Genomic DNA, 55,758 nt, shown 5'->3' with positions numbered 1-55,758 from the left:
CTCGAGCCGCTCAACATCCATTGCATGAACGCCCCGGAAGACAATGGAACAGAGAAGAAATATCCCTGTCCGACCTCATAACCTTGCGATCTGAGAATGTCACGCTGGGCAGCGTGCTCAATGCCTTCCGCGACAACATGCAAGGAAAGCCCCTTACCAATACCGATGACAGACTCGCTTAATGCGCGGCAGGAGGCATCGTGCTCCAGGTCATCAACAAAACTCTTGTCCAGTTTCAGTTCGCTGATCGGCAACCGCCGCAAGTACCCCAGGCTGGAATAACCCGTGCCAAAGTCATCGATCGCCAGACGTACACCCAAGGCATGCAGATCCTGGATGGCTTGCTCTGAACCAGGGCTGTTGCAAAGCAATACACCTTCCGTCACCTCCACGCACAAATCGGCGGGCTGCAATTTACATCGACGCAATTGCTCGTCGATCAGCCCCACCAGATTCAGATTGTGAAAGTTGATCGGTGACAGATTGATCGACATGGATGGGACCACGAATCCTTGTCGGCGCCACTGCGCCAATTGCCCGCAGGCCTCTTGCAACACCCATTGGCTCAACTCATTGATTAACCCGCACTCCTCGGCCAAGGGTATGAATCGCATTGGCGAGATACTGCCCAGTGTTGGGTGTTCCCAGCGTGCCAGCGCCTCTACGCCGACAAGACGCCCGTTCCTCAAATCGACTTGCGGCTGATAAACCAGGTGAAGAGCGTTGTCAGCCAGGGTCACACGCAACGCCGTCTCAAGTATCAAACGTTCCTGAGCGATCTTGTTCATCTCTTCGAGAAAAAAACTGAAGCTGCCACGGCCGGTACGTTTAGCCTGGTACATCGCAATATCGGCACAATGCAGCAGGCTTTCCATATCCTGCCCGTCAACTGGAAACATGCTTATACCGATACTGGCCGACAGGACCACGGAGGTGCCGGCTATATTGGCCGCAGTACTCAGGGTCATCTTCAGCCGCTCGAGAAAGGTCGTGACCTGCGTGGCATTCATCCTTGGAAGTACCAGAACGAACTCATCGCCGGATAACCGCCCGACAATGTCCGACTCCCGGAGCACACTGCGTAACCGTTGCGCCATGACTTGCAACAACTCGTCGCCCGAAGCATGCCCCAGCGCATCATTGACCTGCTTGAAGCGGTCCAGGTCGACAAACAGCACCGCCAACCCGGCCTGCTCTTGAGCAACTTCGGCTATGGCCCGGTCCGCCTGTGCAAGCAAAAAACTGCGATTGGGCAAGCCGGTCAATGCATCATAAAACGCCATTTTTCGAATGGACTCACGCGCCTCTTCCCGCTCGAGCGCCAACATGCACAGGTGCGTTCCCGCCGTCACCAGGTGAGCATGCAAGGTATCGGGACCGCGACATTCCCTGAAATAGAGTGCAAAGGTGGCAGCGATCCGCCCTGCGCCGTTGCGCACAGGAATAGACCAGCACGCTCGCAAACCCGACTTTTCGGCCAGAGACTTGTAATCCGCCCAGAGCGGATCGTGGATGATATCCGTCACCAGAACCGGTTCGCCCCTGTAGGCCGCTGTCCCGCAAGACCCGGCAACAGGACCTATCGGTAATCCCTCGATCGCTCTGGAGTAATCGGTCGGCAAACCAGGACTGGCCAACGGGTGCAGAAAACCCTCCGGGTCCACGCTCAGGATCGAAACAATGACTTCGGGTGCGATGCGTTCGATCTCCTGACACATCAGGGTCAATACGCTTTCCAAAGACTGCTCTTTCAAAAGAGCCCCTATCACCTTGTCCTGTAACACCTCGTGCAGCTTGGACCGGGTTATGTCGGTCAGCACGATGACGATGTTATCGACCTTCCCTTGAGCATCGAACACGGGGGTCGACGAGATATGCACCCACAACCGTTGACCATTACGCTTGCTGATCAGTGCGCTGGCCTCACTGGGCTCACCACGCAGGACTCTTTCGAGCACCGCTTGCGCACGCGTTTCGGCCTGAATATCGGAGACAAAGAACATCAGGGGCGACCGTCCGATGACCTCCTCACGGGAATACCCAAGCAATCGAATAAGCCCGTCATTGACATAGATAAGGCGTGCATCGGCGTCGACAATACAAGTGGCAGAGCTGGTGATATTGACCGACATCGACAGCAACCGGTGTTCGATATCTTTCAAGCGCGTCGGTGTCACATCCTTGACGAAGGCCGCATACAGGATTCGGCCCTGCAAGGTAATTTTCGAGATTGACATCGCGCCCCAGCGCTCCTCACCATCCTTGCGCGCGATATGGACATCCCGGCTAGCGCCTACGATCTTGTTGACCCCGGTCTCCCGGTTTGCGCCGACATAACCGTCATGGTGGGGGCGTATGGCGTGAGGAACCAATGTATTGACGTTGCTTCCCAGTATTTCTACACGGGAACACCCCCAAAACTGTTCGGCAGCCGCATTGAAAAACACCACGTTGTTCTGGTCATCAATGACCACCACGGCATCGACAGCCTGCTCCAGTGTTTGCACGAAAAAGTCTTCTGCCTCTTCGCCGCTCGCCAGTCTGACTCTCGTGTCCATAATCGCCACTTTTCCAATGCCACCACGACCCACCCTCCCTGGCTGCGTGTGGGGCGTCATAAGAACCTTCAGACCAGGAAGGGACCTCTCATCGGAGCAACGCGCACTACTGTTTCTACATCGAAAGTCGGGATTTATTCACTCTGGTCGCCCCATGCGTCACTGTGCCCTTGGCTTGAAATCACAGAATAGCCTCGAAGTGACAGATCGACCGATCCAATCCACCCGTACGACGCCCGGATACGAGAAAGCCCAGCATCATACTGGGCTTTCTCGATTTCAAACCGACTCAATGAACTTGGCGCAGCCTCTGTAGCTCGGTCTTCAGCCAGAGGCTTGCAGGTTGTACACCTGATGGACATCGCACTTCATAGAGGATGCCACTCATGCTGCTTTTAGTGGCTGCCAGATCGATGAAGTCTTCTGTACTGCCGATCATGTTCTTGCCTTCGAGATAGTTCAGCTTTTTCTCCAGATGCGCCCGAGCCTGGGAGCCCGGATATTCGCTTCCGTTACGCACGAACCGACACTCACTGTGCTCGACAAAATCCAGCAGGCTCTTTATTTCTTGAGTGGCTTGAGGTGAGGTTTGAGCCTGCACATTGGTCATCATCGCGATCAGGCCGATACCCGCCGCCATCAGCCATTGGCTGACGGGCCGTACCATCCTTGCTGTCAGAATCTGCATGACCTTTCCTCGTTTCGACCAGGCCTCAAGCGTCAGTCGTCTCTGTCGTCATGATCACGTTTGTGGTAACGACCTTCGCCCTGATCATTGTCACGACGCTCGTATCCGCGGTCATCGTGGCGATCATAACGACGGTGATACTCTCGACCACGGTCGTGATCTCGACCGTACCCGTCTCCATCTTCCCAGTAAGGCCAGCAGCCTCCCAGCAGGAGAGAGCTTGAAATGGCCAGGATCATTATCGCTGTGCGCTTCATATGAACATCCTAAAAGCAAGGGTCAGTACTACGGAGAAGGAGTGTCGCTACCCGCCAGTTTAGTTCGCAGAGCGTTCACCCATAGATACGACCATCAAGCAGATTAATGATTCATTAGTGAGCGGTGGTACAGCAAAAAACAGGTCCGGTGATTATCAAGCCTGACTGGCTTCAGGGGCGTTACCCGTGCGTCGCGCGATTTCGATCCCCCAGTCCAGAGCGTCTTCCATGTCCAGCAGATGCGGTTTTGGGTCGTGGTCCTCAAAAAGGACCGTACCGTCAGGCTGGTAAACACCGATGAACATCTGCAACGAGCCGTCCCTGAGAATCTTGGCCTTGACCTCGATCTTGCGTCCGTTCGAAAGCGTTTCCGAGTGGATCATATGGCGCTCAGTCATTGCGGCATCCCTCTGTTGGTTGTTAGTCGAGTAACCCGCACTAAAGAGCTCACCGCGTACGGGCTGTTTTTTTGCTCCTGTGTAAACTCTCGACAACGTGCCACTATCGCAGTCGAACTTTGGCTTTACCGCGCCCTCTACAGTTCTAGTGCTCTCTCTATCATCAATGCACTGACGAGAGCAGCTTGGCGACCGGAAGCAACAACGCACGTTTCGAAATGCTCAATAGTCAAAATAGCAGTCTGAACACAAAAACTACTTATTGAGGTGCACAGCATGCGAATCACACTGCTTACCCTTGCTCTTGGTGCCCTGATCACACAAGGAGCAATGGCCGCTGGAGATGGCACCGCAGCCGTTGGCGGAGGCCTTGGCGGCGCACTGGGCAACATAGTTGGTCAGCAAATGGGCGGAAGCACCGGTGCAGCGATCGGCGCGGGTGTAGGAGGAGCTGCAGGCAGCGCTGTCGCTGCGCCGAGGGGCAACAAAACCAACGCAGCGATCGGCGGTGGGCTCGGGTCGGCGGGTGGTTCGGTCGTTGGTCATCAGTTGGGTGGCTCAACCGGCTCCACCATTGGCGCAGGCCTCGGCGGCGCCGCGGGCGGCGCACTCGGCAATAACCTGTCCGACGATAACCGCAATCGTGGCTCAGAGGGCAGAGGTTACAACGGTAAACACCATCATAAATACAAGAATAAGTACAAACACGATTAAACGGTTGAGTTGACGTGCACGTTCAAGCCCGATCTCGTGTCGGGCTTTTCCTTTCGACGTACCCCCGGTAGAGACTGCTTTCTTCTCCGGATTCACTCCACCCGCTGTTATTTGCTATACGACGCCCTCCTGCCGGCAGTCAGTTGAACTGCCGGGCTCGACACGAATCTATCCTGGCTCTGCTACATCGAACTCATGCAGGGCGATACTCTTGTGCCTGATAATTGTCACCGTAGTAACGCCCACGATCATGTCCGCGACCGTCACGGTCATGCCAATACGGCCAGCAACCGCCAAGTAACAACGCTGCCGCCACCACAAAAATCAAAGCCGTTGTACGTTTCATTTGATCATCTCCGGGCAGGCCCATGCCTGACGTTATAGTCGTTTGATGCCCTCACATTGAGGAGGTTCAAAACGCCCGGTTACTGAAGCCCCCACTCCACTGAATCGAAACCTGTCAGTCAGCACCACGGGTGCGCCAATCAACAAGGAGGCGTACAGCGAATGTGTTTGTCGGCCCCACGAGCGACGAGAAGGTTTGTTTGGGCGAAAGGGTCAAGCGGCCGAAAAGAAGAGGGATCAATGAGCCCAATGCACGGGTGCGCGAGCAGTTGGCCAAAGTCGCAGCTACTTTTCCCTGTATCGGCAATCAGACTCATTGATCATTGCCCAACTCAATGTTGGGCGATTTCCATTTAGCCAAATGGAGATGCATGGGCACGCCGACAGCGTGCCATGCACTATTTTTTTAACAAAGTGGCTTCGGCACGTCTAATAACCTTTTGCCCTGCCCTTATAGGCTCAGGAAATATCCCCACGCCCTTTCACTTGTGCGCCTGGCTCATACGACTGTTGTCATGACGGGGCAGTAGAATCGAAACTGAGTAGGCAAGAAGCTCTCACCCACCAAGTGAATTGCGGACCAGAAACGAACAAGGGCTTGCTTAGCTTTCGCTAGCAAACCCTTGATATATATGGTGCCCGAAGCCGGAATCGAACCGGCACGCCCTTACGAGCGGGGGATTTTAAGTCCCATGCGTCTACCAGTTTCGCCATTCGGGCGGTAGCGCGGTGAAGCGTTCAAGAACGATCGAATTAACGATCAATCCTTTTTGGTGCGGTGCAGCAGGGGAAGAAATATATACACCCCTTCCCCTCTAAGCAAGTTCGCTGACGTCAAATCCAAGACAAAATCTTGCCGTCTACTGCAAATAAAAAAGCTCCGTAAATCAGTGATCTACGGAGCTATTTATAGTGGAGGCCGAGGTCGGAATCGAACCGGCGTAGGCGGATTTGCAATCCACCCACAAAGCTAAGTAGATCAACAGGTTAGCATGGCATGCGTTCCGCAAGCTACTGATTTTTAACGGCCTGTAGACCACGTCCTTCAAGGGTCCAGTTTTGGGTTGCGGAACGGTTTTTTGCTACATTCTCGGCCTCTCTCCTCTCTCCCCTCAACCGTTAGTATTCTGCTCATCGCCTGCCCCTCCTGCCCCTTTCAAGAAGTGCAGGCCCGATGAAAAGACCATCATCGCCCGAAGTAAAAATGCCAAGACTTTCTACCGCGAACGCACCGTCGACGTGCTTCAACGCATCGATCAGGAGCGGCCCAATACGCACTCGAACGCAGCAATGCTAAAGTGCCATCTCTTTTGGCCGATGTTGCCCGTTCACCTTCCTACACAATCGAGATGCATCAATGCAGGTACTGCTCTTATACACCGCAATCGCTTTCCTTATTGCAGGTTCCTCGGGTCTCTGGCGCCACAAAGCAAACCTATGGGCATGGGTCGATTGCCTGTATTACCCATTCGCAGCGATAGGAATCATCCTGCTGTTTCACAACAGCAACGGTCAGCGGCAAGCAATCGAGGCGATACAAAATAAGGAGCTGCTGCAAAAGGAACTGACACTGACCCTCGCCAATCAACCCCGCGTCCACGTCGATATCGATGCAGAGCTGTACAAAAGCTATATCGCCCTGATGGAGACCATCCCGCAGCTCGCCGCCGTCTGCGCCAAGGTCAGTCCAACACCCGCCTGTGAGGCGGCGAAAAGACTTTCACCAATGATCGAGACCTTTATCAAGACCGCTAGTACTGGCGCTGACCGGCCAATGGAAAAGCGTCTGTTAAGCACCTGCAATGCTGCGGAGTCCATGCTGCTGGAGATTGAAAAATCACGCGTATTGCCTTCGACTACCACTCGCGAACTGATCGGGAGCTACAAGGCACTCTCTCAACAAAATCTGGGCCTTGGCGCAACCTATGAAGTCAATCGTGCCAATGAGGCCATCAAAAGCAAAAGCCTGGCCGAGTTGCAGATGCTCGATCAGGCGGTGTACAGCCATTACGACACGGGAGCCTTCGTCAAAGAGATGGAGAGCGTGCAAGTCAATAATGCGACGCTCATACTCACTGGACTGACCCCCTGCCTAGCAACTCCTAATAGTGAGCTCAAGCAGCTGAACGAGTGGACGGATAAAAAACTCACTACACAGCAACGCATCCAAAACTTCAATCAAACCATAGAAAAAGCCAAGACCTCCGTTGATCCGAGATTCTATAGTTTCCAATTGAATCTCTGGCCGTTTGTGTTGGTGCTGGCCTTGGCACTGAAGTTTGGTAAAGGCGTTGCCGCGGTGAAGCCGCAATGCAGTATCGCACTTGGAAAGTTCAAAGCTTTTTGGGGTCGCCGTTTACGCACCAAGCAGTCAGCGCAGGATCAAGATCAGGCCTGATCAGTTTCGTTTCCGTGGCGTAGCTTTGAACAGCGCGTAGCGCGATTGCGCCCCGAATCTGCCCTAATTTTGCCCTAAACCTTTTCTAACTAAGCAGAGCTATACAGGCCGGGACTGAAAAATATCGGTCCTTCTCACTCAGTCGGAAATGGCCCACACGGCTCAATGCTGCGGCTATCGGTGAAGCTATCAAGCTCACCGTCTGGCCCGATGTAGATGTCTGTATCAGGCCATTTCGGTTTGACGCGGATACAGTGCGACTTGCCAGCGTTGTTCCAGTCGAACTCCATGAAAAACTTCTTGCTCGGGAAAATGTGACCGGGGCCACCGGTTACTTCGCCGGGGTAAATCTCGCCTTTGGATATGTCGTGTTGGACATTCAGTATGTAGCCAAGACGTCCTTGGCCGTCCTTCGAGAAATGAAAACTCACCTGTGGCGTAGCGAAGTACCAGAAGGCAATGGGCGCGAGTGCCAACACAATCAGACCACGCCAGACGTACCTAGATTTGGGTTTACTTACAAGCGTGGTCACGGATGCCATCCCCCCAGCCTGCTGGCTTCACTGCTAACACTTCGTCCATGACCATCTTCGCGGTAATACCTCCGTTTGGGTGCAGCCTGTACAGCTTCACACCGATGCTGATTGATGTCCTATCCGCGACATCATCCCACGCTCGCATCCCTTCAATGTCTGCCGAGCGGTGCGGACCAGGTCTTTCTTTCCACTTCTGAACTTTGCGGATTGAGTCTGAAGCAATCTGTTCAACCCCTGCCCCATCCAGCAAGATGCCTTCGGAAAGACCACCTGCCATCCCCACATACCCGTAGTGGACGTTCGACCAAATGTCGTAGAAGTAATCAAACTTACCCTGTTTCTGCCATGCTCCGCCGAACTGTTCGCCTATCTTGGGCTTGTGATCCCATGGCCTGTTCTGGCCAACACGCTCTGTCCACAGTGCCAGTGCTGCACCTTTGTTCCCAAGCGCCATGGCTTCAAAGTTGGGGGGTGATAGACGGGCGTACCAAGGTAGCTTTTGAAACTTGCCGTATTCGGCTGCGGCATCGAAGCTGTTGAGCTTTTTCATCTTCACGACTGACGGGTGCTTGATGTTGCGGTTCATTTCACCTGCGATGTAAGCCGCTAGCTCTGCCATCCGGTCAGGATGTAGGCAGGCAACTGCAGTCGGTGTTTTAGCCTCAGCTTCTTTCGGATCAACCTTTTTCGGTACAGTCTTCTTCGGTGCGTTGGGGTCTATCAACGCATGCGCAGCAGTGGCTTTCTCTGTGAGCTTCGGATCAGCCAACAGCGTGGCCATCTTTTCATCATCCACTGTCCCGTTCGGGCGTATTGCTCCGAGCTTGGCGAAGTTGATGATTGCAGCTCCGACACTACCACCAAAGACGAACCCACCACCTACATCGCCTGACCCGGTGATGATGGTTCCGCCGTGACTGGTTGGGCTTCCCAAGTGAGCCATGGGACGGCCGTTCACCACAATGGATGGGAATCCTGTCGTAATCACTGCGCCACAACCACAGGTGTCACCAACACGGGCAGCCCCCATGAAGTTGATGTTGGTATCAGCGCTGGCAGAAGCAATAGGGGTGGTACCGTGCCCAGGCAATGGGCAGGTGTGTTTATCGCCCAGTCGGGCAGAAGAAATCATGCATCGTCCTTGATTCGTCCTTGGGAATTCCGGCCTGAGGCCGGGCAGAATGACGTTAGCGGGATATGCGGGTGCTTATACTCCGAATTCCCTGCGTTCCATGTCCATGCTGGTAGCGAAGGATACCCGCTCTGGCATATGGGCTTGAATGGTAGCCATGAGCCATGCATGGTCATTCGATTGCTGAGGCGTCAGCGAAGAGCCCCCCCTTTTCGCTGCGTACTACCGACCGTACACCACCCAAAACCCTACAGCTCGTCGCCCCACCCTCGCCCGACCGTCACGCCCCGATTACTGTATATCCAAACAGCACGCAGTAAAGGCACCTACCGTGAATCCCCCCGACATCGAAGACACCACCGACTGGCTTGGATGCCCGATCGAACTGGAAACTATCTCCCACTACAACCGCATGCTGGAAAACGAGATCCAGGAGCTGACCCTGCAACTGCGCAAAGCCCGCGAGGACATCTTCGGCCTGGTGCAGATGCACACGGACGTGTCCAACGAGCGCGACCACCTCAGGGCAGAGCTGAGTCGCACACAAGCAGAACTGTCAAACACCAAGCGTGATAAGACCTCAATCGAGACAAAGAGTAATTGGCAGCTGGCCGCGAAGGACAGGCTGATCAGCGATCTCTACGCTAAAATTTTCGAACTCACAGGAATCGACCCGTATACCCGCCTCCCAGACAACTAAACTTGCTGGTTCTACTGGAGGGCTCGCCAATGTGCGGAAGACTTTCACAGTACCGGGGAATCCACGACTTCGTTGCCGCGCTGAGCATGCCCAATGCTCTGGTCAACACCGTCGGCGGTCAGCCGCTCGAGCGGTACAACGTGGCGCCGTCGACTCAGGTGGCCCTGCTTCACCTCGAAGGTAACACCCTGCACGCTGACCGGGTGCGCTGGGGATGGCGACCGCATTGGGCGAAGGATCGCGCCGCGCCGATCAACGCCAGGGCTGAGAAAGTCGCGCAAGGAGCATTCTTCCGGGCGATCTGGCCACACCGAGCCATAGCCCCCATCGACAACTGGTTTGAATGGGTCGATGAAGGCGGACCGAAGAAGCGGCCTTACCTCATCCGTCGCCGGGATGGTGCGCCGATCATATGTGCGGCCATCGGCCAATTTCCCGACAGCGACGAAGGGCATGGCGAGCATGACGGGTTTGTAATCATTACCGCCGATAGTGCCGGCGGCATGGTGGACATTCACGACCGGCGACCAGTCGTGCTTTCACCGGAGTTAGCCCGTGAATGGCTGGACCCAGACACACCCAAGGAGCGAGCCGAGCAAATGGCACTGCATCAAGGCGAACCGTCGGAAACATTCGAGTGGTTTAGGGTCAGTCAGGCGGTGGGTAACGTAAGGAACCAGGGTGTTGAATCAATACTGCTCACAAAAAATTTGCATCCCGTAATTTGAGCTGATTCGTCAGCATTGGCAAACCAGCCCTGCTTCGTGACAAAAAAACACGGAACTACTTTATAAACAAGTCCAATGATCTGATCTGACTTGAATCCCTCAAGTTACCTTGCAACTGCCGAACCATAGCATTATCGCTAGCGCGGACGTCAGAGCCTTTCAAATTTGGATAAGCTAGCCCCATGATAGCCTTATCCTTATCTGAAAGCCCATGATTCTGTGCTATATAACAACTTCCCGGCGGTGCCTTGAACACACTGGAGGGCAAACTGTAATGCATTATGCTTTTATTATCATAAGCTGTAAAATCCAGCTCTCCGAACTGAGGATTTTGTCCCGTAAAAAAATTATTCCCCAGATTACTCACACGAGAAACTTTCAAACCAGCAAAATTTGTTACAATTTCCGCATCACTCCAACCATACATCGCCTTTATTGCCTCTTTATCGAACTGAGGCTCACATATTGCAAATGGCTGCTGATGTTCATGGTGGAACCCTAGAGCATGCCCAAACTCGTGCAGCACGGTATCTTTAAACTCATCACTTGCAAAATCAAGCTCATCTAATTTCTCTAAACTCATCGTAACTTCATTATTTTTTGCATGCACTATAGATTGCGTTCCAATCAATGACCAATATCCTGACGCATTAAAGGAAACGCGCATGGATACATTATCGCCAGATTGACATGTTCTATAGCCTGGACCTACTCCAAAATCAAAGTTTACGTTTCCATAGTGTGTCCATTCCCTCGCAACAGCAGCGACCGCTGCACGCGCTGCGGCAGCACCATCATAAAAACAAACGCGCAATGTCGAATTTGTCGGCCACGCCAATTGGCGTATTACTAAACCATGAAGTCGAATCGGCGAGATTGCACTTTTCGATTGACTTACAGAGGACTGTAACGCAGCGAAAGCGCTGGAAGGGAGGGTGCTCACTCGATCCCCAAGTGATGCGGCGCCAGGAACGGCTTGCTCAGTTGTCAATCGTTGATCGTCGTGAGCTAGCCCCTTTATATCGTGGGCAACTGCACTACAAGATAGAATTAATAATGCTACTGCGGAAAGTATTACTCTGGTCATACATCACCCGCCCCTTAATCGATTACTCACATGAAAGCCACCCTACTCAGACTTTATTTTTTTATTTCTTAGCATCTTTAATTGCTTTTGCTTGTTTAAAAATCTCCTGCATAGCCTGAAATGCAACAAAATCGTTGGAAGAATCCGACTCCGAAGACACGTCCGCGCCGCATATCGAATGCAATGTTATAGCCCCTTTTTCCGGCATAACATACGTATACAGCCAATTGGGGTCGGCTATTACGAGTGGATAATTGGCAGTTACTTTTTTATCAGGGGAAAAAATTTCCAGGATTACATCCCGGCAACTTGATGTCACAAAAGTATGTTTGCTCGACAAAGCTCCAAAGTAGTCACCTCTTGCTACCGTTCCGCGCGACCTGATAATCGCCTTGCCATCTTTAATCTTTCCGCTATCACATTCATTACCCACAGGTACAACTTGATATTGCCATTTCGCTCCGCCTCCCTGATTAGGAATATCGTTCAACTTGCACCATACCGGTTCTGTCACATCCAGAATCACGGGCAAGGACAGCTTCCCATTTGATGGAGGAGAAGCTAAGGGCGCAGCAAGCACTGCTGAAGCGGCGGTCACCACTCCGCCAACAGCCTGAATCGCCTGTACTGTTTTATTTTTGTACTCAATCCCTACTTTTTTTAAAAGCAACGAGTTATCAAAATAGGTGACCGTAAGCGAGGTTGTACGAAAAAGGTTATTTTCTGGCTGAACGGCATACAAAACATCAGTCACAGGAGCTGGAAGTACAACTGCACTGACACTCGAGAGATCGCTGGGGGCCACAATAGACGCCGTTCGTAAGCCCAACGTATGTGCTGATGAATTATCGCCCCCTGAAACTGCAGCAGCTTTTATGGGGGCCTTAGTTAAGGAAATCCACGAGCCTTGCAGATAAAATTTTGTCGTATCAACTAAAGAAGACTCATTGCCATCATCAATCGCAGAGTAGCGAACGGTCGGTGCCCCACAAGCCGAGAGTAAAAATCCTGCACTGATCAGCGTTACTAGATATAAATCTTTCGTGCTCATGATTTCCGTATCCTTTCAACAAAAAACTTAACACCCGGCTATAGAGCACTCAACAGTAACACCAATGCAGCGAACGCAAGAATGTTGATATGCACCTACATCAAATATTACTTACAAGAAAAGTAGTCCTCCACCACCACTCTGTCTACCCGACTGGAGTAATATCCGCTACTAATTCGCAATAAAACGCGGCCCGTTATTACGAATTCTGCTTCTTACATACAATTAGCCCACATTATCAGAACAACCTTCCCAATGCCTCTGACTCCCAATTCATGATCACCAACTCACCACTCACCTCGGCCTTTCCTTGCCGCTGGTTCGTGGTGGTGTATCGAATATCCAAGGTTTCAAAGTGAATGCCCTCAAACACACGCCGGATGTCGGGGTGGTCGTTGATGCTGACCATCACCTTGCCTTTGCAGCGACGCATACGCCCAGCGCGTTAGGCGCCGCACGCCTGATGTTGAACGACTTCGGTTGCGCAGCCGGGTGAACGAGTTGTTCACGCAAAGTCGTAGCGCTGCGGGCAGCCGCAGTATCTTGTCGCTGATGCTTGAAGACGGTGAACAACTTGGTCGATTCAAAGTGCGCAGCTTGATGCGCGAGCTTGATTTAGTCAGTAAACAACCCGGCTCACATGCCTACAAACGAGCGACAGTAGAAAGACTCGATATCCCGAATACCTTGAACCGTGAGTTTGATGTGCCAGCCCCGAATCAAGTCTGGTGCGGCGACATCACCTACATTTGGGCCCAGGGGAAATGGCATTACTTGGCGGTCGTACTGGATCTTTGCACGCGCCGGGTGGTGGGCTGGGCGTTGTCGGAAAAGCCGGACGCCGATCTGGTTATCAAGGCCCTGGATATGGCCTACGAGCAGCGTGGCAGGCCTTCGGGTCTGCTGTTTCACTCGGATCAGGGGTCGCAATACGCAAGCCGGCTATTTCGTCAGCGATTGTGGCGTTATCGCATGCGCCAGAGCATGAGTCGCCGGGGAAATTGCTGGGACAACGCGCCAATGGAGCGCGTGTTCCGTAGCCTAAAAACGGAATGGATACCGACCACGGGCTACAGAACGACTCAAGAAGCCAAGCGCGATATCAGCCACTTCTTGATGCATCGGTACAACTGGATTCGGCCTCACCAATTCAATGGTGGGTTGGCACCAGCTCGGGCCGAGGAAAAACTTAACGTCGTGTCCGGGATTAGTTGACCACTACAGACAGATATGAAAAGGAAATCATCCCCAGCAAGAAACCCCGTACCCAATCGGACAATCGCAAGGAACTGAAGCAGCTCAGAAAGTCATTTGAGAAAGCGCCCATTGACTCGATAACGCCCCAAGTGGTGGCCCAGTATCGAGATGCCAGGACCGCAAAAGTCAGGGCCAATAGGGAAATCGCCCTGCTCTCCCACATGTTCACCATCGCCCGCGAATGGGGCCTGACGGCCAACGCCAACCCCTGCTTTGGTGTTCGACGTAATAAAGAAACGCCCCGCGACTATTACGCAGGGGAAACGGTGTGGGATGCGGTCTACGCCCAGGCCGTACAGGAACTCAAGGACGCGATGGACCTGGCCTATTTGACCGGGCAGCGCCCAGCAGATGTACTGAAGATTGCGGCCACTGATTTGAACAGCGGCTTCCTGATGATCGGGCAAGGCAAAACCGAGAAGCGCCTGCGTATTCGTCTGGAAGACGCCGGCGCCCAATCTGGACTCAGCACTTTTATTGACGACTTGCAGGAGCGCAGAGCGCTAAACGGTATCAAAACCTCAACCCTAATCACCAACACGTCCGGACTCAGGATGAGCCAGCAGATGTTGCGCAACCGTTGGGATGAAGCTCGGGAAAAAGCCGCAGTCAAGGCTGGCGCCGACGGTGACACAGCGTTGGCCATCAGCATTCGCCAGTTTCAGTTCAAGGACATTCGCCCGAAAGCCGCAAGTGAAATCGAACTGACACACGCCAGCCGACTACTGGGGCACTCCACAGAAGAGATGACCAAGAAGGTTTATCGACGAGTGGGCGAGATCGTAAAACCCACGAAGTAACCCCCCTTCAACTAGCGTCAACCTGGTGCAAGGTTGGCGCTCCCCCACGAAAAATGCGAAATTGCCCCTCCCCAGCTGACCACCTGATTACATGGGTACCGACCACTCGCGTGCATCAAATTAGACCAGCACGCTTAACAACCATGGTCAGGAGAGGGCTGCCCACTGCTACCGGTGGTGACAGGCAGCAATCGACCCAAAGCGGCCCATTGCGAAAGGCAGCTATCGGCCAGAAGCGGTCAGTCATACCCTGACACTTCCCGCCGAAGTGCTCGGTCGAATGTATCTTTAGAACCAGAACCTATTCATTACTCTCCGCGCTGCGATTCCGGCCTGGCCAATGCATCCCGCCGGCTTCGTGTACGCCCGCACGCTTGAGCCAAGATTTGTACTACGCTCCACAAGCGCCTCCTTAATAGTCAGGCAATGAACACAACGTATGTTTTGTATGACATGAAATAATCGCCATATTATTTGTGGTGATTTCCTTTGATGGGAAGCTTCGATCAGGAACGAATGAAACTATGATAACTGTCATTACAGCACCCGTTATCTCTCATATAAATGACCGGCATGGCCCAAATGGCGAAAGCGGCTCGAATTTCACCTCTGCCTTTCTGGACAATAGTAGCGGCTTAGGTGGCGTAGCGAAATATGTCGTAGATCATGGTGCTTGCGCATTCAGCTGGAGCCACGACGGTGCCCCCGTCTATACCTATTACCACAACTTCAGAACTGCGATAGGTACAGGAATAGATGAATACGGAAGAACTATAAATTTCCAGGCGGTTGAAGTTATCGGAACTCCCAGTGGAGAGATATTATGGGTAAGCACCATGTTTCCGAAGTATAAGATGACATAGCTAATTTTATTGAATTGTCGCTATTCTATTTCTGAAATACCGACAGGTGAAAGGCCGCTACTGGCCGATTAGCGCCTTTATCAGCGGTGAGATTCGGAACCTGCGATCTGTGAAGCGTTGAGATTCTCGGGTCCAAGTTCTCGCGTGACCAGTTCCACAACGCTACGCAGCTTAGTCGCAGTCGCCTGTCGGTATGGAACAGGAGATGCATCGGGCGCGACGGGGTATCAAAGGATGCGCGCGAGCTTCCCGCTGGCGATGGACGAACGCGCCAGATCTTCAGCGATGAAGGCGGCGGCGTTGTTTACCCCCAACTGACTATGGACCCGGACCTCGATTTTTCGACCATCGCGCACGAATTGCCAGTTGGTGAACAGTCCTCGTGTGCTGGGATAGACAAGGCATTCGTGCCCCTGGAGGTCCGTCGGATGGCAGAGGGTTCCCCGTTCCTGCAGATAAGCTGGTGATGATTAGGTAAATTTATATCCGAGGATAATATTGAGCCAATGTCCCTGCATGCTCTCAACATAGTGGTGATGATGGAGGCATTTCGCCATGCTCAAAAAATGCTCAATTCACCATGGGTACGGTTCGGTAGAAATGAGGAAACCCCGGATATTTTTGGCCTCTTCAGTTGAAGGCCTTGGTGTAGCCTTTGATCTTGCTTAATTTTTTTCGCGCATCAGCCGATTAAACCCACACGATTCCACGGATGCATCACATGAAAAAGGCAATTGTTGTACTGGCAATCACGTGGCTCATCGCAGGGTGTCAAACCTCCAGGCCACCAAGCCCCTTGGAAGAGAGTATGGCCAACGTCCAATGTATGCTGTTTGAGGGAGCTAAAGGCCCCACTGCAGACGAGGTCCAATACATTCGTAAAGCCAGCGATAACGGCAACGTGCGCTGTAAGACTACGCTCGGTGGTTTGTACGAATTCGGTCGTGGCGGCCTGCCACAAGATTTTGGCAAGGCCAGATCGCTCTATGAGTCCGTCGCCGCCGTGGATGGCGTCGGTAACGAGAGACTGGCGCGCATGGCCGAGAATGGCCACGGGCAAGCGCGTAACGACGTCGAAGCGCGACGGCTTTATCAGTTGGCACTGACCAACAGCGACAGCGATAAAAGTAAACTCGCATTGGCCAGATTGATGGAGGAGGGCCGCGGTGGCTCGCAGGATTTGTTCGGGGCAATGATGTATTACGTGGAGGCCAGCCAGCATGCCGGCGATGTCTCGTGGAAGGGCATTCAGCGGATCCGCGCTCAAGGACTGGTGCTGACGACTGAACAGACCCAGCGCTACAACGAGGTCTGGAGTGATACCAGTCGCAAGAGTCTCAATCGCACGACAGTGGACATCGAGATTGCCTTAAATAAGCAAATCAAACACGGCAGCGCCAGTAAACCGGTGACTCTGCAAGTGCAAGGCAAACCTAGTTCGAATGTGCCGCAAATCGCATTGGTCGAAAGTTCGGGCAACGCTGACGTAGACCAGGCCGTAGTCAACGCATTCGGTAAATACCGAATTCCTGCCGAGYCGATATTGCAGTCAGGCCAAGATTCCTGGTCGTCCGAGCGTTCCGTCAAAGTCGGTTTGAATTGAAGCGCTAGAGCCATTTGCCGGGACCGAAAAGGGACGGATTTATTTGATTTTTTAAGTCCGCTGTCGCTTAAATGAATCCGCCTTCTTTTGTCTTTGGGTTGATGTTGTGAATCGCCCCTAGTTTTGTAGACACCTCCAAGCCTCATAATTAGGCCCATCGGGAGGTGCCATCAGAAACCAGCGTTACCCCGAAGAATTCAAGATCGAAGCAGTCAAGCAAGTCACCGAACGCGGTTTGCGTGTTGCTGATGTGGCGTAGCGTCTAGTCTGGAAAGCTTGCTGAGACACTGAGTGACTGCTTCTGGCCGTTCTCTGCCGGCCATGGTTACGAAGCCTGCTGGTCAAGTCCGATGCAAATGACTGGTCAGATCGAATGCAAACGGGCGGTCAAGTCAGTGCAATTACCCACGAAAAAAGCCGGCAGGTTGCGGAACACATCCAAAAAGTTGCGGAACACTTACCAAATCGCAGGCAATAAAAAACCCCGTAGACCTTTGATCTACGGGGTTTTAATAGTGGAGGCCGAGGTCGGAATCGAACCGGCGTAGGCGGATTTGCAATCCGCTGCATAACCATTTTGCTACTCGGCCCCAAACGTCCGATGCCTTAAAAACAACATCAAACGCATAAAAACTGGAGAGGGAAACTGGATTGCTATCTGTTTCCAACCCTTTGATATCTAAAGGGTTTTTCTCGTTCCTGAATCAGGAATGGACGCAATTCTGTACGTGTTCGCCGGGCATGTCAAGAACAGGAAGAAAAAAATTCTATAACTCCCTACCGGGTGCACTCCACAGCCGGGCAGACGATATCACGGGGCAATGCGTCCACGAGCATGACAACTGGATATTTCGCCATTCGTACCTACGCTGGTTCGCGAAGTATCCAGATTTCTGGCGGGTTGTGGTTGAGTAAGGCACAAAGTCGACACGGATGATGCCGGCCTCACCACTAAGGCGACCTGAATAAAACGTTTCAACCCATGGAGTAAAAATATGCACCTATCCAGAAACTTGCTTATCGGTGTTGCCTTGACCGGCCTGCTGCTCGGCGGTTGCACCTCAAAAGTGACACAGAAGGAACAATACTCAGGGTTTCTTCCCAACTACAGCAACCTGCAAGAAGTCACCACCCCCAGCGGCGAGAAAGCCATGCGTTGGGTGACGCCTTCCTGGAACCCGAACGCTTACAACACGGTGGCCTTCAAGCAACTGGAACTGTACCCGGCCCCCAAGCCCAATGAGCGAGTCAACCGCCAGACGCTGGATCAGCTGCAAACCTACATGACGGACAGTGCCAAGAGCACACTGAGCCAGAAGTACCGTGTGGTGCCAAACGTTCAGTCGGCCCCTGCCGGTTCGCGAGTCCTGATCGTACGCGCCGCGATTACCGGGGTCACAGCCTCTAACGAGGGCATGAAATGGTATGAAGTGGTTCCGGTCGCAGCTGCGATAGGTGCGACTCAGGCGGCCACCGGTCACCGCGACCAAGACACCGAGTTGTACATCGAAGCTGAGATGGTTGACGCGAGCAACGGCCAAACCGTGGCTAAAGTCGCTCGCAAGGTCTTCGGTGAACAGTTGGAGAATACAAGCCAGCAGGTGACAGCCAACGACTTCAAGGCGGCACTGAAGAAGCTGACCAGCGACATGCAGGCATTCCTTCGCTAACAACCGGGGTAAAACGCCGACTCAGTTCGCGGGACTGAGTCGGCGGTTATTACAGATACCAGCGGTACTCGCGCGCGCTGATCTCCTGCAGGAAGGCCAGGTGGTCCTGGCGCTTGTTCTCGCAGTACACATCAACAAACTCCGCCCCCAAACCCTCGCGCAGTTGTGGCTGATGCTGCATGGCGCGCACGGCTTCGAGCATTTCCAGCGGGAAATCGATCCCGCTGTTGCGGTCTTCATTGAGTGCTGCGATCGGCTCGCGACCGGCTTCCAGCCCCTGCTCCAATCCCACCAGAATCGCTGCCAGCACCAGATAAGGGTTGGCATCCGCGCCTGCCAGGCGATGCTCGATACGCAGATTTTTCGAATCCGAATCGGGAATCCGCACACACGCATCACGATCCTCGAAACCCCAGCTGGCACGTGTCGCCGCGTTCACCGTACCGCCCAAACGCCGGAAGGCGTTCTGGTTCGGCGCGAATATCGGCATGCAATGCGGCAGCAGCTCCAGGCAGCCGGCCACCGCATGCCGCAGTGCTTGCTGCTGGTTGGCGGCCAGCAGGTTTTTACCCTCGGCATCATAGAGGCTGACATGCACATGCATGCCGCTGCCCGGATGCTGCAAGTAAGGCTTGGCCATGAAGCTGGCGCGGTAACCGTGCTTGAGCGCGACGCCACGGGTGCTACGGCAAAATAGCGCCGCCCAGTCGGCAGCGCGCAGGCCGTCATCGAGGTGGCCGAAGTTGATCTCGAACTGGCCCGGCCCAAGTTCGGCAGTGATCACCGTGGTATCGATGCCTTGCGCCCTCGCCGCTTCGACCATTTCATCGAGCACCGGCGAAAAGCGCGACAGCCGCTCGATGTGCATGTTCGGTTGATCATCGGCATCGTCCGACAGCTGATCGCGGGGGAACTGCGGCTGCCCGTCGCGCAGCTGTTTATCGAACAGATAAAACTCCAGCTCGAACGCCACTACCGGATGAATACCTTTGCCACGCAACCGTTCCAACACCTGCGCGAGGACCTCGCGGGGCTCGAAGACGATCGGCTTCTCGGTGCCGTCCGAGGTGATCAGCATCTGACCCAATGGCTTGGATTCCCAGCTCACCGGCTTGAGCGTGCCTGGCACCAGGCGCCGCAGAGCATCCGGGTCGCCGTCGTTAAAACAGTAGTCGCCGATTTTGAACAGCCCACCCTGCACGCCCAGTAACACGCAGTTCTGCGGCAGCTTGAGGGCGCTGCCGGCAGCCACTTTTTCGAGCATCTCTATCGGATAGCGCTTGCCGTAGAAATGCCCGGGAATGTCCAGGGAGATCAGGTCGACATAGCGCACCTCGGGGTAGCGTTGGCGAAAAGCACGAACCTCAGCCAGCAGATCAGAGCAGGCAGCATCCATCGTCGTTGTTCCTTTTATTGTTATCAGGTGTAAACCCAAAGCACTCGCGTGAGCTGGTCAGTGAGGTTGCCGTAGCGACAGCGCGTGTGACTGTCGAGCTGAAAACTGTCGCCGGCCTGCAAGGTGACCGGCTCATCGTCATCGCCCAACCACAGCGTCAATGCGCCTTCCAGGACGTAGCCGCCCTGCTCGGAGCTGTCGCTCAAGTGCCGCTCGCCACTGCTGGCGCCGGCCTCCAGTTGGCTTTCGAGCATCGAGAACGAGGCCCTGATCTTCGGCGAGACCAGAATGTCGGTAATTCCGTTGGCGTAGTACAACGTGCGGCGCTCATCCGGGCGGGTCACCCAAGGCAACACCTTGGGTTTTGGCAGGCTGTAAAAATAGGTGGTTGGCACGCCGAGGGTTTCGCTGATCGCGGTCAGGTCCGCCACGGTCGGTCGTGACAAGCCCCGTTCGACTTGCGAAAGAAAGCCCACGGAACGGTCGATTTTGTCGGCCAATTCCTTGAGGGTGTATTTCTTGTGCTTGCGCAGATCGTGGATCAGGATCGCCAGCGCGGCGATTTCTTCTTGCTTGTTCATGCCAGTAATTCCGGAAGATGACTCATCAAATGCTGTCGCGCAGTCGGTACCAGGCCTTGCCGATCGCTTCCAATGGCGCTGCCAGGTATTTACCGCCGGGAAAGCTGTCATTACGTAACCCCTGGTACAACGCCAGCTCGTCCGGCTGACCGAGAATCGCATCGGACACGGCGCGAGCCCCAGCCAATGTCGGGAGCACGCCATGCCCGGAATAACCCTGTAGCCAGTAGAGGTCGCCACACCGGCCAATGTCAGGGGTGCGCTTGAGGGTCAGATCGATATGCCCGCCCCAGGCAAACTCCAGCTCGACACCTTTGAGCTGCGGGAAGACCCGTTCCAGATAGGGCCGTGTCGCGGCGGCGATGTCTTTGGGCATCCCGCCCAGATAGGTGCAGCCGCCACCGAACAGCAGGCGGTTATCCGGTGTACGACGGAAATAATCGAGGACGAACTGGTTGTCGGTGACGCAGACATTATTCGGCAGCAGCGCGCTGGCTTGCTCGGCGGTCAGGGGCGCGGTGGCCACCTGATAAGTGCCCACCGGCAGCACACAACTGGCCAATTCAGGATCGAGTTGATCGAGATAGGCGTTGCACGCCAGCACCAGGACATTTGCCCGAATGCTCCCGCGCTCGGTAGTCACCCGGTACTGATCGCCGTCTTCGCGATAGCTCAGCGCTTTGCTTTGCTCAAAGATGCAGCCGCCAGCATGTTCGATGGCTGCGGCCAGCCCCAGCGCCAGCTTCAATGGATTCAGATGCCCGCCTTCGGGGTCATAGAGCCCCGCCTGATAACGCTCGCTGGCGACCCACTGCGGTAACTGCTCACGCGTTATGAATTGCAGGCCATCGTGGCCCCACTTATGGCTGGCCTCGCGTTGCCACTCGGTCAGGAGACTGACCCGACGCGGCATGACCGACGTCCACAAGTGGCCGGGGCGATAATCGCAGTCGAAACCATGGCGCGCCGGCAACTCGCGCAACTCCTGCGCCGCCCAGCGCATGCCGTCCCACAAGCGCCGCGCGCGTTCATAACCCAGCGCAGCCTCCAGAGGCGGCATGTCACACGACCAGCCGAGAATCGCCTGCCCACCATTACGCCCCGAGGCCGCCCAGGCAACACGACTGGCTTCCAGCAACGTCACGCGCTTGCCCGCCAAGGCCAGGCGCAAGGCGGTATGCAAGCCACTGAAACCGGCACCGATGATCAGCACCTCGGCTGTGTGTTCACCTTCCAGAGCGGCTCGGTTCAACAGGCGATCAGCGCAACTGTGGGCGTAATAGCTGGCGACATGCTGCGAGGACTGCTGAAACATTCGGGCACCCATGAAATTATGTTTTTATAATTTCATGAAAAACTACAGAATAATTTTCACGAGCGCAACACCCTGCTCACCCCTCGCAGACCGGATGACCCGTAGCAGCTGCCGAGCCTGCGTTCGAGTCCGTAGCAGCTGTCGAGCCTGCGAGGCTGCGTTCGAGTGCGCAGCACTCGTAAATTCATGCAGCGCGGTCGACCAGATCAACCGTATAGGCGGGTTTTACGACTGCTACGCAGCCGAACGCAGCCTCGCAGGCTCGACAGCTGCTACGGAGTAGGTGCTGGTCTTACTGTTTTATTCTCGCGCCAGCCGCTCAAACAGCGCCGAATGCTCTGGAAACAGCTCGTTGAGCCGGTGCCGACTGCCCAATTGCATATCCGCAAAATCAAACCCCGGCGAAACGGCTTCGCTGATCAAGCCGTAAGCAGCTGGTCCATCCATCAGCTGCGAAGCCTTCCAGACACCGCCCGGCACATGCAATTGCAGGCACTGCCCGGCAGTGACGTCATTGCCCATCTCCACGGTTTTCAATGTGCCGTCCGGGTAAATGAGGAAGTATCGAATCGCATCGCCCAGGTGGTGGTAGTGAACGATGTCGGATCGGTTCAAATGAAAGTGGCCAACGGGAGACGTGTCCGTCAGCAGGTAATAGATCGAGGTCATCGCATAACGCCGACCACCTGCGGTCTCGACCATGGGCTGCTGATCAGACTGAAAGGTCCGGCGGTAATAACCGCCTTCCACATGGGGTTCCAGGTCGAGTGCAGCGACGATGTCCTGGGCGCTTGGAGTGTGTCTGTCGGGTTTGCTATCCGTCATGTTAAAGGCCATCAGTCAGGTGGAGTCGCGACAGTTTGCATGGCGTGTAACGCAGCGCAAGCATTCCTTGGAGCGTCGATGGACAGGTGCCGATGGGCAATCGATTTCACTGCTTTACTGTAAGGGTCGAGCCTGCCAGACGGGGCCGCAGTTTCACTGACGCTCTCCCGCCGCTGTCGACGCCAACGGAAAACCCCGCCCCGGAGAGTGCTCATGTCCCTGCACAACGTCGCCCGTTTTACCGACCTTCGTGAAGACCGCGGTACTCGCGTTGAAATTGGCTCACTGAAGATCGTGCTGTTGCGGGCCGGCGAACGGGTCTATGCCTATCAGGGCGAATGTCCGCACGCGCAGGCTCCGTTGGACGAAGGCATTGTCTGCAATGGTCGGCTGATTTGCCCGTGGCACAAGGCGATGTTCACGGTCGAGGACGGTCAAGTGTGCGAACCGCCAGCGCTGAATGGGCTGACCCGCTATCCGGTCAAAATCGTCGATGGCGATGTACATGTGGACGACCAGCCCCTTGCCCCCATCGAAGTGAATCGTGCCCCTGATTCACGCTGCTTCGTGATCGTCGGTGCAGGCGCTGCGGGCACAGCGGCAACAGCCGCCCTGCGTGAACACGGCTTTGCCGGTCGCCTGGTGTTGATCGATCGCGAAACGGACCCCGGCTATGACCGCACGGTGCTGAGCAAATATGTCCTTGCCGGGGAAATGTCCGTCGAAGAAACCCCGCCGCTGCTGGATGAACGCTTTTACAACGAACAGCACATCGAGCGGGTTCAAGGTGAGGTCATCCGTCTCGACGTAGCCGCCAAAAGGGTTTCCCTGGGTGACGGGCGTACCTTCGACTATGACGCCGCGCTCCTGGCCAGTGGCGGCGAACCCAGGCCGCTTTCGGTAGACGGGGCGCATCTGCACAACATCCTGGCGCTGCGTTCACGAGCGGACGCCGAGCGCATTCTGCACATCGCAAAACCCGGTACCCGTGTGGTCATCATCGGTGCCAGCTTCATCGGCCTGGAGTCGGCTTCGGCCTTGCGCCGCCATGGCCTGGAAGTCAGCGTGGTCGCGCACCATGAAACACCGTTCAGCACGCTGTTCGGTGAGCGCATCGGCATGGCGATTTTGTCTCTGCACGAAGACAACGGCGTGGTCTTTCATGCCAATACCCAGCCGAAGGCGTTCGAGGGCCAGGACAACGTCGAGGCCGTTCTGCTCGAGAATGGCCAACGACTTCCCGCCGACCTGGTGCTGATCGGCATCGGCGTCAACCCGGTCACCGACCTGCTCGAAGGTGTTGAGCTGGACGATGACGGCGGGCTGCCGGTAAACGAAGGCATGCGCGCTGCGCCTGGATTGTGGGCTGCCGGCGACATCGCCTCCTTTGCATGGCAAGGTTTCCCCACACGCATCGAGCACTGGCGCCTGGCGCAGCAGCAGGCGCGGATCGCCGCGCAAAACATGCTGGGCGTTGAAACACGCTACGTGGATGTGCCGTTCTTCTGGACGTATCACTTCGACAAGACCTTCGAGATGCTCGGTCACGCCGACCAGTGGGACCGGATCGTCTTCGAAGGCAACCCCGAGCAATACGCGTTCATCGCGCTGTTGTGCAAGGGCGAGCGGGTCGAGGCGGTGGTCGCCTGCGAGTACTCTCGGCAAATGGCGTTGCTGGCCGAGCGGATGAAACAGCCGTTGCTGCGCGAAGAAGCCTTGCAGATCATTCGGCGAATCGCCGCTCAGGAAGGTTGAAAACTCGCAATAAAACGATGTTCCTATTGGAACTATCGTACTTAATTACCCATAAATTAAACAACCACACATATTCATTATCAATGGCGATAAGAACTCGCACTGCTTATGAGAAAAGAACCCGACACACTTCCCCTCATCGCCAATCCTGATAACAAACAGCCAGTTTCCTAACGCGTCGCTATTAATAAAATAATATTAACAATTTATCAGCCGTACTAGCCCATTGCCCATTGCATATTTATCAACGCCTGCTTAACTGCAGAAACTGCTGAAGACAGCAGTATTCGCACAACCACGGAAGGAATCGTTATGAGCAATTCAACTGGCCATAGCATGCCCCCTTATGGGGTGGCCATCCAAAGCGCGATCAAGGCAGGCAACCTGCCGCAAATGAAAACGTTGTTGAAACAACGCGATGCATCCAAGCCAGAACCCAAAGAACTCAGTAGCGCGTACGAGCAGTTGGCTAAGGAAGTCGCACGCCTGGAACAGCACTAACTGCTGTTTCCGCTCCCCTATTGCAATGGAGGCAATAATTATGTCTGGTTCTTCTCAACAGTCTGTCGGTTTATTCCCACTCTGCTATCAAATTGGTACTCAACAACCGGGCGCACAAAACCTGGCGCTCAATCTGCTGGTGTTTACACCTGAGCAAACGGTAAGCGGTACTGTCGCAATCACTCAGGCAACCAACCCGCCGCTGGATGTGCATTCCGATGTCTGGGGTGCGTACACCTACATGACGGTGATGAAACCCGGCGTCAGCAAAATCCTGATCACCGTTCAAGGCAACCAGGGTGGCCCGAGCTCGAACTCCATCGTGAATTTCAAGCTGCATCTGGTGGTCGGTGACGACTGGAAAGCAGGCGTCGCCAACTACGAGTACTTCAATGGTCAGCGCTGGGTMAAGGTCAATGCGCCCGCCCATCTCGTCGAGTCGGTGCCTTCCAGGGCCTATCCGCTGCCGCTGGAACCCGGCCCGGTCATCCTGCCGTATCCGCCGATCATGCCGCTGTACGCCGCGCCGATTCAGGGCGCTATTGCCAGCGGTGACCTGGCCCAGATGAAAAATCTGGCGAGCCTTGCCAAACAACAACTGGACCAGCAACCCCAGTTGCAGAGTGCGCTTGAGGCCGCCAAGGGTGAAATCAGCCGGCTGGAACGCCGCTGACCGGCAACTGAATGTGCCTGGCTTGTCCTGAATACAAATTAAGGGAGTTGCACCATGTCAATTGGACTTTTTCACACGCGCCTCAACGTTTCCAGCTCGCTAATCGGCGCACCGGTTTTAACCCTGGATCTGCTGGTGGATACCGTCAACAAGAAAGTCAGCGGTATTGCGAGCATTTTTCAAAGCACCTACCCCCCTGTCAATTTCCGTGCCCAGGTTTGGGGTGAGTATTCCGAGGCCAAACTGACTGCCGATGCGGAAAACCACATCATCCTCACTCTGGATGGCAGCCCGAGCGGCCCTAACAGCAATATCGCCCAGACCTTCGACCTGCGCGGCATTCTAGGCGCCGATTGGGCCAGCGGTTTTGCCGACTACAAGTACTACGATCAAGACCACTGGACGACAGTCAGACATGCGGCTGTCAGCCAGGCCCCGGCTCAGCGCCAGGAGTTCGCGCAACCTCACAAATTACCGCTCTACGCGGTTGCCGTGCAGCAAGCGCAAGCCAGCGGTGACCTGGCGCAACTGAAGGCCGTGGTGAGCCAGGGTGAACAGCAACTCGCCAGCAGCGGCGCCTTGCGCAGTGCGCTTGAGCAGTTGCAAGCAGAAATCGCCCGACTGGAAGCACGCTAACCGGCAATACCCGGGCTGGGTCAGACCACCAGTGACCGAGCCCGGGACCTTCCAACCCCGAGGTAAATCCGCTCGCGCCGTTGATGCTAAGGAAGGCGCGAACACTTCGATGGATTCGTGCCGCGTACGTGTCTGTGCGCAAGGATTTCCCATGTCAGACAATCGCCCCGCCCGCTACCTCAGTGAAACCGACCTCAAACGTTATGTGCCGGTCCATGTGGTCTGGGAAATCACCCTGGCCTGCGATCTGAAATGCCTGCATTGCGGCTCACGCGCAGGCCATCGACGCCCCGATGAACTGAACACCCGGGAATGCCTGGATGTCATCGATTCCCTGGCGGCACTCGGCACCCGCGAGATCACCTTGATCGGCGGTGAAGCCTATTTGCGCAAGGACTGGACTCAGCTGATCCAGGCGATCCACGATCACGGCATGTATTGCGCGATACAAACCGGTGGCCGCAACCTGACGCCGGCAAAAATGCAGGCCGCGGTGGATGCCGGGCTCAATGGCGTCGGTGTTTCGCTGGATGGACTGGCCCCATTGCATGACGCCGTGCGCAATGTTCCGGGCTCGTTCGACAAGGCTATCGATACCCTGCGACGCGCCAAACAGTCGGGGCTTGCCGTGAGCGTCAACACCCAGATCGGCGCGGCCACCCTGCCCGATCTGCCCGAACTGATGGACTTGATCATCGAACTCGGCGCCACCCACTGGCAGATCCAGCTGACGGTCGCCATGGGCAATGCCGTCGACCATCCAGAGCTGCTGTTACAGCCCTATCAACTGCTTGAAGTGATGCCGTTGCTGGCACGCCTTTACCGCGAGGGCGTCGATCGCGGTCTGCTGATGAACGTGGGTAACAATATTGGTTACTACGGCCCTTACGAGCATATGTGGCGTGGTTTTGGCGACGAGCGCGTGCACTGGAGCGGCTGCGCGGCCGGGCAAACCGTGCTGGCACTCGAAGCCGACGGCACCGTCAAAGGCTGCCCTTCTTTGGCAACGGTGGGTTTTTCCGGCGGTAATGTGCGCAACATGAGCCTGCACGATATCTGGCACTACAGCGAAGGCATGCACTTTGGCCGTCTGCGCGGTGTCGAGGATCTGTGGGGCTACTGCCGAAGCTGCTACTACAACGATGTCTGCCGTGGCGGCTGTACCTGGACGTCGCACTCCTTGCTCGGCAAACCCGGCAACAACCCCTACTGTCACTACCGCGCACTGGACCTGCAAAAAAAGGGACTGCGCGAACGAATCGTCAAACTCGAGGACGCCGCGAAGACCTCCTTCGCCGTCGGACGTTTTGACCTGATTACCGAACGCATCGACACCGGCGAGAAGGTCAACAGTGTCAGCGACAGCGGCCAGGTGATCAAACTGGCCTGGGCGAACCAGGGCCAGAAATCGCCTGACGAAGGACGTATTCCGCCGCAACTGGCGCTGTGTCGTGGCTGCTTGCAGTACATCCACGCACACGAAGTGATCTGCCCACATTGCGCCGCCGATGTCGCCGCCGCAGAAGCCGAGCACCAGGTCAACCGCGCCCGGCAACAAACCATCCTCAATACGCTGACCGGCCTGCTGGGGTTGCCGCAAAGCAACTTGATGTAGCGAGACCTCGATACCAGGGGGCGAGTTGCCCCCTGCGATCTTTTTACCGCCGGTAATAACGCTCCCTCGCAGCAAACAAAATCATCTAAAAAAACCACACCTGTCAGCCATAATTAGCACCCTGCTACTCGATAGCTGAACGTCTTTCCCATGGTTTTACCCACGCGGGCACGCTGGAACAAACAGTGCCCTCTCCCTCTGCGTTCCTGGAGCTGACGATGAAAATCAATCCCTACCTGATCTTCAACGGTGATTGCAAAGCAGCCTTCACGTTCTACGCGCAATGCCTGCAAGGCACACTTGAAATGATGATGACCTTCGGTGAGTCGCCGGCTCGCGATCAAATTCCGGCGAGTAGCCATGACCTGATCATGCATACCCGGCTGGTGGTCGGCGACCAGGTCCTCATGGGGTCCGACACCACACCTGAGCGGCCCTACCACGGCATCAACGGTTGCTTTGTTTCGCTGAATGTCACCGCGATGACGGCATAACATTCAACATCAATGTTGAATGGCCCACCGCTATCGCGAGCAGGCTCGCTCCCACAGGTTTGAGCCTTAACTGACAGGCATTATGGCGTTTTTTTGAAGTACCGATCAGGCATCGACGCGCTTGCCCTGGAACCTCGCCCGGTAACGCCCCGGACTCTCACCGGTCCACTTCTTGAACGCCCGATGGAACGCGCTGGGCTCCTGAAAACCGATCTGCTCGGCAATCGCGGTGATGCTCGATTGGCTCTGGCGCAGCTGTTCAAAAGCAACACCGCGGCGTACTTCGTCCTTGATCTCCTGAAATGAACAGCCTTCACGCTCCAGTTTTCGGCGAACGGTGCTGGGGCTCAAATGCTGTTCGAGCGCAAACGCCTCCAGGGTCGGCCATTGGCTGTAATGGCTGTTGCGCAAACGCTGATGAACCTGCGATGCCAGGCCATGCTGGTTACGGAAACGAATCACCAGCCACTGCGGCGCACTGCGCAAAAATGCCTTGAGCGAAGCCAGGTCCTGAACCACCGGCAATTGCAGATAACGGCTGTCGAACTCGATCTCGGTGCGCTCGGCGCCGAAGGTCAGGTTGGCGCCCCAGAGCAATGAATCATCATTGAGCGACAAACGCTTATGACGAAAGTCCGCACGATCGATAGGAATGCGTCGCCCGCCCAGCCAGCACAGCAGGCTGATCATCAACACCAGAAATGTCTCTTCACCGAAATGCGCGACGTCGCTGTTTTGCGCCTGAGTCTGCAAGCTGATGACTGCACGCTTGCCACGCACCGTTAACGTGCCGCGAAAATCCCGCAGGAACAGGCCGAAATTGGCCAGGCACTGACGCATGGCTTTTTCCAGCGTCGGTTCCTGGATCAGTGCCCGACAGATCAAGGCGAAACTGCCTGGCGGCATGCCGTGGGAGTCCAGCTGAAAGAACTCGTCGTTCAGCTCACGAATCTGCACCAGCCATAACGCCGCAAAAGCAGTGGCCGGCACCCGTGCCGTAGGCTGATCCATCAGTGCCGGATCGATTCCCACCTGTTCGAGCACCGACCGCAGACGCTGCGGATTTTCTCGCAGGGCATGGATCATTGGATACATGAAATAGACCGCCACCGAATCCGTTTCCCGCATGTGATCGTCTCTCTCCTCGGCATCTGAAAGTGGCAAAAAACGCCATCACCGTTGAACAGTTCCGGCATAGGCCAGCGGCGTTGCTGATTCTAGACTCGTGCCCAACAAAAAAGACCTTTTTCAGGAAAACCACATGAACCCTTCCGATATTTTTGTTGTGAGCGCGGTCCGTTCTGCCATCGGCAGCTTTGGCGGTTCACTCAAGGATGTGCCGCCTATCCAGTTGGCAACCGACGTGTGCCGCGCAGCCATTGAACGATCAGGCCTGGCGCCCGAGCACATCGGTCATGCGGTGATGGGGCATGTGATCCCGACGGAGGCGCGCGACGCCTACATTTCACGGGCCGTGGCGATGAATGCCGGCCTGCCGAAAGAGACCCCGGCCTTCAACGTCAACCGCCTCTGCGGTTCGGGTCTGCAGGCGATTGTCAGTGCCGCGCAAAGTCTGATGCTCGGGGATGCCTCTGCCGTGCTGGCAGGCGGTGTCGAATCCATGAGCCGTGGTGCCTACTTGTTGCCACAGGCGCGCTGGGGTGCACGAATGGGTGACATTCAGGGCATCGACTACATGCTCGGCGTGCTGCAAGACCCGTTTGCCGGTTTCCACATGGGCATCACCGCAGAAAACATCGCCGAGCACTACGGCATCTCCCGTCAGACCCAGGATCAACTGGCGCTGCTCAGCCAGCAGCGGGCCGCCCGGGCGATTGCCGAAGGGCGTTTTGCCGGGCAGATCGTGCCGATCGAAGTGGCGAGCCGCAAAGGGACGGTTTCGTTTGCCACGGATGAGCATGTACGGGCAGAAGTCAGCTTCGAGCAATTGAGCGGCATGAAACCCGCGTTCAAAAAAGACGGCAGCGTCACCGCCGGCAACGCCTCTGGCCTCAATGATGGCGCTGGCGCGCTGATCATGGCCACCGGGCAACTCGTTCAGGAACAAGGCCTCAAGCCGATGGCCCGGCTGGTGGGTTATGCCCATGCCGGCGTTGAGCCTTCAATGATGGGCCTGGGGCCGATTCCTGCCACCCGCCTGGTGCTCAAGCGCGCGGGCCTGACGGTGGCCGACCTTGATGTGATCGAGTCCAACGAAGCCTTCGCGGCCCAGGCCTGTGCCGTGGCGCAAGAGCTGGGCTTCGATCCCGAGAAGGTCAACCCCAACGGTTCGGGCATCTCGCTGGGCCATCCAGTCGGCGCCACTGGCGCAATCATCGCGACCAAGGCCATCCACGAACTGCATCGGATTCAGGGACGTTATGCCCTGGCGACCATGTGCATTGGCGGCGGCCAAGGCATTGCCGTGTTGTTCGAACGGGTTTGACGGAAAGGACATGACGATGAATCTGCAGAACATTGGCGTCATCGGCGCCGGCACCATGGGCAACGGTATTGCGCAAATCTGCGCACTGGCCGGTTTCAACGTGACCTTGCTGGACATCTCCGACAGCGCCCTGCAAAAAGCGCTGGCGACCGTGGGCAAGAACCTTGACCGGCAGGTCGCCAAGGCGTCGCTGACCGAGGAGCAAAAGCTCGCGGCATTGGACAAGATCCGCACCAGCACCGACTACAGCACCCTGCACAACGCGCAGTTGGTGATCGAGGCCGCGACAGAAAACCTCGAGCTGAAACTGCGGGTGTTGCAACAGATCGCCGCTCAGGCCAGCGTCGACTGCGTGATTGCCTCCAACACCTCATCGTTGTCGATCACCGAGCTTGCCGCCAGCGTCAGTTCGCCGGCGCGTTTCATCGGCCTGCACTTCTTCAACCCGGTGCCGGTCATGGGGTTGATCGAAGTGATTCGCGGCCTGCAAACCAGCGACGCCACGCACACCCTGGCCCTGGAACTGGCGCAACGCCTGGGCAAGACCGCGATCACCGCCGGTAACCGTCCGGGCTTTGTGGTGAACCGGATTCTGGTGCCGATGATCAATGAAGCGATCCTGGTGTTCCAGGAAGGCCTGGCCAGCGCCGAAGACATCGATGCAGGTATGCGCCTGGGCTGCAACCAGCCGATAGGTCCGCTGGCGCTAGCCGACCTGATTGGCCTGGATACCTTGCTGGCGATCATGCAGGCCTTCTACGACGGCTTCAACGACAGCAAGTACCGCCCCGCTCCGCTGCTCAAGGAAATGGTCGCGGCCGGTTATCTGGGGCGCAAGACTGGCCGTGGTTTCCATACCTATGGCTGAGCGTTGCTCACGCTTTGCCGAGAGCCGGGACAAGGCCCTGGAGCTGTTCGCCAGCAAGGGTTTTGGCCAGGTCGGCATGCGCGAGCTGGCAGCGTTCCTGGGGCTTGCCCCAGGCTCGCTGTATCACCATTACCCGAGCAAGCAGCACTTGCTGCTCGACCTCATCGAAGAATTTTATGAGGAACTGCTGGCAACCCTCGGACGCCTCGAGCGACAGCCGCGAGACCTGCGTGACAGCCTGCACGACGTCATCCATGCACACCTGAACCTGCATCGGGAAATGCCCTGGCATTTTCGCCTGGTGGAGCGCGACTGCGGTTGCCTGAACGAGGATCAGCAAGTGCATGTTCGGCAGTTGCAGGAGCATTACGAACGGCAATTGCTGATGATCCTCTGTCCCTCGCGCCGATTCAGTGAACAAGGATTACTGGCTGCCGGGCACACCATTGCCAGCATGCTCAACAGCGCACCCAGCTGGCTGGCGCTGCACCCGCTGGAGGATCGGGAACGCAACGAACTGCTGGAGAACCTGCTGACCGGGGCCATTGCAGGTTTGCTGGCCCATACCTCCGGCGATCTGCCAGTCCTTCAGACAATAGATCCACTCGCGGCGCCTCCGCCCTGGGCACGACTCGGCTAAGCTGAAAGCTCCACCGGAGGATTTTCCAATGTGTGGAAGACTTTCGCAGTACCGAGGCATCCACGACTTCGTCGCGGCGCTGAGCATGCCCAATCCCCTGGTCAATACTGTGGGCGACCAGCCTCTGGGTCTGTACAACGTCGCGCCATCGACCCAGGTCGCACTCTTCCACCTCGAAGGCGAAACCCTGCATGCTGACCGGGTACGCTGGGGATGGCGACCGGCCTGGTCGAAAGACCACTCCGTGCCCATCAACACCCGGGTCGAGAAAGTCGCACACGGTGCGTTCTTCCGAGCGATCTGGCCGCACCGCGCCATCGTGCCCATCGATAACTGGTTCGAATGGGTTTATGAAGGCGGCCCGAATAAACAGCCTTACCTGATCCGGCGCCGGGATCGCGCTCCCATACTCTGCGCAGCCATTGGTCAGTACCCCGCGGGTGGTCGGGAACCGAAGAAGGACGATGGGTTTGTGATTTTCACTGCAGACAGTGGGGGTGGCCTGGTCGATCTGCATGATCGGCGACCGGTGGTGCTGTCGCCGGAGTTGGCCCGGGAATGGCTCAATCTGGCAATGCCCAAGGAGAGCGCCGAGCAGATGGTGTTGCACGAGGGCGAGCCTGCCGAAACCTTCGAGTGGTTCAAGGTGGATATGGCGATCGGCAACGTTAAGAACCAGAGACCTGATCTCATCACGCCGATCGGCAAGATCATCAGTGGCGATCACAAAAGCAATGGCTGATCGGGTGGCGACACCCGGATTTCTCGACTAGGATTTTCGCGGTATGGAAACGCGTCGCGCCGTTAGCGAGCACTTGGTCTGGGAGACGAAAATGAACCCGATTCGAATGGCCGAGCGGACCTATCGCACTTGGTCCAGCCCGATCCTGCTTGAGCTCAAAGAGAGGGAACATCAGCTGCAACCTTCAGACCGCCAGGCACTTGAAAATGTGATGGTGGAGAGAAGACTTCTGGACACCGGCAATCCTGCCGGCAAGGATCGACGCAAACCTCAGTCGACCGATAACACCTGACAAAAGAGCCCGCTGAATGCGGGCTCTTTTTGTTTTGCGGCGGATGGAAGAACGGCCGAAACACTCATCCAGACGATCGCCTCACTGTGTATTGGAAACGGGTTTCGTTCTGGATGCACGGGCGGGCAATGACGCGGCGTAGGCCAGCGCTTCTTCTCGGCTGCCAAAGGACCCGAGCCGGTCGCTCCGGGTACAGACCTTCCAGAGACCGCTGTTGACGCTGACCACTTGATAACCGTTCATCTGCATTTTGCTAAGCATCGGAGCACTCATAGTCACCTCCATTCGAGTACAGACAGGTCCGAACCTAACTTACACCCGGTTTGGCGTTCTGTGGACTCAACAGGTTGAACGGTCGAATGGCCCGAGACGTACATATGAAACATCTTTCACTGTGTTTTCGACGCTCAGCGCTTATATTTCCCACCGCTCATTCAAGAAACATTCAGCCCGCCTCCTCCCGCGGGCTTTTTTTTGCTTTTTTTTGGGGCCCCAGGGTTCCGTGAAAAACCCAAAAAAAGCCCGGCATCGCTGCCGGGCTTTCGGTTCCAATCCTTTAGAACCTGTCAGGCATCACACTACAAACGTGGCCTCACTTAAAGTCCACGTCGAAGGCTTGATAGAACGCATTGCCGGTGTTGGCGACAATCCACAGCAGCACAATGACGTGATGGCCTTTCTTGCCTGCCGGCAACTTCACTTCATGTTCGACTTTGGCTTTGAGTTCGCTGCTGTGCGCGTAATAAGGCACCTGGGTGTAGAAGTCTTCCGCGAACGGTCTGGCCTCAAGTTGCGCGCGGCTGATGCGCTGTTTCGGGTCCCAGCCATCCTTGGTGATGAACCAGCTGTAGCCGCGGGTGGTATGAGGCGCGGTGTACTGCCAGGTGACATGAAAGGTCTGGCCCGGGTTCACGTTCAGCAGTGGCCAGGTGAATGGACGATTGAGCTTTTTGCTCATTTCCTCGTCGGTGAAGTTGATGCAGTCGCGAGCATCAGTCTTGCCGCCGCTGAGGATAAAACCATCAGCCGGTGGTGCAACGCTGTCGCTGTCCGTCTGATACGGTGCAGGGAAAGGCCCGGCAGTCAGTGACGGGAAGTTCTTGCCGCCTTCCATTTCGTTGACCTGCCACCCTTCCAGGAGACCGACCTCCATGGCGACAGAGCCGCGGCTGGCAGGGGTAGTGACACGACCATGTTTGAGTTGCGCTTGGGTTTGTGGCTTGTTCATTTTTTCACTCCGTTGATTAAGAACGTTCCTTCCTGAGGAACGCTTTCAACCTAACCGAATGACAGGTGAAGTCCACGGCCGCTTTTTTCGCGTTTCGGCCGCATTTTTGAGCAGGACTCAATAGATACTGGCTATCCATACAGTTAAATGTATGAATTCCTACGTCTAGACTGGCAAAAGTACTACAACACAACCCCGCAATCGGAACGATTCACATCAAGACGGTTGCGCGCCACAGGCATTCACTTCGTTAACAACACGCGGTAGTCTCGGTATCGGTTGCCCCAAAACCGTTACAAGGACGTCACGAATGAAACTGCGCATCGAGTTATCGCAAAACCCGCTACCCGAAGAACGCCAGGCGATTATCAACCCCCTGCGCGCCTACAACATCGCCCATGCCGGCGAAGGTCACTACCAGGAAATCGCCCTGTTGGTTCGTGATGAGCAAACCGACGAAATCCTCGGCGGGCTCTACGCAAAACTGTTTTATCAGTGGATGTTCATCGACCTGTTGTCGGTGCCCGAACAGGCACGCGGACAGGGCACCGGCTCACGGCTGATGCACATGGCCGAAGAGCTGGCACGGGAAAAGAGCTGCATTGGGATCTACCTCGACACCTTCGAATTCCAGGCACCGAAGTTTTACAAGAAGCTGGGGTTTACCGAGATTGGGCAGATTGCCGATTACCCGCCGGGCAGCAAGCGCTTCTTTTTTCAGAAACGCCTGACGGCCGCCGAGCCAAACACTGACGCTCACTGACTCACAGACAGGTTGCCAGTGCTGCCAGTCGGCGCTTGGCAACCCAGTTGTCCTGAGTGGCGTAGTACTTCAATGCGCCGCCTTGCACGTCGATGAAGGCCTCGGCCGAACGGGTGTAAACGGTGAAGCCACCGGTTTCGCCGGGTTGCAGGTAACCGCTGGCGTCGACACCGAACACCGCCTCGTCCTGCCAGGCAAACTGCACGCACTGGGCGACGACCAGATCAGGCTTGCTCGAAGCGAGCGTCTTGTAGGGGCTCTGGGAGCGCGCTTCTTTCATCGTCGATCCCGCGCAACCCGCCAGCAAAACGCCAGCCAGCGCCACCATCAAAATACGCATTGTGTTTCCTTATTTGCAAAACGCTGACTGTATCACCGCAAGCAGCTACCCCGAAGCGCCAGGCAAGGTTCTTCCTCATGGCGCCGCTCTGCTTTACTTGATGCTTTACTTGATATAGTTCGCGACAGCCCACGCCGATTCGCGCACCCTGTCGCGCCATAATTGGCGCGTCGCGCCGAGCAACTTCCTCCGGAAAGCCCATGACCCCCAATGCCGAGTTCTACAAACCTTCCACCGACTACGCCGACAAGCTGATCAGCCAGATCGGTCAGACTCCGTCGTGGATCGCCAAACGCATTGGCGTGACCGACAAGCGCATTCGCTACATCCTCGATGGCGAAAGAACCGTCAAAGGTGAAACCACGCCGATCCAGATGACCTACACCGAGCAGTTTGCACTTGAGTGCCTGGCCGCCGAGGCCAAAGCCAACAAGAAAAAGACCTCCTGACCCGCGTCAAGGCAAACGCCCTCAAGACGCGCATACTTTCCTTTTGACTAGGACGGTCCATGGCCCCCATCGACTCGCCGCACGAACTGGCGCTGCAACGATTTCTCAATGCACGATCGGCGTTACGCGAAGAACTCGATCACCTGAACCCTCTGGCCGCCCAGGCCAAAGGCGAAACCATGGCGCAGTATCGCAACGAACGACTGCATGAGGCCTACGAGGCAGAAGCCGAGCGTCTGGGCCTGTTTGCCTGGGAGTTGACGTTGCAATTGACCGTGGCCACTGTTGAGGACTATGAAGCCCAGCGGCTGGAGGTGCACAAGGAAGTGGCGCAAATGGCAGGCATGGACTGGAAGGAATATCGCAAGCTGCATGGTCTCGAGAGCTGATAAATGCTGCCGTCTTCACCTAATCGCGCCCATACACCCGGCCTGTTGCATGTGCAGAAATGGCGCGGCCGGATCGGTATGTTGCTGGTGGCGAGCCTGTCTGTGCTGGCCGGCATGACCGACGCTATTGGCTTCATGGCCACCGGCGACTTCGTCTCCTTCATGAGCGGCAACACCACCCGCCTGGCGGTGGCGATCAGCGACGGTGATCTGGGCATGACCTTGCGGTTGCTGGTGTTGGTCGCCATGTTTGTCGTCGGCAACGCCTTGGGCATTGTGGTCAGCCGATTCAGCGGCCGGCGCGCCCTGCCCTTGATGCTGTGCGTCGCTACCCTGTTGTGCGGCGCCGCTGCATGGCCATTAGAGGCTAAATACCCGGCGTTGCTGGCAGCGATCATCGCCATGGGGATGCTCAACGCCGCTGTCGAACAGGTCAATGGCTTTCCGGTCGGGCTGACGTACGTTACCGGCGCCCTGTCACGCTTTGGGCGCGGCCTGGGACGCTGGTTGCTTGGCGAACGCCGCAATGGCTGGCGGGTGCAACTGATCCCCTGGACCGGCATGTTTGCCGGCGCCGTCCTGGGCGCGGTGTTCGAACACCATCTTGGCTTGCAAGCCCTGTATGCCAGCGGCCTGCTGGCCGGCGTGCTCGGCGTTGTTTCACTGAAGATTCCAAGGCGCTGGCAGATGGGCTATATGCCGCGCTGAATCGCCCTTCGCCGCACCGGCGATAAAGCTTTATCATGGCCGCAGATTTGTTGTCAGAGTTCACCATGAAGTTCGCCATTGCGCTGTTTTCCGCCGCACACGCGCCCTCCTCGCGCCGCGCCCTGCTGTTTGCCCAGGCAGCGCTGGCCGGTGGGCACGAGATCGTGCGGCTGTTTTTCTATCAGGACGGCGTTTACAACGCCTCGAGCAACGTCGTTACGCCACAGGACGAGCAGGACCTGGCGCTGCAATGGCGCACCTTCGTCAGCGAGCACCAGCTCGACGGCGTGGTCTGTATTGCTGCAGCGTTGCGCCGTGGCGTGCTGGATGAGGCAGAAGCCAGGCGTTATCAGCGCACGGCAATCAATGTCAGCGCACCGTGGGAATTGTCCGGGCTCGGGCAGTTGCACGATGCGGTGCAAGACGCCGATCGCCTGATCTGTTTTGGAGGGCCATGAAACATGCCTAAATCCTTGCTGATTATCAGCCGGCAGGCACCCTGGTCTGGCCCAAGCGCCCGTGAAGCGCTGGATATCGTACTCGCTGGTGGCGCCTTCGATTTGCCGATCGGCCTGCTGTTTCTCGATGACGGCGTGTTCCAGCTCGCCAGCGGGCAGGACGCCAAGGCCGTGCAACAAAAAGACCTCAGCGCCAACCTGCAGGCGCTTGGGTTGTTTGGTATAGAAGACCTGTACGTGTGTGGCGAGAGTGCAACCGCACGCGGATTGATGCCGACAGCCCTGAGCCTCGAACCGTTGCACGTACTGGCCGCCGAACAGATCTCGGCCGTTATCGACCGTTATGACCAAGTGATCACCCTCTGATGTCGACTTTGCATGTGTTGTCTCACTCGCCGTTTACCGATAACCGGCTGACCAGTTGCCTGCGCGTGCTGGGCGCCAGCGATGCCTTGCTGCTCAGTGGCGATGCGGTCTACGCCTTGCAGCCCGGCACCGCGCCACTCAGCGCACTGCAAGCACACAGCGAAACCTTGCGCCTGTTTGTCCTCGACGAAGATGTTCAGGCTCGCGGCCTGCAAGTGCCCGACTGGGTCAAAAGCGTCGACTATCCGGCCTTTGTCGAACTGTCGATTCACTACGACAAGGTCAACAGCTGGCTATGAATTCGCTCACCGTAGGCGCTCGTCGCATCGATCTGGACAAGGACGGTTACCTGGTTGATCTGGGCGACTGGTCCGCCGAAGTCGCCACGGCGCTGGCTGCCGCCGAAGAACTTGAGCTGAGCCCCGAACACTGGGAAATCCTTGAGCTGCTGCGCGGCTTCTATCAGGAGTTCCAGCTGTCGCCGGCCACTCGCCCGTTGATCAAATACACCGCGCTGAAGCTGGGCCCGGACAAGGGCAACAGCCTGCACCTGAACCGATTGTTCAAAGGCACTCCCGCCAAACTTGCCGCCAAGCTGGCGGGCCTGCCCAAACCGACGAATTGTCTATGACCGATTTCGCCCCACTGATCACTGAAACACCTGCCGAACACCCTTTCGCGCAGTTCGTGCGGATCCTCGGCAAAGGCAAACGCGGCGCCCGCAGCCTGACCCGCGAAGAGGCCCGCGAGGCCATGGGCATGCTGCTCGACGACAAGGTCGAGGACACTCAACTCGGCGCCTTCCTGATGCTGTTGCGGCACAAGGAAGAAAGCCCGGAAGAGCTGGCAGGTTTCACCGAAGCCTTGCGCGAGCGGTTGAACGCGCCAGCGCTGGGTGTCGACCTGGACTGGCCGACCTACGCCGGCAAGAAACGCCACCTGCCGTGGTACCTGCTGGCGGCCAAGTGCCTGGCGCAAAACGGCGTGCGGATCCTGATGCATGGCGGTGGCGCACATACCGCCGGGCGGCTGTACAGCGAGCAACTGCTCGAACACTTGCAGATTCCGTTGTGCCGTAATTGGCAGCAAGTGGGTGAGGCTCTGGAACAAGGCAATCTGGCGTTCATCCCGCTGGGCGACTGGGCGCCGCAACTGCAACGGATGATCGACCTGCGCAACACCCTCGGCCTGCGTTCACCAATCCACTCGCTGGCGCGGATTCTCAATCCACTGGGCGCGCGCTGTGGCTTGCAAAGCATCTTTCACCCCGGCTATCAGGGCGTGCACCGCGACGCCAGCGGCTTGCTGGGCGATAACGCGATCGTGATCAAGGGCGATGGCGGTGAGATCGAGATCAACCCGGATGCCGACAGTCACTTGTACGGCACCACTGGCGGTCAGAGCTGGGACGAGGAATGGCCGCAACTGTCGGCGCAACGCCACGTCAAACCGGCGAGCCTTGATCCTGAACACTTGAAAGCCGTATGGCGCGGCGACGTGGTCGACAGCTATCCGCAAATGGCGCTGATATCGACCATGGCCCTGGCCTTGCGCGGTCTCGGTACACCGCGTGATGAAGCCTTCGTCAAGGCTCAGCAGTTCTGGGATGCTCGCGACAAATCTATTTAATCGATCATTAACGCCCAACCTTTGCGCTTTTTGTTCGAAGGGATCGGATTAGACTCAACTCCAACGTTTAACGACTTTGGAGTTCAAGATGGGTTTGCTGATCGAAGGGCAATGGCGTGATCAGTGGTACGAAAGCAGCAAGGACGGCGCGTTCCAGCGCGAACAAGCGCAGCGCCGTAACTGGCTGACCGCCGACGGTAAACCCGGCCCCAGCGGCGAGGGCGGCTTCCCTGCACAAGCGGGTCGCTATCACCTCTACGTGTCGCTCGCCTGTCCCTGGGCGCATCGCACACTGATTCTGCGTAAGCTCAAAGGCCTGGAAAGCCTGGTCGATGTGTCGGTGGTCAGCTGGCTGATGCTGGAAAACGGCTGGACCTTCGACAAGGCCTTCGGCTCCACGGGCGACAAGCTCGACCACCTCACGTTCATGCACCAGCGCTACACCGCCGATACCGTCGACTACACCGGCCGCGTAACGGTGCCGGTGCTGTGGGACAACCAGCAAAAACGCATTGTCAGCAACGAATCGGCGGAAATCATCCGCATGTTCAACAGTGCGTTCGACGGTCTGACCGGCAATGGCCTGGACTTCTACCCGCAACCATTGCGCGCTGAAATCGATGAGCTGAATGCGCGGATTTATCCGGCGGTGAACAACGGCGTGTATCGCGCCGGGTTTGCCACCTCGCAAACGGCCTATGAAGAAGCCTTTGATGAGCTGTTCAGCGAACTCGACTGGCTGGAAAACCGGCTGGGCGAGAAGCGCTACCTGGCCGGCGAATACCTGACCGAGGCGGACATTCGCCTGTTCACCACGCTGATTCGCTTCGACGCGGTGTATTACAGCCACTTCAAGTGCAACCTGCGGCGGATCGCCGATTACCCGAACCTGTCGAACTGGCTACGCGAGTTGTATCAGTGGCCGGGGATCAGCGACACTGTGGACTTTGCCCACATCAAGGGGCACTACTACGCGAGCCATCGCACGATCAATCCGACCGGCATCGTGCCGAAGGGACCGGCGCAGGATTTCACCGCTACGCATGATCGGGAGCGGTTGAGCGGGAAAGGGGTTTGGCGCAGGACTTGAATTCAATCTGATTTTTCAAGGGACCCATCGCGAGCAGGCTCGCTCCCACAGGAGATTTGTGAACGACACAAATTAAATGTGGGAGCGAGCCTGCTCGCGATGAGGGCGACGCGGTGTTCAGACTTGCGACTGGGCGCCTTCAAACCACGCGAGTTTCTCGCGAAGTTGCACCACCTCTCCCACGATCACCAGTGTCGGCGCATGCACTTCATGCTCCGCCACCAGCTGTGGAAGGTTGGCCAGCGTGCCGGTGAAAACCCGCTGATTAGGCGTCGTGCCCTGCTGGATCAACGCTGCCGGCGTGTCCGCTGAACGACCATGCCTGATCAATTCTTCACAGATGATCGGCAGCCCCACCAGCCCCATGTAAAACACCAGGGTTTGCGCGGGCGCGACCAGATCGCCCCACGGCAGATCCGAGGTGCCATCCTTAAGGTGACCGGTGATAAAGCGCACCGACTGCGCGTAATCACGGTGGGTCAGTGGAATCCCGGCGTAGGCCGCGCAACCGCTGGCGGCGGTAATACCCGGCACGACCTGGAACGGAATGCCGTGGGCCGCCAGTTCTTCGATCTCTTCGCCACCACGGCCAAAGATGAACGGATCACCGCCCTTCAGCCGCACCACACGCTTGCCCTGCTTGGCCAGGTCGACCAATTGCTGGTTGATCTGGTCCTGAGGCACCGCGTGATCGGCACGTCGTTTACCGACATAGATCCGCTCGGCATCACGACGGCACAGCTCGAGAATCGCCGGTGCCACCAGACGGTCATACAGCACCACATCGGCTTGCTGCATCAGCCGCAAGGCGCGGAATGTCAGTAGATCCGGATCACCCGGCCCGGCGCCGACCAGATACACCTCACCTGGAGCGTTGGGGGACTCGCCGTTGATTTTCGCCAGCAGCAAACGCTCGGCTTCAGCGCCCTGCCCGGCCAGTTGACGATCCGCGATCGGCCCCTGGAACACCTCTTCCCAGAATGCCCGACGCTGCTGCACATCCGGGAACAGACCTTTGACCTGATTGCGAAAACGCGCCGCCAACCCGGCCAGTTGGCCATAGGTCGAAGGAATCCAGGTTTCCAGTTTGGCGCGGATCAACCGCGCCAGCACCGGCGCATCGCCGCCGCTGGACACCGCAATCACCAACGGCGAACGGTCGACGATCGCCGGGAAGATCACGCTGCACAGGGCCGGCGCGTCCACCACGTTGACCGGCACGCAGCGCCGATGAGCGTCTTTGGAAACTTGCGCATTCAGCGGTTCGTCGTCGGTAGCGGCAATGATCAGCCCGCAACCGTCGAGGTCCGACTCACGATAGCCGCGCAACACCAACTCGCCGCCACTGTTCTGCACCAGCTCACGCAGCTGGGCTTCGATCTCAGGTGCAACGACCCGCAGCAACGCGCCGGCGTCGGCCAGCAGACGGGATTTGCGCAAGGCAATCTCCCCTCCACCGACGACCAACACACGACTGCCGCGCAGGTTGTGAAACAGCGGCAGAAATTCCATTTAGCCGATGACCTCAAGGCCGCCCATGTACGGCTTGAGCACGGCTGGCACGCGGATCGAACCGTCGGCCTGCTGATAGTTCTCCAGCACCGCCACCAGGGTACGACCGACCGCCAGGCCGGAACCGTTCAGGGTGTGGACCAGCTCAGGCTTGCCGGTTTCCGGGTTACGGAAACGTGCTTGCATGCGCCGGGCCTGGAAATCGCCGCAGTTGGAGCACGACGAAATTTCACGGTATTTGCCCTGGCTCGGGACCCACACTTCCAGATCGTAGGTCTTGACCGCGCTGAAGCCCATGTCGCCGGTGCACAGCGCCAGAGTACGATATGGCAGTTCCAGCAATTGCAGGACTTTCTCGGCGTTGGCGGTCAGGCTTTCCAGCGCTTCCATCGAAGTCGACGGCTCAACGATCTGGACCATTTCGACTTTGTCGAACTGGTGCTGACGAATCATCCCGCGGGTGTCACGGCCCGATGCACCGGCTTCGCTGCGGAAGCACGGGGTGTGAGCGACGAATTTGATCGGCAGCAGTTTGGCGTCGATGATTTCGCCAGCCACGATGTTGGTCAGCGACACTTCAGCCGTCGGGATCAGGTACAGATCGGCTTCGCCTTCGCGGCTGATCTTGAACAGGTCTTCCTCGAACTTCGGCAGTTGACCGGTGCCCTGCAAGGCCGGCGCCTGAACCAGATAAGGCGTGTAGGCCTCTTCATAGCCATGCTCGGTGGTGTGCAGGTTGATCATGAACTGCGCCAGTGCGCGGTGCAGGCGGGCAATCGGCCCACGCAGCAGGGAGAAACGGGCACCGGAAAGTTTGGCTGCGGTTTCAAAGTCCAGCCAGCCGAACTTCTCGCCCAGCGCGACGTGATCCTTGACCTCGAAGTCGAAGGTGGTCGGCGTGCCCCAACGGCGCACTTCGACGTTGCCGTCTTCGTCGTCACCAATCGGCACCGACTCGTGCGGCAGGTTCGGAATATTCAGCAGGATCGAGTCCAGCTCGGTCTGGATCTCGTCCAGTTCGACTTTGCCGATACCGAGCTCGTTCGCCATGCGCTCGACGTCGGCCATCAACGGCGCGATGTCTTCGCCGCGCTGCTTGGCCTGACCGATGGATTTGGAGCGCGCGTTACGTTCAGCCTGCAGTGCTTCGGTGCGGGTCTGGACGGTCTTGCGCTGTTCTTCCAGCGCTTCGATGCGCGCAACATCCAGGCTGAAGCCACGGGATGCCAGGCGGTCCGCTACGTCCTGAAGGTTGCTACGTAACAGTTTGGAATCGAGCATGTCGGTCTCTCGTTTATCAAAGTTTGGTCAGGGACAGGCCAGCCCAGGTCGCGAGCAGCCCGCCGAATACGCTGATCGCCGCATAGCCCAGGGCCAGCGGCACTTGCCCGCTTTCGAGCAAGCGCACCGTATCCAGTGAAAAGGATGAAAAAGTCGTCAGGCCGCCAAGGAAGCCCACCATCAACCCGGCACGCACCTCAATCGGCACTTCCGGGCGCAACATAAACAGGCCGTACAAAAAGCCGATCAACAGGCAGCCAATGATATTAACGGTCAGCGTAGCGGTATAGAAGTGCCGCGGCCAATTCGCGTTGATCCAATTGCCGGTAGCGAAACGTAATAAGGTGCCGGCAATACCGCCGACGGAGACCGCAACGATCAAGGGAATCAAGGTTTTCTCCGCTGTTTGGGGCTCAGACGGTCCAGCTGCGCAAGGTGGTTGAGCTTCTCGCCGATCTTCAATTCGAGGCCACGTGGTACCGGACGATAGAACGACTGCGGCTCCAGTTCCTCCGGGAAATAATCTTCGCCGGCCGCGTAAGCGTCCGGTTCGTCGTGGGCATAACGGTATTCGTCGCCGTAACCGAGTTGTTTCATCAACTTGGTCGGGGCATTGCGCAAATGCAGCGGGACTTCCAGCGAGCCATGCTCGGCAGCGCTACGCATGGCAGCTTTGAAGCCCATATAAACCGCGTTGCTTTTCGGCGCACAGGCCAGATAGGTAATCGCCTGCGCGACCGCCAACTCGCCTTCGGGGCTGCCCAGTCGCTCCTGCACATCCCACGCCGCCAGGCACAGGCTCAAGGCACGCGGGTCGGCATTGCCGATGTCTTCGCTGGCCATGCGCACCACGCGCCGGGCCAGGTACAACGGATCGCAGCCACCGTCGAGCATCCGTGCGAACCAGTACAGCGCGCCGTCCGGGTTGGAGCCGCGCACCGATTTGTGCAGCGCAGAGATCTGGTCGTAAAACGCTTCGCCGCCTTTGTCGAAACGTCGCCGGGTGTCGCCAAGCAGGCTTTGCAGCAGCTCGACGCCGATTTCCGTGCCGTCTTCGGCCAGGTCGGAGGCGTTTTCCAGCAAGTTCAGCAAACGCCGGCCGTCACCGTCAGCGGCGCTGAGCAGCATCTTGAAGCCATCATCGCCGAGGCTCAGCTGACGCTTGCCCAGGCCGCGCTCTTCGGTCAACGCCCGCTGCACCAGTTTGTGCAGCGCGGTTTCGTCGAGGCTCTTGAGCACGTAGACGCGCGCACGGGACAGCAGTGCGTTGTTCAGTTCAAAGGATGGGTTTTCGGTGGTCGCGCCAATGAAAATCAGCGTGCCGTCCTCGACGTACGGCAGAAAGGCATCTTGCTGCGACTTGTTGAAGCGATGCACTTCGTCGACGAACAGAATGGTTCGACGGCCATATTGCCCGGCCTGCTGCTTGGCGACTTCCACCGCCTGGCGAATCTCCTTGACCCCGGCCAGCACCGCCGAGACCGTTTCGAAGTGCGCATCCGAGACTTCCGCGAGCAGCCGCGCCAGAGTGGTTTTACCCACGCCCGGCGGCCCCCAGAAAATCATCGAGTGCAAGGCACCCTGCTCCAGCGCCTCGCGCAACGGCTTGCCGCGGGCCAACAGGTGTTCCTGACCGACATACTCGTCCAGATTGGCCGCACGTAAACGGGCAGCCAAGGGCTGAGCTATCGGGGCACTGCGAAACAGGTCCATCACTACTTATGAAACCTCTACTGGGTCCTCAACCGCCACAATCCTTGTGGGAGCAAGCCTGCTCGCGAATGCGGTGTGTCAGACAACATTGATGGTGACTGACACTCCCTCTTCGCGAGCAAGCCCGCTCCCACAGGTTCTGCGTCTTACTCCTGGATCACATCGGCACCCTTGGGGATGTCGAACTTGAACTTGGAGGCCGGAATCGGCTCGTTGGCCTTGACTCCGGTGAACAGGATATTGGTGCGCTGGCCGACGCTGTCGATCATCTGCATGTCATTGACCATGCCGTTGCGGAACGACAGGCGCAGGCTGTCGAACAGCGTGTCCTTGGTCTTGGGCTTGAGCGTGAAGTCGATCACGCCGCCAGCTTCCTTGGAGGTGATGGCGAAGCTCTGGCTGATTTTCGACACGTCACCGGACAGCAACAGGGCTGGAGTCTGGGTCAGGCGCTGATCGAGCTTCTTGATGGTGACTTGTTGCAGATCAGGGTCCCACAGGGAAACCTTCTTGCCATCCGACACCATCAGCTGTTCTTGCGGTGCATCGGTGTGCCAGTAGAACAGGCCCGGACGCTGCAACGACATCTCGCCAGAGGTTTCCTGCAACTGAGTACCGCTGCCATCGAGGGTCAGCTGAGAGAAACGTGCGGTCAGGGTCTGCGACTTTTCGAGCAGTTGAGTCAGACGCGCCACATCCTTGTCATCGGCGTGGGCCGAGAGTGTGGTTAAAGCCAGTACCGGCAGCAGCAACATGCGGATAAGACGCATGGGAGTCCTCTTTGATATTCGTTTGAATGGCATGCCGCGTGATCTCACGCGGCACCGGTCAGTCGCGCATAGGGCCTGGTGCAAGCACTTCGCGCGAGCCGTTGGTATTCATGGAGGTCACGACCCCGGCCATTTCCATGGCTTCGATCATGCGCGCAGCGCGGTTGTAGCCGATCTTCAGTTTGCGCTGAACCGCAGAGATCGAGGCGCGGCGGCTTTCCAGCACGAACTGCACCGCTTCGTCATAGAGCGCGTCGGTTTCAGCATCATCGTCGCCACCGCCACTGCCGCCTTCAAAACCACTGCCCGCCTCTTCGACACCGTTGAGGATGTCATCGTTGTACTCCGGTGCACCGCGCAGTTTCCAGGCTTCAACCACCCGGTGAACTTCATCGTCGGAAACGAACGCGCCGTGAACCCGAATCGGCAGACTGGTGCCCGGCGGCATATAGAGCATGTCACCGTGACCCAGCAACTGCTCGGCGCCACCCTGGTCGATGATGGTTCGCGAGTCGATCTTGCTCGATACCTGGAACGCCATACGGGTCGGAATGTTGGCCTTGATCAGACCGGTGATCACATCCACCGACGGACGCTGGGTCGCAAGGATCAAGTGAATACCGGCCGCACGGGCTTTCTGGGCGATCCGCGCAATCAGCTCTTCAACCTTCTTGCCGACGATCATCATCATGTCGGCAAATTCGTCGACCACCACCACGATGGTTGGCAGCTTGGTCAGCAGCGGCGCTTCGTCGTGGATGCTTTCGCGGTTGTACAATGGATCTGTCAGCGGTGTACCGGCTTCCTGCGCCTCTCTGACCTTCTGGTTGAAGCCCGACAGGTTACGCACGCCCATCTTCGCCATCAGCTTGTAGCGGCGCTCCATCTCGGCCACGCTCCAGCGCAACGCGTTGGCGGCGTCCTTCATGTCGGTGACCACCGGGCACAGCAGGTGCGGAATGCCTTCGTAGATCGACAGTTCAAGCATTTTCGGGTCGATCATGATCAGTTTGGCGTCTTCCGGGCCCGACTTGAACAGGATCGACAGGATCATCGCGTTCACGCCTACCGACTTACCGGAACCGGTGGTACCGGCTACCAGCAGGTGAGGCATTTTTGCCAGGTCGGTGATGACCGGCTTACCGCCGATGTCATGGCCCAGGGCCAGGGTGACCGGGGACTTGGCGTCATCGTATTCCGGCGTCGATAGCACTTCGGAGAAGCGCACAATCTGCCGGTCTTCGTTGGGAATCTCGATCCCGACCGTGGTCTTGCCGGGAATCACTTCCACCACCCGCACACTGGTCACTGCCAGCGAACGCGCAAGGTCTTTGGCCAAGTTGGAGATACGGCTGACTTTTACCCCAGCCGCCGGTTGAATTTCGTAACGGGTAATCACCGGGCCAGGGTGAATCGAATCCACCGAGACTTCGACGCCGAATTCCTTGAGCTTGATTTCCAGCAGATGGCCAACCGCAGCCAGCGACTCAGGCGAATAGTTGAGTTGTTTCTTTTCAGCCGGGTCGAGAATCGAGATCGGCGGCAAGGTACCTTCCACTGCACTGTCTACGAACAGCGGCGCCTGTTTCTCTTTTTCGACGCGTTTGCTTGGAGGCGGCGCTTTCGGCGGTGCTGGAGCAATCACCGGCGGAACCTGCTTCTCGCGCTCGGACATGTGCTTGCTCAGGGCCTGTTCACGCTCGATCAGGCGTTCCTTGACCTTGGCTTGCTCGCGCTTGTCGGTCACGGTCGGTGCCACGACCTCGTGTACCCGATCGTCGACTTCACGCAATTGTGCAACCAGTTGCTTGCGCTCGGTGCGCGCAGCCCACCAGCGATTGGCGGCCCCCTGGAACAGCTCGAACAGGTCGAGGGTGATCTTGCCAGTGACGTCCATCACCTTGAACCACGAGAGGTCGGTGAACACGGTCAGGCCGAACAGAAAAAGTGCGATGAACATCAGGGTGCTGCCCTGGATATTCAGCGCGTTCTTCGCCAGGTCGCCCAGGCTTTCACCCAATGCACCGCCGGCGCCGGCCGGCAAACCGGTCGGGGCGTGGAAATGGATATGCGCCAGGGCCGCGCCCGACAGCACCAGAAACACCAAACCGATCAGGCGCCAGGAAAACAGCCAGCCGCTCCACTGCCACGGTTCGTGGCGTTGACGGAAGATCTGGTAGGTCTTGACCGCCAGCAACAGCGGGAAGATATAGGCGAAGTAACCCAGCACCATGAACAGAATATCGGCGCTGTAAGAGCCGGCCGGCCCACCGAAATTCTGTACATCATCGATTTTGCTGTTATGACTCCAGCCCGGATCGTCCTTGCCATAGGTCAGCAAGGCCATCATCAGGAACAGGCACAAGGCACCGATGGCGATCAGTGCACCTTCCTTGAGCCGGTAGTGCAGATGCTGACGCCAAAGTGGAACTACTGTTTTAGGTGCTGCGGTGGATTTCTTCAAAACGCGTCTTTTCCTGCGCCTGTAGCGCGTCCAACTGTTGATTGACTACAAAAACTGCCCACTCCGGGCAGGTAACAAAGTTAACGGGCGCAACAGAGACTACTTTTAACACTCTGACATCGAAATCTGAAACCGGTAGGCGCTGACGAAGACTGTCCTGTTTCATCCCAAGCCTTGGAACATCCCGATACAGACCGGCATTGTACGGGTTTGCCCTCACGATGCCACGCCAGAGCAGCTAAGGTGTAGCATAGCCAAAAGTACGTTGCGCGCGCTTCAATTTGAGCATGCATTCTCTTTTGTGACAAAGGCTTATGAGGTGTTTTTATGAGCGAAGCTAAGCATTCACGCCTGATCATTCTGGGTTCCGGCCCTGCCGGGTACAGCGCCGCCGTTTATGCCGCTCGCGCCAACCTCAAGCCGACCGTCATCACGGGCCTGCAAGCCGGCGGTCAATTGACCACCACCATTGAAGTCGACAACTGGCCAGGCGACGTTGAAGGCCTGACCGGCCCGGTGCTGATGGAGCGCATGCAAAAACATGCCGAGCGTTTCGACACCGAGATCGTCTACGACCACATTCACACCGCAGAGTTGCAGCAGCGGCCGTTTCGGCTTACCGGCGACAGCGGCACCTACACCTGCGATGCACTGATTATCGCGACTGGTGCTTCGGCACAATACCTGGGGCTGCCTTCTGAAGAAACCTTCGCCGGCAAAGGCGTTTCTGCCTGTGCCACCTGCGATGGGTTTTTCTACCGTAATCAGGTGGTCGCGGTGATTGGCGGTGGCAACACGGCCGTTGAAGAAGCGCTGTACCTGGCCAACATTGCCAAGGAAGTGCACCTGATCCATCGTCGCGACAAATTGCGCTCAGAGAAGATTCTTCAGGACAAACTGTTCGAACGTGCCAAAAATGGCAACATTCGCCTGCACTGGAACCAGAACCTCGAAGAGGTATTGGGCGATGCCAGCGGCGTAACCGGTGCACGCCTGCGCAACAGCCTGACTGGCGAGATGAAAGACCTGGAGCTGACCGGTGTATTCATCGCCATTGGCCACAAACCCAATACCGACCTGTTCCAGGGTCAGCTGGAGATGCATAACGGCTACCTGCGAGTCCGCGGCGGCAGCGAAGGCAATGCCACCGCCACCGAGATCGAAGGGGTGTTTGCCGCCGGCGATGTGGCCGACCACGTCTACCGTCAGGCGGTAACTTCCGCCGGTGCCGGCTGCATGGCGGCACTGGACGCTGAAAAATACCTCGATGACAACTGATATACATTCATTGCGGTGGGCCCCAGCCCATCGCCGCCCTCCCCTTCTGCAAGCCTGGATACCATGCTGACCTGGTTACAACGCGATTCCCTGAAATTCCCGCCGCTGGAAAAAGCCATGCGCGACCCCAACGGCCTGCTTGCCGCTGGCGGCGACCTGAGCGCCGATCGGCTGATCCAGGCTTACCGCCACGGTTGTTTCCCGTGGTTTTCGGAGGGCCAACCGATCCTCTGGTGGTCGCCGGACCCACGCACCGTATTGTTTCCCGACGAACTGCATATTTCTCGCAGCCTCGGCAAGCTGTTGCGCCAAAAGCGTTACGACGTGACGTTCGATCAAGACTTCCCGGCCGTCATACGCGCCTGCGCAGCTCCGCGGGAGTACGCCGATGGCACCTGGATCACCGAAGCGATGCAAACCGCCTACATGGAGCTTCACGCTCGCGGATACGCCCACTCGGTCGAAGTCTGGGACCAAGGGGTATTGGTGGGCGGACTCTATGGCCTGGCCATGGGTCAGCTGTTTTTTGGTGAATCGATGTTCAGCCGCGCCGACAACGCTTCCAAGGTCGGCTTCGCCACGCTGGTCAATTACCTCAAGGACGCCGGTTTCGTATTGATCGACTGCCAGATGCCAACCGGTCATCTGCATAGCCTGGGTGCCCGGGCGATCCCGCGCCGAGAGTTTGCAGGCTATCTCCAGCAACACCTTGATCAACCCAGCCGCGCCCCATGGGTTTGCTGAGCGACTTTTGCGCTCGTGGCTTACACTTAATTGAACAGCTATTCCCGAGGGTTGATTCATGACCGAGTTGGCGCGCCTCAAGTTCTATGCCACTCAGCCCCACTCTTGCAGCTATCTGCCCGATGAACAGGCCACCACGCTGTTCCTCGACCCTAGCCAGCCCATGGATGTGCATGTCTATGCAGACCTGTCGGAAATGGGTTTTCGTCGCAGTGGCGATCACCTGTACCGGCCGCATTGCCAGAATTGCAATGCGTGCGTGCCTGCGCGCATTCCGGTTGCGCAGTTTTCGCCTAACCGTCAGCAGAAACGTATTTTCAAACGCAATGCCGACCTGCAGGTTCGCCCGGCCAAACCGGGTTTCAGCGAAGAGTATTTCGATCTTTACCAACGCTATATCGAACAACGCCACGCCGATGGCGACATGTACCCGCCCAGCCGCGATCAGTTTTCGACCTTTCTGGTCCGCGACCTGCCGTTTTCGCGTTTCTATGAGTTCCGCCTCGAGGACCGCCTGCTGGCGATCGCCGTGACGGATCTGCTGCCCAACGGCTTGTCGGCGGTCTACACCTTCTATGAGCCCGAAGAAGATCGCCGCAGCCTGGGCCGTTACGCGATTCTCTGGCAGATCAACGAAGCCCGGCGCCTGGGACTGGACGCGGTCTACCTCGGATACTGGATCAAAAACTGCAAGAAAATGAACTACAAGACCCAATATCGCCCCATAGAGCTGCTGATTAATCAGCGCTGGGTGGTACTGAACTAGGTTCAGCCCTAAAGCCCTTGGCTTAAACCCCACTTTTCGGGCACAATGCACGCCGCTTTTGCCTGGCGCAGTTGCACCGGGCCATTCATTGGATACCGAGGGCTTTACTGCATGTCGAAAGAAGACAGCTTCGAAATGGAAGGCACTGTCGTCGACACCCTGCCCAACACCATGTTTCGTGTGGAGTTGGAAAATGGGCACGTCGTAACCGCGCATATCTCCGGCAAGATGCGCAAGAACTACATTCGTATTCTTACCGGTGACAAAGTGCGCGTCGAGCTGACGCCCTATGATTTGAGCAAAGGGCGGATCACTTACCGCGCTCGTTAATCAAGTCAATACAAAACGCCCGGTTCTGCCGGGCGTTTTTGTTTGTCTGGGGTTTGATAGCTTCTTTTTGTTTTGGGTGTATATCCGTTGCTGCGGTAACGGCGGCTTATGGTTTCGCTCTTACAGCGACTCACTTTTCCAGACGCCGGGGTGCCGGCCCAGCGAAAAGTAAGCAAAAGGCTTCGCCCCGGCGTACGGCACCTCGCCAAGGCTCGGTGTTCCCTCGCTACGGTGCCCATCAGGGGGCATCGCCTACGGTCTGCTTCGCGACGACCTCCTCTCGATGTGTTCGACTTCGTCGAACGGCGCTGCGCGCCTACCCCCTGATGGACACCTACGCTCGGCCTGCCGATGGGGCGAAAGATCAAAAGCAGATCAGGATCAAAAGCCAAAGCGTTTTGTAGGCCCAATGTAATTCGAGTACATCCACCAGAAACCGATCAACAGTCAGGCCGCCATCACAGGCAAGCCAGTTCCCACAGTTTTTATTGGTGTACATCCGCAAGAGATTGGTCGGCTGTCAGGCCGCCATCGCGAGCAGGCTCGCTCCCACAATGGATTGGCGTGCATCTGCAAGAGATTGGTCGGCTGTCAGGCCGCCATCGCAGGCAAGCCAGCTCCCACAGTTTTTATTGGTGTACATCCGCAAGAGATAGGCCGGCTGCCAGGTCGCCATCGCGAGCAGGCTCGCTCCCACAATGGATTGGCGTGCATCTGCAAGAGATTGGTCGGCTGTCAGGCCGCCATCGCAGGCAAGCCAGCTCCCACACTTTTGAATGGCGTACATCTGTGAGAGATTGGTCGGCTGTCAGGTCGTCATCGCGGGCAAGCCCGGTTCCCACAAAAAAGGCAAAAAGGCAAAGCAACGCATACCCCCCACCACTCAACAGGCCGAGCGTTAGCTCGCCTGCCGCTGTTGATCTTGATCCACCCGCCCCTTCGGGAGGCCGAGTGGAGGTGTTCATCAGGAGGTTGGCGCGCAGCGCCGTACGGCGTAGCCGGACACATCGAGAGGAGGTCGTCGCGAAGCAGACCGTAGGCGATGCCTCCTGATGAATACCGTAACGAGGGAACGCCGAGCCTAAGCGAGGTGCCGTACGCTCGGGGCGAGACCTTTTGGTTCCTTTTGGGGCGTTTGCCAAAAGGGACTCGCCGTAAGGGCGAAACCGCCAGCAGCCGTTACCGCAGCAATGGATATACACCCAAAACCCAACCCCAACCCCAACCCACAGACAGCAAAAAGGCGCCACCAGGCGCCTTCTGCTTTAAAACAACAGCAACAACCGTCAGGCCATTTCTGCTGTGGTCTCGAACTCAAAGGTCAACTCGCCATCCTTGATGTCGATGTGCACCACACCGCCATGCTCAGCCAGTTCGCCAAAGAGAATCTCCTCCGCCAGCGGACGCTTGATCTTGTCCTGGATCAAGCGCGCCATTGGTCGCGCACCCATGGTCGCATCGTAACCACCGGCCGCCAGCCAACTGCGTGCAGCGTCGGTGACCTCGAGCAGTACACGCTTGTCTTCCAGCTGCGCCTGCAGTTCGGTAAGGAACTTGTCCACCACGCTTTTGATGACCTCATGACTGAGGCGACCAAACTGGATAATGGTGTCCAGACGGTTACGGAATTCCGGCGTAAAGCTCTTCTTGATCACTTCCATTGCGTCGGACGAGTGATCCTGATACGCGAAGCCGATAGACGCCCGAGCTGCGGTTTCGGCACCGGCGTTGGTCGTCATGATGACGATCACGTTACGGAAATCCGCCTTGCGCCCGTTGTTATCGGTGAGCGTACCGTGGTCCATGACCTGCAACAGCAGGTTGAAGACTTCCGGATGCGCCTTCTCGATTTCATCGAGCAACAGCACGCAGTGAGGCTGCTTGGTGATCGCTTCAGTCAGCAGGCCGCCCTGATCGAACCCGACGTAGCCTGGAGGCGCACCGATCAAGCGCGAAACGGTGTGACGCTCCATGTACTCGGACATATCGAAGCGAACCAGCTCGATCCCCAACGCCTTGGCCAGTTGCCGGGCCGCTTCGGTCTTACCGACCCCGGTAGGGCCGGCAAACAGGAACGAACCGACTGGCTTGTCAGGCGACTTCAGACCCGCACGGGACAGCTTGATCGCAGTCGACAACGAGTCGATCGCCGCATCCTGGCCAAACACCGTCAACTTCAGATCACGCTCAAGGTTACGCAGCAGCTCTTTGTCGGAGCTGGTGACGTGTTTTGGCGGAATCCGCGCGATCTTCGCCACGATGTCCTCGACCTGAGGCACTTCGATGCGTTTCACACGCTTCTCGATTGGCTGCAGACGCTGATAGGCGCCCGCCTCGTCGATGACGTCGATGGCCTTGTCCGGCATGTGCCGGTCATTGATGTAGCGCGATGCCAGCTCGGCAGCGGCGCGCAGGGCTTCATCACTGTATTCGATATTGTGATGGAGTTCGAAACGCCCCTTGAGACCGCGCAGGATACCGATGGTGTCTTCGACCGAAGGCTCCGACACATCGACCTTCTGGAAGCGCCGTGCCAGCGCACGGTCTTTTTCGAAGATCCCACGGAATTCCTGGAACGTGGTCGAGCCGATGCAACGGATATCACCCGACGACAGCAGCGGCTTGAGCAGGTTCGAAGCATCCATGACACCGCCAGAGGCAGCACCCGCACCAATAATGGTGTGGATCTCGTCGATGAACAGGATCGCCTGCGGACGTTTTTTCAGCTCATTGAGCAGCGCCTTGAAGCGCTTCTCGAAATCGCCACGGTACTTGGTCCCAGCCAGCAACGCGCCCAGATCGAGCGAATAAACCACGCTGTTGGCCAACAGATCAGGCACCTGATTGTCGACGATGCGCTTGGCCAGACCTTCGGCAATTGCGGTTTTACCCACGCCTGCCTCGCCGACCAGCAACGGATTGTTTTTGCGCCGCCGCGCCAGAATCTGCGCGACACGCTCAACTTCCATTTCACGCCCGACCAATGGGTCGATACGACCCTGGCGCGCCAGTTCGTTGAGGTTGCTGGCATATGCATCCAGAGGATTGCCTGAAGAAGAAGACTCACCGCCCTCGTCGTCCTGCATATCTTGCTCACCTTCAGAGTGTTCGCCATGCCCTGGCACTTTCGAGATGCCATGAGCGATGTAATTGACGACATCAATGCGTGCAACGCTCTGCTGTTTCAGCAGGAACACCGCCTGACTCTCTTGCTCACTGAAGATTGCAACCAGCACGTTGGCGCCGGTTACTTCGCGTTTGCCCGAGCTCTGTACATGAAAAACAGCACGTTGCAGTACACGCTGGAAGCCCAGGGTTGGCTGGGTTTCGCGATCCTCGTCATGAAGGGGGATCAAAGGCGTGGTGGAGTCGATGAACTCCTGCAGGTCATGCTTGAGTTTGTCGAGGTTTGCACCGCACGCACGCAAAACGGTGGCGGCTGCCTCATTATCCAATAGAGCCAACAGGAGGTGTTCGACGGTCATGAACTCATGACGTTTCGAACGCGCCTCCTTGAAGGCGAGATTGAGGGTGACTTCGAGCTCGCGGTTTAACATAGCTTCACCTCATACCCAAGTGGTCGGCGTTAACCGTCCTTCTCGATTTCACAGAGTAGCGGATGCTGGCTTTCCCTGGCGTACTGGTTGACCTGCATGGCCTTGGTCTCGGCGATGTCGCGGGTAAACACTCCACATACTGCCCGTCCTTCTGTGTGAACGGCCAGCATGACCTTGGTCGCCAGCTCGCGATTCAGGTTAAAAAACACCTCGAGCACTTCGACGACGAAATCCATCGGTGTGTAGTCATCATTGAACAAAACCACCTTGTACATCGGCGGCGCCTGTAACGCAGGCTTAGCCTCCTGTACAGCAATGCCTGCTGAATCGTCGTCGTGTAAATCAGGGCGATCCTGATT

56 protein-coding genes, 2 tRNA genes and 4 pseudogenes (2 of these 62 running past the window's edge) are annotated in these 55,758 nt (G+C 57.1%); 34 read left to right on the top strand and 28 right to left on the bottom strand.

Annotation, left to right across the window (positions count from 1 at the left end):
- From AC1DHT_RS18530 to AC1DHT_RS18520, 3 genes are all read right to left on the bottom strand, one after another.
- On the bottom strand, window positions 1-2,558 hold the 5' portion of the coding sequence (locus AC1DHT_RS18530) for an EAL domain-containing protein (protein WP_442114573.1). 10 nt of this gene lie to the left of the window's left edge; the window shows 2,558 of its 2,568 coding nt (coding positions 1-2,558); the start codon lies at window positions 2,556-2,558; the stop codon falls past the left edge of the window.
- A 289-nt stretch (window positions 2,559-2,847) separates the two neighbouring features.
- Window positions 2,848-3,246 carry a YfeK family protein gene (locus AC1DHT_RS18525; RefSeq protein WP_427537093.1) on the bottom strand — a complete coding sequence of 133 codons (399 nt, stop codon included), beginning with the start codon at window positions 3,244-3,246 and terminating at the stop codon, window positions 2,848-2,850.
- 412 nt (window positions 3,247-3,658) lie between these two features.
- A complete protein-coding gene (locus AC1DHT_RS18520; RefSeq protein WP_427537095.1) occupies window positions 3,659-3,901 on the bottom strand; it encodes a hypothetical protein in 243 nt (80 codons plus the stop codon).
- Between the two features lie 276 nt (window positions 3,902-4,177).
- Here AC1DHT_RS18520 and AC1DHT_RS18515 point away from each other — a divergent pair, with 276 nt between their 5' ends.
- Window positions 4,178-4,615, top strand: a complete 438-nt coding sequence (locus AC1DHT_RS18515; RefSeq protein WP_427537097.1) for a glycine zipper domain-containing protein — start codon at window positions 4,178-4,180, stop codon at window positions 4,613-4,615.
- 193 nt (window positions 4,616-4,808) lie between these two features.
- On the opposite strand, the gene AC1DHT_RS18510 is transcribed toward AC1DHT_RS18515, so the two are convergent.
- Window positions 4,809-4,961, bottom strand: a complete 153-nt coding sequence (locus AC1DHT_RS18510; RefSeq protein ID WP_427537099.1) for a hypothetical protein — start codon at window positions 4,959-4,961, stop codon at window positions 4,809-4,811.
- 632 nt (window positions 4,962-5,593) lie between these two features.
- Window positions 5,594-5,680, bottom strand: a tRNA-Leu gene (locus AC1DHT_RS18505).
- A 637-nt stretch (window positions 5,681-6,317) separates the two neighbouring features.
- Between AC1DHT_RS18505 and AC1DHT_RS18500 the strand changes: the two genes are divergently transcribed.
- A complete protein-coding gene (locus AC1DHT_RS18500; protein WP_427537101.1) occupies window positions 6,318-7,358 on the top strand; it encodes a hypothetical protein in 1,041 nt (346 codons plus the stop codon).
- A 134-nt stretch (window positions 7,359-7,492) separates the two neighbouring features.
- Here AC1DHT_RS18500 and AC1DHT_RS18495 read toward each other — a convergent pair whose 3' ends face one another.
- Together AC1DHT_RS18495 and AC1DHT_RS18490 are read right to left on the bottom strand one after the other, a co-directional pair.
- Window positions 7,493-7,891 (bottom strand): hypothetical protein, encoded by a 399-nt coding sequence (locus AC1DHT_RS18495; RefSeq protein ID WP_427537103.1) that lies wholly within the window; start codon window positions 7,889-7,891, stop codon window positions 7,493-7,495.
- Complete coding sequence (locus AC1DHT_RS18490) at window positions 7,872-9,026, bottom strand: polymorphic toxin type 44 domain-containing protein (protein WP_427537105.1); 1,155 nt, start codon at window positions 9,024-9,026, stop codon at window positions 7,872-7,874. The genes AC1DHT_RS18495 and AC1DHT_RS18490 overlap by 20 nt, the downstream gene beginning before the upstream one ends.
- Before the next feature lie 331 nt (window positions 9,027-9,357).
- Between AC1DHT_RS18490 and AC1DHT_RS18485 the strand changes: the two genes are divergently transcribed.
- Window positions 9,358-9,726 carry a hypothetical protein gene (locus AC1DHT_RS18485; RefSeq protein ID WP_427537107.1) on the top strand — a complete coding sequence of 123 codons (369 nt, stop codon included), beginning with the start codon at window positions 9,358-9,360 and terminating at the stop codon, window positions 9,724-9,726.
- A gap of 29 nt (window positions 9,727-9,755) precedes the next feature.
- Window positions 9,756-10,454 carry an SOS response-associated peptidase gene (locus AC1DHT_RS18480; RefSeq protein WP_427537109.1) on the top strand — a complete coding sequence of 233 codons (699 nt, stop codon included), beginning with the start codon at window positions 9,756-9,758 and terminating at the stop codon, window positions 10,452-10,454.
- Window positions 10,455-10,509: 55 nt separating this feature from the next.
- Here the strand turns inward: AC1DHT_RS18480 and AC1DHT_RS18475 are convergent, their stop codons facing one another.
- From AC1DHT_RS18475 to AC1DHT_RS18465, 3 genes and pseudogenes are all read right to left on the bottom strand, one after another.
- On the bottom strand, window positions 10,510-11,541 hold the full coding sequence (locus tag AC1DHT_RS18475) for a zinc metalloprotease (RefSeq protein ID WP_427537111.1): 1,032 nt from the start codon (window positions 11,539-11,541) through the stop codon (window positions 10,510-10,512).
- Window positions 11,542-11,602: 61 nt separating this feature from the next.
- Entirely contained in the window at window positions 11,603-12,592 is a 990-nt protein-coding gene (locus tag AC1DHT_RS18470; RefSeq protein WP_427537113.1) for a hypothetical protein, read from the bottom strand.
- 238 nt (window positions 12,593-12,830) lie between these two features.
- Window positions 12,831-13,025: pseudogene (locus AC1DHT_RS18465) on the bottom strand (DNA adenine methylase); the annotation flags it as partial.
- Here AC1DHT_RS18465 and AC1DHT_RS18460 point away from each other — a divergent pair.
- The 4 genes and pseudogenes from AC1DHT_RS18460 to AC1DHT_RS18445 form a co-directional block, all read left to right on the top strand.
- Window positions 13,025-13,807, top strand: a pseudogene (locus AC1DHT_RS18460) (IS3 family transposase); the annotation flags it as partial. The pseudogenes AC1DHT_RS18465 and AC1DHT_RS18460 sit on opposite strands and share 1 nt — an antisense overlap.
- Window positions 13,804-14,649, top strand: coding sequence for a tyrosine-type recombinase/integrase (locus tag AC1DHT_RS18455; protein WP_427537115.1), 846 nt, complete (start codon window positions 13,804-13,806; stop codon window positions 14,647-14,649). The pseudogene AC1DHT_RS18460 and the gene AC1DHT_RS18455, both read left to right, overlap by 4 nt.
- Window positions 14,650-16,233: 1,584 nt before the next feature.
- Window positions 16,234-17,115 carry a tetratricopeptide repeat protein gene (locus AC1DHT_RS18450; protein WP_477761426.1) on the top strand — a complete coding sequence of 294 codons (882 nt, stop codon included), beginning with the start codon at window positions 16,234-16,236 and terminating at the stop codon, window positions 17,113-17,115.
- A gap of 169 nt (window positions 17,116-17,284) precedes the next feature.
- Window positions 17,285-17,371, top strand: a pseudogene (locus AC1DHT_RS18445) (transposase); the annotation flags it as partial.
- A gap of 260 nt (window positions 17,372-17,631) precedes the next feature.
- On the opposite strand, the gene AC1DHT_RS18440 reads toward AC1DHT_RS18445, so the two are convergent.
- A tRNA-Cys gene (locus AC1DHT_RS18440) sits at window positions 17,632-17,705 on the bottom strand.
- A 405-nt stretch (window positions 17,706-18,110) separates the two neighbouring features.
- On the opposite strand from AC1DHT_RS18440, the gene AC1DHT_RS18435 reads away from it, so the two are divergent.
- Window positions 18,111-18,785 carry a DUF3313 domain-containing protein gene (locus AC1DHT_RS18435; RefSeq protein ID WP_427537119.1) on the top strand — a complete coding sequence of 225 codons (675 nt, stop codon included), beginning with the start codon at window positions 18,111-18,113 and terminating at the stop codon, window positions 18,783-18,785.
- Window positions 18,786-18,834: 49 nt separating this feature from the next.
- On the opposite strand, the gene AC1DHT_RS18430 is transcribed toward AC1DHT_RS18435, so the two are convergent.
- From AC1DHT_RS18430 to AC1DHT_RS18415, 4 genes are all read right to left on the bottom strand, one after another.
- Window positions 18,835-20,181 carry a glutamine synthetase family protein gene (locus tag AC1DHT_RS18430; protein ID WP_103316420.1) on the bottom strand — a complete coding sequence of 449 codons (1,347 nt, stop codon included), beginning with the start codon at window positions 20,179-20,181 and terminating at the stop codon, window positions 18,835-18,837.
- Between the two features lie 23 nt (window positions 20,182-20,204).
- Entirely contained in the window at window positions 20,205-20,762 is a 558-nt protein-coding gene (locus AC1DHT_RS18425) for a helix-turn-helix domain-containing protein (protein WP_019689871.1), read from the bottom strand.
- A 25-nt stretch (window positions 20,763-20,787) separates the two neighbouring features.
- Entirely contained in the window at window positions 20,788-22,077 is a 1,290-nt protein-coding gene (locus tag AC1DHT_RS18420) for an NAD(P)/FAD-dependent oxidoreductase (RefSeq protein ID WP_427537121.1), read from the bottom strand.
- Window positions 22,078-22,377: 300 nt separating this feature from the next.
- Window positions 22,378-22,902, bottom strand: coding sequence for a cupin domain-containing protein (locus tag AC1DHT_RS18415; RefSeq protein ID WP_427537123.1), 525 nt, complete (start codon window positions 22,900-22,902; stop codon window positions 22,378-22,380).
- Window positions 22,903-23,115: 213 nt separating this feature from the next.
- Here AC1DHT_RS18415 and AC1DHT_RS18410 point away from each other — a divergent pair, with 213 nt between their 5' ends.
- From AC1DHT_RS18410 to AC1DHT_RS18385, 6 genes and pseudogenes are all read left to right on the top strand, one after another.
- Window positions 23,116-24,657 carry an FAD-dependent oxidoreductase gene (locus AC1DHT_RS18410; protein WP_427537125.1) on the top strand — a complete coding sequence of 514 codons (1,542 nt, stop codon included), beginning with the start codon at window positions 23,116-23,118 and terminating at the stop codon, window positions 24,655-24,657.
- Window positions 24,658-24,969: 312 nt separating this feature from the next.
- A complete protein-coding gene (locus AC1DHT_RS18405; protein WP_347927062.1) occupies window positions 24,970-25,158 on the top strand; it encodes a DUF1843 domain-containing protein in 189 nt (62 codons plus the stop codon).
- Window positions 25,159-25,198: 40 nt separating this feature from the next.
- Window positions 25,199-25,831, top strand: a complete 633-nt coding sequence (locus tag AC1DHT_RS18400; protein WP_427537127.1) for a DUF1842 domain-containing protein — start codon at window positions 25,199-25,201, stop codon at window positions 25,829-25,831.
- Window positions 25,832-25,885: 54 nt separating this feature from the next.
- The gene (locus AC1DHT_RS18395; RefSeq protein WP_427537129.1) at window positions 25,886-26,467 is read left to right on the top strand and encodes a DUF1842 domain-containing protein; all 582 of its coding nucleotides are present in this window, start codon (window positions 25,886-25,888) and stop codon (window positions 26,465-26,467) included.
- Window positions 26,468-26,618: 151 nt separating this feature from the next.
- On the top strand, window positions 26,619-28,082 hold the full coding sequence (locus AC1DHT_RS18390) for a GDL motif peptide-associated radical SAM/SPASM maturase (RefSeq protein ID WP_427537131.1): 1,464 nt from the start codon (window positions 26,619-26,621) through the stop codon (window positions 28,080-28,082).
- A 218-nt stretch (window positions 28,083-28,300) separates the two neighbouring features.
- A pseudogene (locus AC1DHT_RS18385) lies at window positions 28,301-28,567 on the top strand (VOC family protein); the annotation flags it as partial.
- Window positions 28,568-28,681: 114 nt separating this feature from the next.
- Here the strand turns inward: AC1DHT_RS18385 and AC1DHT_RS18380 are convergent.
- Window positions 28,682-29,704: an AraC family transcriptional regulator gene (locus AC1DHT_RS18380; protein WP_427537135.1), complete on the bottom strand. Its 1,023-nt coding sequence runs from the start codon at window positions 29,702-29,704 to the stop codon at window positions 28,682-28,684.
- Between the two features lie 133 nt (window positions 29,705-29,837).
- On the opposite strand from AC1DHT_RS18380, the gene AC1DHT_RS18375 reads away from it, so the two are divergent.
- The 5 genes from AC1DHT_RS18375 (at window position 29,838) to AC1DHT_RS18355 (ending at window position 33,564) form a co-directional block, all read left to right on the top strand.
- The gene (locus AC1DHT_RS18375; RefSeq protein WP_427534127.1) at window positions 29,838-31,022 is read left to right on the top strand and encodes an acetyl-CoA C-acyltransferase family protein; all 1,185 of its coding nucleotides are present in this window, start codon (window positions 29,838-29,840) and stop codon (window positions 31,020-31,022) included.
- Between the two features lie 16 nt (window positions 31,023-31,038).
- Entirely contained in the window at window positions 31,039-31,890 is an 852-nt protein-coding gene (locus AC1DHT_RS18370; RefSeq protein ID WP_427537214.1) for a 3-hydroxybutyryl-CoA dehydrogenase, read from the top strand.
- A complete protein-coding gene (locus tag AC1DHT_RS18365; protein WP_427537217.1) occupies window positions 31,877-32,530 on the top strand; it encodes a TetR/AcrR family transcriptional regulator in 654 nt (217 codons plus the stop codon). Before AC1DHT_RS18370 ends, AC1DHT_RS18365 begins: the two co-directional genes overlap by 14 nt.
- Before the next feature lie 28 nt (window positions 32,531-32,558).
- On the top strand, window positions 32,559-33,272 hold the full coding sequence (locus AC1DHT_RS18360) for an SOS response-associated peptidase family protein (RefSeq protein WP_427537137.1): 714 nt from the start codon (window positions 32,559-32,561) through the stop codon (window positions 33,270-33,272).
- A gap of 91 nt (window positions 33,273-33,363) precedes the next feature.
- Window positions 33,364-33,564 carry a hypothetical protein gene (locus tag AC1DHT_RS18355; RefSeq protein ID WP_427537220.1) on the top strand — a complete coding sequence of 67 codons (201 nt, stop codon included), beginning with the start codon at window positions 33,364-33,366 and terminating at the stop codon, window positions 33,562-33,564.
- Between the two features lie 81 nt (window positions 33,565-33,645).
- Here the strand turns inward: AC1DHT_RS18355 and AC1DHT_RS18350 are convergent, their stop codons facing one another.
- A complete protein-coding gene (locus AC1DHT_RS18350) occupies window positions 33,646-33,837 on the bottom strand; it encodes an SPOR domain-containing protein (RefSeq protein ID WP_019689859.1) in 192 nt (63 codons plus the stop codon).
- Between the two features lie 319 nt (window positions 33,838-34,156).
- Entirely contained in the window at window positions 34,157-34,792 is a 636-nt protein-coding gene (locus tag AC1DHT_RS18345) for a lytic polysaccharide monooxygenase auxiliary activity family 9 protein (protein ID WP_427537139.1), read from the bottom strand.
- A 310-nt stretch (window positions 34,793-35,102) separates the two neighbouring features.
- Between AC1DHT_RS18345 and AC1DHT_RS18340 the strand changes: the two genes are divergently transcribed.
- Complete coding sequence (locus AC1DHT_RS18340; protein WP_427537141.1) at window positions 35,103-35,555, top strand: GNAT family N-acetyltransferase; 453 nt, start codon at window positions 35,103-35,105, stop codon at window positions 35,553-35,555.
- A 1-nt stretch (window position 35,556) separates the two neighbouring features.
- Here AC1DHT_RS18340 and AC1DHT_RS18335 read toward each other — a convergent pair whose 3' ends face one another.
- Window positions 35,557-35,895, bottom strand: a complete 339-nt coding sequence (locus tag AC1DHT_RS18335) for a hypothetical protein (RefSeq protein ID WP_427534135.1) — start codon at window positions 35,893-35,895, stop codon at window positions 35,557-35,559.
- 200 nt (window positions 35,896-36,095) lie between these two features.
- On the opposite strand from AC1DHT_RS18335, the gene AC1DHT_RS18330 reads away from it, so the two are divergent.
- The 9 genes from AC1DHT_RS18330 (at window position 36,096) to AC1DHT_RS18290 (ending at window position 40,984) form a co-directional block, all read left to right on the top strand.
- A complete protein-coding gene (locus tag AC1DHT_RS18330) occupies window positions 36,096-36,344 on the top strand; it encodes a hypothetical protein (protein WP_019689854.1) in 249 nt (82 codons plus the stop codon).
- Window positions 36,345-36,403: 59 nt separating this feature from the next.
- On the top strand, window positions 36,404-36,733 hold the full coding sequence (locus tag AC1DHT_RS18325; RefSeq protein ID WP_427537143.1) for a DUF6388 family protein: 330 nt from the start codon (window positions 36,404-36,406) through the stop codon (window positions 36,731-36,733).
- A 3-nt stretch (window positions 36,734-36,736) separates the two neighbouring features.
- Window positions 36,737-37,441: a YoaK family protein gene (locus tag AC1DHT_RS18320; protein ID WP_427537145.1), complete on the top strand. Its 705-nt coding sequence runs from the start codon at window positions 36,737-36,739 to the stop codon at window positions 37,439-37,441.
- Window positions 37,442-37,506: 65 nt separating this feature from the next.
- Complete coding sequence (gene tusD, locus AC1DHT_RS18315) at window positions 37,507-37,899, top strand: sulfurtransferase complex subunit TusD (RefSeq protein ID WP_427537147.1); 393 nt, start codon at window positions 37,507-37,509, stop codon at window positions 37,897-37,899.
- A 3-nt stretch (window positions 37,900-37,902) separates the two neighbouring features.
- The gene (gene tusC / locus AC1DHT_RS18310) at window positions 37,903-38,265 is read left to right on the top strand and encodes a sulfurtransferase complex subunit TusC (RefSeq protein ID WP_427537149.1); all 363 of its coding nucleotides are present in this window, start codon (window positions 37,903-37,905) and stop codon (window positions 38,263-38,265) included.
- Window positions 38,265-38,564 (top strand): sulfurtransferase complex subunit TusB, encoded by a 300-nt coding sequence (gene tusB, locus AC1DHT_RS18305; RefSeq protein WP_054597833.1) that lies wholly within the window; start codon window positions 38,265-38,267, stop codon window positions 38,562-38,564. Before tusC ends, tusB begins: the two co-directional genes overlap by 1 nt.
- The gene (locus AC1DHT_RS18300) at window positions 38,561-38,896 is read left to right on the top strand and encodes a TusE/DsrC/DsvC family sulfur relay protein (protein ID WP_054597834.1); all 336 of its coding nucleotides are present in this window, start codon (window positions 38,561-38,563) and stop codon (window positions 38,894-38,896) included. Before tusB ends, AC1DHT_RS18300 begins: the two co-directional genes overlap by 4 nt.
- Window positions 38,893-39,894 carry a glycosyl transferase family protein gene (locus tag AC1DHT_RS18295; protein WP_427537152.1) on the top strand — a complete coding sequence of 334 codons (1,002 nt, stop codon included), beginning with the start codon at window positions 38,893-38,895 and terminating at the stop codon, window positions 39,892-39,894. The genes AC1DHT_RS18300 and AC1DHT_RS18295 overlap by 4 nt, the downstream gene beginning before the upstream one ends.
- A gap of 88 nt (window positions 39,895-39,982) precedes the next feature.
- Complete coding sequence (locus AC1DHT_RS18290; protein WP_427537154.1) at window positions 39,983-40,984, top strand: glutathione S-transferase family protein; 1,002 nt, start codon at window positions 39,983-39,985, stop codon at window positions 40,982-40,984.
- 117 nt (window positions 40,985-41,101) lie between these two features.
- Here AC1DHT_RS18290 and cysG read toward each other — a convergent pair whose 3' ends face one another.
- From cysG to ftsK, 6 genes are all read right to left on the bottom strand, one after another.
- A complete protein-coding gene (cysG, locus tag AC1DHT_RS18285) occupies window positions 41,102-42,496 on the bottom strand; it encodes a siroheme synthase CysG (protein WP_427537156.1) in 1,395 nt (464 codons plus the stop codon).
- A complete protein-coding gene (serS, locus tag AC1DHT_RS18280; RefSeq protein ID WP_427537158.1) occupies window positions 42,497-43,777 on the bottom strand; it encodes a serine--tRNA ligase in 1,281 nt (426 codons plus the stop codon). It abuts the gene before it with no gap.
- A 16-nt stretch (window positions 43,778-43,793) separates the two neighbouring features.
- Window positions 43,794-44,168 carry a fluoride efflux transporter CrcB gene (gene crcB, locus AC1DHT_RS18275; RefSeq protein ID WP_019689843.1) on the bottom strand — a complete coding sequence of 125 codons (375 nt, stop codon included), beginning with the start codon at window positions 44,166-44,168 and terminating at the stop codon, window positions 43,794-43,796.
- On the bottom strand, window positions 44,165-45,490 hold the full coding sequence (locus AC1DHT_RS18270; RefSeq protein WP_020723510.1) for a replication-associated recombination protein A: 1,326 nt from the start codon (window positions 45,488-45,490) through the stop codon (window positions 44,165-44,167). Before AC1DHT_RS18270 ends, crcB begins: the two co-directional genes overlap by 4 nt.
- Before the next feature lie 146 nt (window positions 45,491-45,636).
- Window positions 45,637-46,260, bottom strand: coding sequence for an outer membrane lipoprotein periplasmic chaperone LolA (gene lolA, locus AC1DHT_RS18265; protein WP_427537160.1), 624 nt, complete (start codon window positions 46,258-46,260; stop codon window positions 45,637-45,639).
- 58 nt (window positions 46,261-46,318) lie between these two features.
- On the bottom strand, window positions 46,319-48,724 hold the full coding sequence (gene ftsK, locus AC1DHT_RS18260) for a DNA translocase FtsK (RefSeq protein WP_427537162.1): 2,406 nt from the start codon (window positions 48,722-48,724) through the stop codon (window positions 46,319-46,321).
- Window positions 48,725-49,051: 327 nt separating this feature from the next.
- Between ftsK and trxB the strand changes: the two genes are divergently transcribed.
- The 4 genes from trxB (at window position 49,052) to infA (ending at window position 51,842) form a co-directional block, all read left to right on the top strand.
- Entirely contained in the window at window positions 49,052-50,002 is a 951-nt protein-coding gene (trxB, locus tag AC1DHT_RS18255) for a thioredoxin-disulfide reductase (RefSeq protein WP_427537166.1), read from the top strand.
- Between the two features lie 63 nt (window positions 50,003-50,065).
- The gene (gene aat, locus AC1DHT_RS18250) at window positions 50,066-50,746 is read left to right on the top strand and encodes a leucyl/phenylalanyl-tRNA--protein transferase (RefSeq protein WP_427537168.1); all 681 of its coding nucleotides are present in this window, start codon (window positions 50,066-50,068) and stop codon (window positions 50,744-50,746) included.
- Between the two features lie 58 nt (window positions 50,747-50,804).
- Window positions 50,805-51,512 carry an arginyltransferase gene (locus AC1DHT_RS18245; RefSeq protein ID WP_427537175.1) on the top strand — a complete coding sequence of 236 codons (708 nt, stop codon included), beginning with the start codon at window positions 50,805-50,807 and terminating at the stop codon, window positions 51,510-51,512.
- A 111-nt stretch (window positions 51,513-51,623) separates the two neighbouring features.
- On the top strand, window positions 51,624-51,842 hold the full coding sequence (gene infA / locus AC1DHT_RS18240) for a translation initiation factor IF-1 (protein WP_002553999.1): 219 nt from the start codon (window positions 51,624-51,626) through the stop codon (window positions 51,840-51,842).
- A 520-nt stretch (window positions 51,843-52,362) separates the two neighbouring features.
- On the opposite strand, the gene AC1DHT_RS18235 is transcribed toward infA, so the two are convergent.
- The 3 genes from AC1DHT_RS18235 to clpS form a co-directional block, all read right to left on the bottom strand.
- Complete coding sequence (locus AC1DHT_RS18235) at window positions 52,363-52,629, bottom strand: hypothetical protein (protein WP_442114572.1); 267 nt, start codon at window positions 52,627-52,629, stop codon at window positions 52,363-52,365.
- A gap of 499 nt (window positions 52,630-53,128) precedes the next feature.
- On the bottom strand, window positions 53,129-55,399 hold the full coding sequence (gene clpA / locus AC1DHT_RS18230; protein WP_427537189.1) for an ATP-dependent Clp protease ATP-binding subunit ClpA: 2,271 nt from the start codon (window positions 55,397-55,399) through the stop codon (window positions 53,129-53,131).
- A gap of 29 nt (window positions 55,400-55,428) precedes the next feature.
- Window positions 55,429-55,758, bottom strand: the 3' portion of a protein-coding gene (gene clpS, locus AC1DHT_RS18225) for an ATP-dependent Clp protease adapter ClpS (protein WP_015094394.1). 33 nt of this gene lie beyond the right edge of the window; 330 of the gene's 363 nt are visible here — the last part of the coding sequence; the start codon falls outside the window, past its right edge; it ends in the stop codon at window positions 55,429-55,431.

It is taken from the genome of Pseudomonas sp. 05N432 (assembly GCF_056396945.1).
Note: the sequence above shows the minus strand (reverse complement) of the source record. Positions and strands in the feature narration are given on the sequence as shown.

Excerpts from the sequence above, each read along its gene's own strand:
- AC1DHT_RS18525 (WP_427537093.1), bottom strand. The coding sequence starts at position 3,246 with ATGCAGATTCTGACAGCAAGGATGGTACGGCCCGTCAGCCAATGGCTG.
- AC1DHT_RS18520 (WP_427537095.1), bottom strand. The coding sequence starts at position 3,901 with ATGACTGAGCGCCATATGATCCACTCGGAAACGCTTTCGAACGGACGC.
- AC1DHT_RS18515 (WP_427537097.1), top strand. The coding sequence starts at position 4,178 with ATGCGAATCACACTGCTTACCCTTGCTCTTGGTGCCCTGATCACACAA.
- AC1DHT_RS18510 (WP_427537099.1), bottom strand. The coding sequence starts at position 4,961 with ATGAAACGTACAACGGCTTTGATTTTTGTGGTGGCGGCAGCGTTGTTA.
- AC1DHT_RS18500 (WP_427537101.1), top strand. The coding sequence starts at position 6,318 with ATGCAGGTACTGCTCTTATACACCGCAATCGCTTTCCTTATTGCAGGT.
- AC1DHT_RS18490 (WP_427537105.1), bottom strand. The coding sequence starts at position 9,026 with ATGATTTCTTCTGCCCGACTGGGCGATAAACACACCTGCCCATTGCCT.
- AC1DHT_RS18480 (WP_427537109.1), top strand. The coding sequence starts at position 9,756 with ATGTGCGGAAGACTTTCACAGTACCGGGGAATCCACGACTTCGTTGCC.
- AC1DHT_RS18475 (WP_427537111.1), bottom strand. The coding sequence starts at position 11,541 with ATGACCAGAGTAATACTTTCCGCAGTAGCATTATTAATTCTATCTTGT.
- AC1DHT_RS18470 (WP_427537113.1), bottom strand. The coding sequence starts at position 12,592 with ATGAGCACGAAAGATTTATATCTAGTAACGCTGATCAGTGCAGGATTT.
- AC1DHT_RS18435 (WP_427537119.1), top strand. The coding sequence starts at position 18,111 with ATGCACCTATCCAGAAACTTGCTTATCGGTGTTGCCTTGACCGGCCTG.
- AC1DHT_RS18430 (WP_103316420.1), bottom strand. The coding sequence starts at position 20,181 with ATGGATGCTGCCTGCTCTGATCTGCTGGCTGAGGTTCGTGCTTTTCGC.
- AC1DHT_RS18425 (WP_019689871.1), bottom strand. The coding sequence starts at position 20,762 with ATGAACAAGCAAGAAGAAATCGCCGCGCTGGCGATCCTGATCCACGAT.
- AC1DHT_RS18420 (WP_427537121.1), bottom strand. The coding sequence starts at position 22,077 with ATGTTTCAGCAGTCCTCGCAGCATGTCGCCAGCTATTACGCCCACAGT.
- AC1DHT_RS18415 (WP_427537123.1), bottom strand. The coding sequence starts at position 22,902 with ATGACGGATAGCAAACCCGACAGACACACTCCAAGCGCCCAGGACATC.
- AC1DHT_RS18410 (WP_427537125.1), top strand. The coding sequence starts at position 23,116 with ATGTCCCTGCACAACGTCGCCCGTTTTACCGACCTTCGTGAAGACCGC.
- AC1DHT_RS18405 (WP_347927062.1), top strand. The coding sequence starts at position 24,970 with ATGAGCAATTCAACTGGCCATAGCATGCCCCCTTATGGGGTGGCCATC.
- AC1DHT_RS18395 (WP_427537129.1), top strand. The coding sequence starts at position 25,886 with ATGTCAATTGGACTTTTTCACACGCGCCTCAACGTTTCCAGCTCGCTA.
- AC1DHT_RS18390 (WP_427537131.1), top strand. The coding sequence starts at position 26,619 with ATGTCAGACAATCGCCCCGCCCGCTACCTCAGTGAAACCGACCTCAAA.
- AC1DHT_RS18380 (WP_427537135.1), bottom strand. The coding sequence starts at position 29,704 with ATGCGGGAAACGGATTCGGTGGCGGTCTATTTCATGTATCCAATGATC.
- AC1DHT_RS18375 (WP_427534127.1), top strand. The coding sequence starts at position 29,838 with ATGAACCCTTCCGATATTTTTGTTGTGAGCGCGGTCCGTTCTGCCATC.
- AC1DHT_RS18370 (WP_427537214.1), top strand. The coding sequence starts at position 31,039 with ATGAATCTGCAGAACATTGGCGTCATCGGCGCCGGCACCATGGGCAAC.
- AC1DHT_RS18360 (WP_427537137.1), top strand. The coding sequence starts at position 32,559 with ATGTGTGGAAGACTTTCGCAGTACCGAGGCATCCACGACTTCGTCGCG.
- AC1DHT_RS18355 (WP_427537220.1), top strand. The coding sequence starts at position 33,364 with ATGAACCCGATTCGAATGGCCGAGCGGACCTATCGCACTTGGTCCAGC.
- AC1DHT_RS18350 (WP_019689859.1), bottom strand. The coding sequence starts at position 33,837 with ATGAGTGCTCCGATGCTTAGCAAAATGCAGATGAACGGTTATCAAGTG.
- AC1DHT_RS18345 (WP_427537139.1), bottom strand. The coding sequence starts at position 34,792 with ATGAACAAGCCACAAACCCAAGCGCAACTCAAACATGGTCGTGTCACT.
- AC1DHT_RS18340 (WP_427537141.1), top strand. The coding sequence starts at position 35,103 with ATGAAACTGCGCATCGAGTTATCGCAAAACCCGCTACCCGAAGAACGC.
- AC1DHT_RS18335 (WP_427534135.1), bottom strand. The coding sequence starts at position 35,895 with ATGCGTATTTTGATGGTGGCGCTGGCTGGCGTTTTGCTGGCGGGTTGC.
- AC1DHT_RS18330 (WP_019689854.1), top strand. The coding sequence starts at position 36,096 with ATGACCCCCAATGCCGAGTTCTACAAACCTTCCACCGACTACGCCGAC.
- AC1DHT_RS18325 (WP_427537143.1), top strand. The coding sequence starts at position 36,404 with ATGGCCCCCATCGACTCGCCGCACGAACTGGCGCTGCAACGATTTCTC.
- AC1DHT_RS18320 (WP_427537145.1), top strand. The coding sequence starts at position 36,737 with ATGCTGCCGTCTTCACCTAATCGCGCCCATACACCCGGCCTGTTGCAT.
- tusD (WP_427537147.1), top strand. The coding sequence starts at position 37,507 with ATGAAGTTCGCCATTGCGCTGTTTTCCGCCGCACACGCGCCCTCCTCG.
- tusC (WP_427537149.1), top strand. The coding sequence starts at position 37,903 with ATGCCTAAATCCTTGCTGATTATCAGCCGGCAGGCACCCTGGTCTGGC.
- tusB (WP_054597833.1), top strand. The coding sequence starts at position 38,265 with ATGTCGACTTTGCATGTGTTGTCTCACTCGCCGTTTACCGATAACCGG.
- AC1DHT_RS18300 (WP_054597834.1), top strand. The coding sequence starts at position 38,561 with ATGAATTCGCTCACCGTAGGCGCTCGTCGCATCGATCTGGACAAGGAC.
- AC1DHT_RS18295 (WP_427537152.1), top strand. The coding sequence starts at position 38,893 with ATGACCGATTTCGCCCCACTGATCACTGAAACACCTGCCGAACACCCT.
- AC1DHT_RS18290 (WP_427537154.1), top strand. The coding sequence starts at position 39,983 with ATGGGTTTGCTGATCGAAGGGCAATGGCGTGATCAGTGGTACGAAAGC.
- cysG (WP_427537156.1), bottom strand. The coding sequence starts at position 42,496 with ATGGAATTTCTGCCGCTGTTTCACAACCTGCGCGGCAGTCGTGTGTTG.
- serS (WP_427537158.1), bottom strand. The coding sequence starts at position 43,777 with ATGCTCGATTCCAAACTGTTACGTAGCAACCTTCAGGACGTAGCGGAC.
- AC1DHT_RS18270 (WP_020723510.1), bottom strand. The coding sequence starts at position 45,490 with ATGGACCTGTTTCGCAGTGCCCCGATAGCTCAGCCCTTGGCTGCCCGT.
- lolA (WP_427537160.1), bottom strand. The coding sequence starts at position 46,260 with ATGCGTCTTATCCGCATGTTGCTGCTGCCGGTACTGGCTTTAACCACA.
- trxB (WP_427537166.1), top strand. The coding sequence starts at position 49,052 with ATGAGCGAAGCTAAGCATTCACGCCTGATCATTCTGGGTTCCGGCCCT.
- aat (WP_427537168.1), top strand. The coding sequence starts at position 50,066 with ATGCTGACCTGGTTACAACGCGATTCCCTGAAATTCCCGCCGCTGGAA.
- AC1DHT_RS18245 (WP_427537175.1), top strand. The coding sequence starts at position 50,805 with ATGACCGAGTTGGCGCGCCTCAAGTTCTATGCCACTCAGCCCCACTCT.
- infA (WP_002553999.1), top strand. The coding sequence starts at position 51,624 with ATGTCGAAAGAAGACAGCTTCGAAATGGAAGGCACTGTCGTCGACACC.
- AC1DHT_RS18235 (WP_442114572.1), bottom strand. The coding sequence starts at position 52,629 with ATGTACGCCATTCAAAAGTGTGGGAGCTGGCTTGCCTGCGATGGCGGC.
- clpA (WP_427537189.1), bottom strand. The coding sequence starts at position 55,399 with ATGTTAAACCGCGAGCTCGAAGTCACCCTCAATCTCGCCTTCAAGGAG.